This is a genomic window from Lysinibacillus sp. NPDC097162, assembly GCF_044762185.1.
Classification (GTDB): domain Bacteria; phylum Bacillota; class Bacilli; order Bacillales_A; family Planococcaceae; genus Lysinibacillus.
In genome coordinates, this window is sequence record NZ_JBIWDT010000002.1 from 346,030 (window position 1) to 403,700 (window position 57,671).

At 36.3% G+C, this 57,671-nt stretch carries 52 protein-coding genes, 1 other RNA gene and 1 riboswitch (2 of these 54 only partly in view); of the genes, 17 read left to right on the forward strand and 36 right to left on the reverse strand.

Annotated features, from left to right (window positions below; genetic code table 11):
* The 7 genes from ACIQXW_RS13760 to ACIQXW_RS13790 all read right to left on the reverse strand — a co-directional run.
* Positions 1 to 1,543, reverse strand: the 5' portion of a protein-coding gene (locus ACIQXW_RS13760) for an aminopeptidase P family protein (RefSeq protein ID WP_402763011.1). 236 nt of this gene lie to the left of the window's left edge; only the first 1,543 of its 1,779 coding nucleotides appear in the window; its start codon is at positions 1,541 to 1,543; its stop codon lies beyond the left edge, outside the window.
* On the reverse strand, positions 1,533 to 2,648 hold the full coding sequence (eutH, locus tag ACIQXW_RS13765; RefSeq protein WP_401019427.1) for an ethanolamine utilization protein EutH: 1,116 nt from the start codon (positions 2,646 to 2,648) through the stop codon (positions 1,533 to 1,535). The genes ACIQXW_RS13760 and eutH overlap by 11 nt, the downstream gene beginning before the upstream one ends.
* Before the next feature lie 40 nt (positions 2,649 to 2,688).
* On the reverse strand, positions 2,689 to 3,267 hold the full coding sequence (locus tag ACIQXW_RS13770) for a helix-turn-helix domain-containing protein (protein WP_340821144.1): 579 nt from the start codon (positions 3,265 to 3,267) through the stop codon (positions 2,689 to 2,691).
* A 310-nt stretch (positions 3,268 to 3,577) separates the two neighbouring features.
* Positions 3,578 to 4,540 (reverse strand): 2-hydroxyacid dehydrogenase, encoded by a 963-nt coding sequence (locus ACIQXW_RS13775; protein WP_340821145.1) that lies wholly within the window; start codon positions 4,538 to 4,540, stop codon positions 3,578 to 3,580.
* Positions 4,541 to 4,948: 408 nt separating this feature from the next.
* A complete protein-coding gene (locus ACIQXW_RS13780; RefSeq protein ID WP_401019432.1) occupies positions 4,949 to 6,241 on the reverse strand; it encodes a protoglobin domain-containing protein in 1,293 nt (430 codons plus the stop codon).
* Positions 6,242 to 6,538: 297 nt separating this feature from the next.
* The gene (locus ACIQXW_RS13785) at positions 6,539 to 7,372 is read right to left on the reverse strand and encodes an undecaprenyl-diphosphate phosphatase (RefSeq protein ID WP_402763016.1); all 834 of its coding nucleotides are present in this window, start codon (positions 7,370 to 7,372) and stop codon (positions 6,539 to 6,541) included.
* A 289-nt stretch (positions 7,373 to 7,661) separates the two neighbouring features.
* Entirely contained in the window at positions 7,662 to 8,741 is a 1,080-nt protein-coding gene (locus ACIQXW_RS13790; RefSeq protein WP_340821148.1) for a metallophosphoesterase, read from the reverse strand.
* Between the two features lie 159 nt (positions 8,742 to 8,900).
* On the opposite strand from ACIQXW_RS13790, the gene ACIQXW_RS13795 reads away from it, so the two are divergent.
* Positions 8,901 to 10,049 (forward strand): acyl-CoA dehydrogenase family protein, encoded by a 1,149-nt coding sequence (locus tag ACIQXW_RS13795; protein ID WP_401019436.1) that lies wholly within the window; start codon positions 8,901 to 8,903, stop codon positions 10,047 to 10,049.
* A gap of 319 nt (positions 10,050 to 10,368) precedes the next feature.
* Here the strand turns inward: ACIQXW_RS13795 and ACIQXW_RS13800 are convergent, their stop codons facing one another.
* From ACIQXW_RS13800 to ACIQXW_RS13815, 4 genes are all read right to left on the reverse strand, one after another.
* Positions 10,369 to 12,558 (reverse strand): histidine kinase dimerization/phospho-acceptor domain-containing protein, encoded by a 2,190-nt coding sequence (locus tag ACIQXW_RS13800; RefSeq protein ID WP_402763020.1) that lies wholly within the window; start codon positions 12,556 to 12,558, stop codon positions 10,369 to 10,371.
* A 15-nt stretch (positions 12,559 to 12,573) separates the two neighbouring features.
* Positions 12,574 to 12,729: a hypothetical protein gene (locus tag ACIQXW_RS13805; protein ID WP_340821151.1), complete on the reverse strand. Its 156-nt coding sequence runs from the start codon at positions 12,727 to 12,729 to the stop codon at positions 12,574 to 12,576.
* Positions 12,707 to 13,399 (reverse strand): response regulator transcription factor, encoded by a 693-nt coding sequence (locus ACIQXW_RS13810; protein WP_402763023.1) that lies wholly within the window; start codon positions 13,397 to 13,399, stop codon positions 12,707 to 12,709. Before ACIQXW_RS13810 ends, ACIQXW_RS13805 begins: the two co-directional genes overlap by 23 nt.
* A 109-nt stretch (positions 13,400 to 13,508) precedes the next feature.
* Entirely contained in the window at positions 13,509 to 14,366 is an 858-nt protein-coding gene (locus ACIQXW_RS13815; RefSeq protein WP_401019441.1) for a DMT family transporter, read from the reverse strand.
* A gap of 157 nt (positions 14,367 to 14,523) precedes the next feature.
* Between ACIQXW_RS13815 and ACIQXW_RS13820 the strand changes: the two genes are divergently transcribed.
* The gene (locus tag ACIQXW_RS13820) at positions 14,524 to 14,754 is read left to right on the forward strand and encodes a MerR family transcriptional regulator (RefSeq protein WP_337980032.1); all 231 of its coding nucleotides are present in this window, start codon (positions 14,524 to 14,526) and stop codon (positions 14,752 to 14,754) included.
* A gap of 62 nt (positions 14,755 to 14,816) precedes the next feature.
* Here ACIQXW_RS13820 and ACIQXW_RS13825 read toward each other — a convergent pair whose 3' ends face one another.
* From ACIQXW_RS13825 to ACIQXW_RS13835, 3 genes are all read right to left on the reverse strand, one after another.
* Entirely contained in the window at positions 14,817 to 15,803 is a 987-nt protein-coding gene (locus ACIQXW_RS13825; protein WP_340821154.1) for a homoserine dehydrogenase, read from the reverse strand.
* A 419-nt stretch (positions 15,804 to 16,222) separates the two neighbouring features.
* On the reverse strand, positions 16,223 to 16,609 hold the full coding sequence (locus ACIQXW_RS13830; protein WP_402763028.1) for a hypothetical protein: 387 nt from the start codon (positions 16,607 to 16,609) through the stop codon (positions 16,223 to 16,225).
* A gap of 408 nt (positions 16,610 to 17,017) precedes the next feature.
* Positions 17,018 to 18,319 carry an O-acetylhomoserine aminocarboxypropyltransferase/cysteine synthase family protein gene (locus ACIQXW_RS13835; RefSeq protein ID WP_401019447.1) on the reverse strand — a complete coding sequence of 434 codons (1,302 nt, stop codon included), beginning with the start codon at positions 18,317 to 18,319 and terminating at the stop codon, positions 17,018 to 17,020.
* 113 nt (positions 18,320 to 18,432) lie between these two features.
* Positions 18,433 to 18,546, reverse strand: a riboswitch (SAM riboswitch).
* A 157-nt stretch (positions 18,547 to 18,703) separates the two neighbouring features.
* Between ACIQXW_RS13835 and ACIQXW_RS13840 the strand changes: the two genes are divergently transcribed.
* Positions 18,704 to 19,345 carry a glycerol-3-phosphate acyltransferase gene (locus ACIQXW_RS13840; RefSeq protein WP_401019449.1) on the forward strand — a complete coding sequence of 214 codons (642 nt, stop codon included), beginning with the start codon at positions 18,704 to 18,706 and terminating at the stop codon, positions 19,343 to 19,345.
* Between the two features lie 215 nt (positions 19,346 to 19,560).
* On the opposite strand, the gene scpC is transcribed toward ACIQXW_RS13840, so the two are convergent.
* Positions 19,561 to 21,081, reverse strand: a complete 1,521-nt coding sequence (gene scpC / locus ACIQXW_RS13845) for a succinyl-CoA:acetate CoA-transferase ScpC (protein ID WP_340821158.1) — start codon at positions 21,079 to 21,081, stop codon at positions 19,561 to 19,563.
* Between the two features lie 310 nt (positions 21,082 to 21,391).
* Between scpC and chrR the strand changes: the two genes are divergently transcribed.
* Both chrR and ACIQXW_RS13855 read left to right on the forward strand, forming a co-directional pair.
* Positions 21,392 to 22,123 carry a class II chromate reductase ChrR gene (gene chrR / locus ACIQXW_RS13850; RefSeq protein WP_402763032.1) on the forward strand — a complete coding sequence of 244 codons (732 nt, stop codon included), beginning with the start codon at positions 21,392 to 21,394 and terminating at the stop codon, positions 22,121 to 22,123.
* A 202-nt stretch (positions 22,124 to 22,325) separates the two neighbouring features.
* Complete coding sequence (locus tag ACIQXW_RS13855) at positions 22,326 to 22,751, forward strand: hypothetical protein (RefSeq protein ID WP_401019455.1); 426 nt, start codon at positions 22,326 to 22,328, stop codon at positions 22,749 to 22,751.
* A gap of 47 nt (positions 22,752 to 22,798) precedes the next feature.
* Here ACIQXW_RS13855 and ACIQXW_RS13860 read toward each other — a convergent pair whose 3' ends face one another.
* Positions 22,799 to 24,478, reverse strand: coding sequence for a hypothetical protein (locus ACIQXW_RS13860; protein WP_340821161.1), 1,680 nt, complete (start codon positions 24,476 to 24,478; stop codon positions 22,799 to 22,801).
* A 191-nt stretch (positions 24,479 to 24,669) separates the two neighbouring features.
* Here ACIQXW_RS13860 and ACIQXW_RS13865 point away from each other — a divergent pair, with 191 nt between their 5' ends.
* From ACIQXW_RS13865 to ACIQXW_RS13875, 3 genes are all read left to right on the forward strand, one after another.
* Entirely contained in the window at positions 24,670 to 25,320 is a 651-nt protein-coding gene (locus ACIQXW_RS13865; RefSeq protein WP_402763036.1) for a lysoplasmalogenase, read from the forward strand.
* Between the two features lie 70 nt (positions 25,321 to 25,390).
* Positions 25,391 to 26,620 (forward strand): peptidase T, encoded by a 1,230-nt coding sequence (gene pepT / locus ACIQXW_RS13870; protein ID WP_401019462.1) that lies wholly within the window; start codon positions 25,391 to 25,393, stop codon positions 26,618 to 26,620.
* A gap of 430 nt (positions 26,621 to 27,050) precedes the next feature.
* Positions 27,051 to 28,025 (forward strand): DMT family transporter, encoded by a 975-nt coding sequence (locus tag ACIQXW_RS13875; RefSeq protein ID WP_401019464.1) that lies wholly within the window; start codon positions 27,051 to 27,053, stop codon positions 28,023 to 28,025.
* Between the two features lie 264 nt (positions 28,026 to 28,289).
* Here ACIQXW_RS13875 and ACIQXW_RS13880 read toward each other — a convergent pair whose 3' ends face one another.
* Positions 28,290 to 28,721 (reverse strand): DUF4395 domain-containing protein, encoded by a 432-nt coding sequence (locus tag ACIQXW_RS13880; protein ID WP_340821165.1) that lies wholly within the window; start codon positions 28,719 to 28,721, stop codon positions 28,290 to 28,292.
* 117 nt (positions 28,722 to 28,838) lie between these two features.
* Here ACIQXW_RS13880 and ACIQXW_RS13885 point away from each other — a divergent pair, with 117 nt between their 5' ends.
* Positions 28,839 to 29,549: a Fe-S oxidoreductase gene (locus ACIQXW_RS13885; protein WP_401019467.1), complete on the forward strand. Its 711-nt coding sequence runs from the start codon at positions 28,839 to 28,841 to the stop codon at positions 29,547 to 29,549.
* A gap of 84 nt (positions 29,550 to 29,633) precedes the next feature.
* Here ACIQXW_RS13885 and ACIQXW_RS13890 read toward each other — a convergent pair whose 3' ends face one another.
* Both ACIQXW_RS13890 and ACIQXW_RS13895 read right to left on the reverse strand, forming a co-directional pair.
* On the reverse strand, positions 29,634 to 30,314 hold the full coding sequence (locus ACIQXW_RS13890) for a GNAT family N-acetyltransferase (protein ID WP_402763041.1): 681 nt from the start codon (positions 30,312 to 30,314) through the stop codon (positions 29,634 to 29,636).
* Between the two features lie 12 nt (positions 30,315 to 30,326).
* Complete coding sequence (locus ACIQXW_RS13895; protein WP_401019472.1) at positions 30,327 to 31,439, reverse strand: mandelate racemase/muconate lactonizing enzyme family protein; 1,113 nt, start codon at positions 31,437 to 31,439, stop codon at positions 30,327 to 30,329.
* Positions 31,440 to 31,517: 78 nt separating this feature from the next.
* On the opposite strand from ACIQXW_RS13895, the gene ACIQXW_RS13900 reads away from it, so the two are divergent.
* Entirely contained in the window at positions 31,518 to 32,762 is a 1,245-nt protein-coding gene (locus tag ACIQXW_RS13900) for a hypothetical protein (protein ID WP_340821168.1), read from the forward strand.
* 153 nt (positions 32,763 to 32,915) lie between these two features.
* Here ACIQXW_RS13900 and nhaC read toward each other — a convergent pair whose 3' ends face one another.
* From nhaC to ACIQXW_RS13945, 9 genes are all read right to left on the reverse strand, one after another.
* On the reverse strand, positions 32,916 to 34,364 hold the full coding sequence (gene nhaC / locus ACIQXW_RS13905) for a Na+/H+ antiporter NhaC (protein WP_340821169.1): 1,449 nt from the start codon (positions 34,362 to 34,364) through the stop codon (positions 32,916 to 32,918).
* A 279-nt stretch (positions 34,365 to 34,643) separates the two neighbouring features.
* The gene (locus tag ACIQXW_RS13910) at positions 34,644 to 35,759 is read right to left on the reverse strand and encodes an amidohydrolase (RefSeq protein WP_401019476.1); all 1,116 of its coding nucleotides are present in this window, start codon (positions 35,757 to 35,759) and stop codon (positions 34,644 to 34,646) included.
* A gap of 246 nt (positions 35,760 to 36,005) precedes the next feature.
* Positions 36,006 to 36,149: a hypothetical protein gene (locus ACIQXW_RS13915; protein WP_340821171.1), complete on the reverse strand. Its 144-nt coding sequence runs from the start codon at positions 36,147 to 36,149 to the stop codon at positions 36,006 to 36,008.
* A gap of 894 nt (positions 36,150 to 37,043) precedes the next feature.
* Entirely contained in the window at positions 37,044 to 39,089 is a 2,046-nt protein-coding gene (locus ACIQXW_RS13920) for a TRAP transporter permease (protein WP_401019479.1), read from the reverse strand.
* The gene (locus ACIQXW_RS13925) at positions 39,086 to 39,601 is read right to left on the reverse strand and encodes a DUF1850 domain-containing protein (protein ID WP_402763219.1); all 516 of its coding nucleotides are present in this window, start codon (positions 39,599 to 39,601) and stop codon (positions 39,086 to 39,088) included. The genes ACIQXW_RS13920 and ACIQXW_RS13925 overlap by 4 nt, the downstream gene beginning before the upstream one ends.
* Before the next feature lie 197 nt (positions 39,602 to 39,798).
* Positions 39,799 to 40,758 carry a TAXI family TRAP transporter solute-binding subunit gene (locus ACIQXW_RS13930; RefSeq protein WP_402763048.1) on the reverse strand — a complete coding sequence of 320 codons (960 nt, stop codon included), beginning with the start codon at positions 40,756 to 40,758 and terminating at the stop codon, positions 39,799 to 39,801.
* A 328-nt stretch (positions 40,759 to 41,086) separates the two neighbouring features.
* Positions 41,087 to 41,641: a superoxide dismutase family protein gene (locus ACIQXW_RS13935; protein ID WP_402763051.1), complete on the reverse strand. Its 555-nt coding sequence runs from the start codon at positions 41,639 to 41,641 to the stop codon at positions 41,087 to 41,089.
* Between the two features lie 303 nt (positions 41,642 to 41,944).
* Entirely contained in the window at positions 41,945 to 42,487 is a 543-nt protein-coding gene (locus tag ACIQXW_RS13940) for a superoxide dismutase family protein (protein ID WP_340821175.1), read from the reverse strand.
* Between the two features lie 127 nt (positions 42,488 to 42,614).
* The gene (locus ACIQXW_RS13945) at positions 42,615 to 43,403 is read right to left on the reverse strand and encodes a 3D domain-containing protein (RefSeq protein ID WP_401019487.1); all 789 of its coding nucleotides are present in this window, start codon (positions 43,401 to 43,403) and stop codon (positions 42,615 to 42,617) included.
* A gap of 528 nt (positions 43,404 to 43,931) precedes the next feature.
* Here ACIQXW_RS13945 and ACIQXW_RS13950 point away from each other — a divergent pair.
* Positions 43,932 to 45,059 carry a response regulator gene (locus ACIQXW_RS13950; protein WP_401019489.1) on the forward strand — a complete coding sequence of 376 codons (1,128 nt, stop codon included), beginning with the start codon at positions 43,932 to 43,934 and terminating at the stop codon, positions 45,057 to 45,059.
* A gap of 54 nt (positions 45,060 to 45,113) precedes the next feature.
* Here ACIQXW_RS13950 and ACIQXW_RS13955 read toward each other — a convergent pair whose 3' ends face one another.
* The gene (locus tag ACIQXW_RS13955) at positions 45,114 to 46,145 is read right to left on the reverse strand and encodes a GGDEF domain-containing protein (protein WP_401019491.1); all 1,032 of its coding nucleotides are present in this window, start codon (positions 46,143 to 46,145) and stop codon (positions 45,114 to 45,116) included.
* Positions 46,146 to 46,431: 286 nt separating this feature from the next.
* Here ACIQXW_RS13955 and ACIQXW_RS13960 point away from each other — a divergent pair, with 286 nt between their 5' ends.
* Positions 46,432 to 49,452 (forward strand): ATP-binding protein, encoded by a 3,021-nt coding sequence (locus tag ACIQXW_RS13960; protein ID WP_401019494.1) that lies wholly within the window; start codon positions 46,432 to 46,434, stop codon positions 49,450 to 49,452.
* Between the two features lie 181 nt (positions 49,453 to 49,633).
* Here the strand turns inward: ACIQXW_RS13960 and ACIQXW_RS13965 are convergent, their stop codons facing one another.
* Entirely contained in the window at positions 49,634 to 50,074 is a 441-nt protein-coding gene (locus ACIQXW_RS13965) for a hypothetical protein (protein ID WP_340821177.1), read from the reverse strand.
* Between the two features lie 171 nt (positions 50,075 to 50,245).
* On the opposite strand from ACIQXW_RS13965, the gene ACIQXW_RS13970 reads away from it, so the two are divergent.
* Positions 50,246 to 50,887, forward strand: coding sequence for a YfbR-like 5'-deoxynucleotidase (locus ACIQXW_RS13970; protein ID WP_340821178.1), 642 nt, complete (start codon positions 50,246 to 50,248; stop codon positions 50,885 to 50,887).
* A gap of 95 nt (positions 50,888 to 50,982) precedes the next feature.
* Positions 50,983 to 51,489 (forward strand): zf-HC2 domain-containing protein, encoded by a 507-nt coding sequence (locus ACIQXW_RS13975; protein ID WP_402763057.1) that lies wholly within the window; start codon positions 50,983 to 50,985, stop codon positions 51,487 to 51,489.
* Between the two features lie 49 nt (positions 51,490 to 51,538).
* On the opposite strand, the gene ACIQXW_RS13980 is transcribed toward ACIQXW_RS13975, so the two are convergent.
* A complete protein-coding gene (locus ACIQXW_RS13980) occupies positions 51,539 to 51,877 on the reverse strand; it encodes a zinc ribbon domain-containing protein YjdM (protein ID WP_340821180.1) in 339 nt (112 codons plus the stop codon).
* 243 nt (positions 51,878 to 52,120) lie between these two features.
* Here ACIQXW_RS13980 and ssrS point away from each other — a divergent pair.
* Positions 52,121 to 52,313, forward strand: a non-coding RNA gene (gene ssrS / locus ACIQXW_RS13985) — 6S RNA.
* Positions 52,314 to 52,441: 128 nt separating this feature from the next.
* On the opposite strand, the gene ACIQXW_RS13990 is transcribed toward ssrS, so the two are convergent.
* Entirely contained in the window at positions 52,442 to 52,840 is a 399-nt protein-coding gene (locus ACIQXW_RS13990; RefSeq protein ID WP_340821241.1) for a hypothetical protein, read from the reverse strand.
* Between the two features lie 325 nt (positions 52,841 to 53,165).
* Entirely contained in the window at positions 53,166 to 53,558 is a 393-nt protein-coding gene (locus ACIQXW_RS13995) for a YhjD family protein (RefSeq protein ID WP_483869806.1), read from the reverse strand.
* A 144-nt stretch (positions 53,559 to 53,702) separates the two neighbouring features.
* Here ACIQXW_RS13995 and ACIQXW_RS14000 point away from each other — a divergent pair, with 144 nt between their 5' ends.
* Together ACIQXW_RS14000 and ACIQXW_RS14005 are read left to right on the forward strand one after the other, a co-directional pair.
* On the forward strand, positions 53,703 to 54,065 hold the full coding sequence (locus ACIQXW_RS14000; RefSeq protein WP_340821244.1) for a hypothetical protein: 363 nt from the start codon (positions 53,703 to 53,705) through the stop codon (positions 54,063 to 54,065).
* 114 nt (positions 54,066 to 54,179) lie between these two features.
* Complete coding sequence (locus ACIQXW_RS14005) at positions 54,180 to 54,764, forward strand: hypothetical protein (RefSeq protein WP_340821245.1); 585 nt, start codon at positions 54,180 to 54,182, stop codon at positions 54,762 to 54,764.
* Between the two features lie 87 nt (positions 54,765 to 54,851).
* On the opposite strand, the gene ACIQXW_RS14010 is transcribed toward ACIQXW_RS14005, so the two are convergent.
* The 3 genes from ACIQXW_RS14010 to ACIQXW_RS14020 all read right to left on the reverse strand — a co-directional run.
* Positions 54,852 to 55,106 carry a hypothetical protein gene (locus ACIQXW_RS14010; protein ID WP_402763065.1) on the reverse strand — a complete coding sequence of 85 codons (255 nt, stop codon included), beginning with the start codon at positions 55,104 to 55,106 and terminating at the stop codon, positions 54,852 to 54,854.
* A gap of 223 nt (positions 55,107 to 55,329) precedes the next feature.
* A complete protein-coding gene (locus ACIQXW_RS14015) occupies positions 55,330 to 56,391 on the reverse strand; it encodes an LLM class flavin-dependent oxidoreductase (protein ID WP_340821246.1) in 1,062 nt (353 codons plus the stop codon).
* Positions 56,392 to 56,462: 71 nt separating this feature from the next.
* Positions 56,463 to 57,671, reverse strand: the 3' portion of a protein-coding gene (locus tag ACIQXW_RS14020) for an MFS transporter (protein ID WP_402763068.1). The gene runs 42 nt beyond the window's last position; only the last 1,209 of its 1,251 coding nucleotides appear in the window; its start codon lies beyond the right edge, outside the window — the gene reads right to left on this strand; the stop codon is at positions 56,463 to 56,465.

Sequence of the window (57,671 nt, forward strand, 5' to 3'; positions counted from 1 at the left end):
TTCTAATTCCATGTTTACCTTCAAGATATATTCCCGGTTCATTCGTAACAATCATGCCTTTTTCTAATGTAACATGATTAGTACTGCGAATGCTTTGTGGCCCTTCATGAACATTTAGGAAAAATCCTACCCCATGCCCTGTCCCACACTTATAATCCAAACCATACTGCCAAATTGGTTGTCTTGCTAAAACATCTAAGTTAGAGCCTGTAGCTCCGTATAAATATTTTACTGAGCTTAATGCTATAAAGCCTTTTAACACTAAAGTAAAATCTCTTTTTTGTTCTTCGGTAAGTTTCCCTAAAACGATCGTTCGTGTAATATCTGTTGTTCCATCGTAATACTGCCCGCCTGAATCAATTAAAAATAGTCCTTCGTTTTTCAAAGTATGTTGGGATTCTTGATTAGCTTTATAATGCATCATCGCTGCATGTTCTTTATAACCTGCAATCGTATCAAAGCTAGGTCCAACAAAACCTTCTTGTTCACTTCTGAAATTTTCTAATTTTTCTTCTGCCGTAATTTCTGTAATTTCTTCTTTATCTACAAAGTGTTTTAGCCACTTTATAAATTTCACCATAGCTAAACCATCTTTTATTTCACACCATTTTAAATTTTTTATCTCGACGTCATTTTTAATCGCTTTTAAATTCGTCGTAATGTTAGGACTTTCAATTTTCTTTGTTTTTTTATTAATGGCATTAAATAATCTGATACTTGTTTTATTTGTATCTAAAATCACAACATCTTCGTGCGAAAGATTTTCCAAGAATGTTTGTATTTCATCATTCTCTCTTACTTCAATTCCTTCTACCTCTAGTTCCGATTTAACCAAAGCTGGAACCTTGCACGAATTAATAAATAAATAACATTTATGTTCCGCTACAATTACATTGGCTATGGCAACTGGATTGTTAGGCACATCGTTACCTCTTATATTTAAAAGCCACGCAATATCATCAAGGGAAGTTAAAATATAATAATTTGCCCCTTTATTTTTCATTTCTGCTCTTACTTCATTTAATTTCTCTACTCGAGATTTCCCTGCATAGTTTACGTCATGCATAAAAATTGAACCTTTAGGAATCTCCGGTCTATCTTCCCACAGATCACCAATAAAATCTTGATCCATTTTTAATTCGATACCTTTTGCTTTTAAATCTTCTTCCATCTTTTTAACCATATCTATTGAAAAAACATTTCCATCAAAGCCAACAACGCTTCCTTCATTCAGAACACCTGCTAGCCATTCTGAATAAAATGGTACCCCTGGATCTACCATTCTGAATAATCTAATTCCCGAGTTCTCAAGCTGCTTTTCAGCTTGAATATAGTATCTGCCATCCGTCCATAATCCAGCATCATTTAACGTAATCACTACTGTACCTGCAGACCCTGTAAATCCTGATATCCATTCTCTACATTTCCAATGTTCTGCTATATATTCACTCTGATGTGCATCAAAACTTGGAATTATATAAGCATCCATTTGATTTTCTTGCATTAGCTCTCTTAGCTTTTCGACTCTATTTTTAATATTCATTACTAATACCTCCATTATTCTTAAGACTAAATTTTTTATTTTCACGATCAAACAGCCATAAGGCTAGTACTATACTTAATAAGCCTGCAGTAAGTTTCGAAACTATAAACGCTCCTAACATTTCTGGGGCTACTTCTGACACATATCCAAATTGGCCACCAAATACAAACGCTCCACTTACTCCAAAGGCAGTACATACTACTTTTCCTTTAGGATTCATATCCTTGTATGTGCCAAATATTAATAAATTGCTAGCTAAATTTCCGATAATGCCTGCTACCGCCGCAGAATTAATACCAAATTTCTTCCCTATTTTTTTAAACCTATTTTTAAAAATTAGACTAATCAGTTCTAGCATAGGATATGCACCAGCTAAAATAAATGCGATTTTTCCTACTATTACCATAGATTCAGATAGAGGTGCTAATCCTGAAACGAGCTTAACACCAAATATTACATCTACACCTTGTAAAAGTAATCCTACAGCACTTAGACTCATTATAAGCTTGCCAAATACATTAAAAACTTTTATAAACACATGCGGAGCTTTTAATAATCCAACCCCTAAAATAATGGCAAAAACAAATATAGGTACCAGATTCCATGCTAATAGATTAAAATTCATTTTTTGCCATAAGCCTGCTGCAAGGCATCCTATTGGTATCGTAATAATTCCAACCAAAACACCTTTAGAAAAAAATTTTTCATCTTCTTTCGAAAGCATTCCTAAAGCGACAGGAATTGAAAAACTAATTGTGGCTCCTAAAGTAGAAGCAATGATAATTCCTGAGAATGCTCCCATTTCCTTTGTCATTGCTAGCTCCTCAGCCATTTGATAGCCCCCCATATCTACAGCTAAAAAAGCTGCAGGAATGATAGAAGGATCTAAATGAAATACTTGACATAGTGGAATAATCTTAGCGGATAAAAAATTTGCTAAGATAGGTGCTAAAGAAAGTATTCCTATCATACCAAGCCCTAAAGCCCCCATGGTTTTTATGCCTTCCTCAAATTTCCGACCCAGTTTTAAATGATTACCGGTAATATAATCAATACCTCCGATTACAAAAAATGAGCCAATTAGGAGCAATACAAATTTATCCATTTTTATTTTCACTTTCTATTAACTTTATTTAACGTTTTGACTAATCGGAAGCTATATTATTTAACCCACTATTATAGAAATTAGGCGTATTAACAGCGATGAGCTTAACCTTTTTGTTAGTATAATTTGCCCAATTGTGAGCAATATTTGAGTCCATATGAATACTATCACCAGGATACACTTCATAGCTCTTGCCATTTATGTAAACCGTTAATATACCCTCTAAAACATAAATGAACTCTTCTCCCTCATGCTTATAGGATAATATTTCTTCATCTTTCTTTTGAGGTAGTATTTCGATAAGCCTAGGAACAAGTTGTTTATTTTCCAAATTTGTACTTAAACTATACTTAATAAAGCCACCATCTACGGCGTCTATTATTTCTTGTTCATAACTCCTTAAAACGACATCTTTCTTTTTATGTGGATAATCAAAAAAATGTGTTAAATGTACTTCCAAAATATCAGCTAGTTTTTCAAGTGAATCAACTGCTATAGTAGTAAGACCTCTTTCTAATTGAGATAAAAACCCAACAGAAAGTTCGCTTTTTTCACTTAACTCTTTCAAAGTAATTCCTTTTTCAGTTCTTAATTTCTTGATTTCCATCCCTATATTCATTCCTTCACCTCCTCTAAATTTCATAATTGTGAATAATATAATACATTTAAGCTAAATATTCAATGTATTATGAAATAAATTCACGCAAATGAAATTTATTAATAAGCACAATTTCTTATGGCTCTCAATAATAGTGCGCAGCATTACTCCATCTAGTACAAAAAAAGACGCTCGATCCATTAGATCTTGCGCCTACGTTATGCAATATTAAAATTAAAAAGCTATCCTATTGTCACTATCTCAACTAAAGTTGAAGTTGATTTTGAATGGAGGTCGCTCTCATGAGTGGAAGCAGCCCTTTAATAGTTGTTTAGTCAATTCTATTCGATATTGGCTTGCCTTCTCCATATGCCATTAGTGCATTGACATTGAGCATTAGCATAGCTGTTCTTGTTTTTAACGACGCACTACCGATATGCGGAAGCGCAACGACGTTTGGTAAGGTTAACAGAGGATGATCCAATGCAACTGGCTCATGCTCAAAAACATCTAGCCCTGCAGCCCATAGCTTGCCATTTTTCAACGTGTCATAAAGGGCATTTTCATCAATAATTCCTCCACGAGAGGCATTAATCAATACTGCATCTTCTTGCATTAAGGCAAGCTCCTTCGCGCCGATTAAACCAACTGTATCGCTATTATAAGGGGTCATTATAACAACAAAATCAGATTTCGTTAAAAGCTCCTCTAGGGATGCATAACGGAAGCCATACATTTCTTCCGCTTCATGGCGACGTCTACGGTTATGATATAAAACTTTCATATCAAAGCCCTTCGCACGTCTCGCAACAGCCTGCCCGATACGTCCCATGCCGATAATGCCAATCGTTGAGCCCGATACATCTTTACCAACTAATTGCATAGGGTACCAGCTTTTCCAATGACCATCACGTAAATAACGCTCACTTTCTGGTATTCTACGTGCTGTTGCTAGCAATAAGCCAAATACTAAATCAGCTGTCGTATTTGTTAATACGCCTGGCGTATTTGTAGCCATTATGCCTCTTTTACGCAACGCTGGTACATCAATATTGTTAAAACCAACTGCTAGATTTGTCACTAGTTTTAAATTGGGGGCGTGTTTTAATAATTCTTCGTCGACTTGGTCTGCAATCGTTACCCACAATACTTCACAATCCGCTACTGCTGCTAGAAGTTTGTCTCGCGGAATAACGATTTCTTCTTCCTCCCATTGTTCTATATCATAATGCTCTTCTAAAGGCTCAACAAACTGAGCCGGAAATTTTCGTGTAATAAACAATTTCTTTTTCATATTCCAACACCCCTTTGAGTCAATTCCCCATTTTGCCTTTAGCGTAACACTAATATGCTAACGTCACAAGCAAGCTTTTATATTCAATATTTCCATTTTGCACGATAAAAAAATACGGTTTTCTGCTTTTTTTAAATCTATCCTTCATATCAGTAATTTTATCCTTCAGTTATGGGATTTTATCCTTTTTTAAACTTCTCTACCCTCTATTTCAACAATTTTATCCATAAAAAAACTATGCACTTTTATATGCATAGTTCAGAGTTATCATAACAGTTATCAAGAAGTTCAGTAATTTTAAAATGGGATATATAACTATAAAAAAACAAGGGCGTCCGCATACGTTATGCTTGAGCACAAAAAGTGTCTCACGTACTCTTTTTAAGTACTATCTACCGGTAATTTTAATTAGAAATCTTTAATCGTCGTATCAAGACGACTTGCAACTCGTTCTAGTTCCTCCGAAGATTCGCCAATGGATTCAATTACATTTGCCAACTCAGTAATTTGACTTCCAACATTTTGGAAGTTTACGATAGAGCCCTCTACTGAGCCAGATATCGCATCGAATGCTTTTAATGAGTTCAAATTTTGCTCGATACTATTATTTACGAGCTCTTGTATTTCTTGAATTGCCTGAACTACATGTTTCGTAATGCCATTAGACATGCCGATCAAATCTGCAATTTGTTCCACTGATTCTTTCGTTTGATCTGCTAACTTACGTACCTCATCGGCTACTACTGCAAAACCTTTTCCATGTTCCCCAGCTCGTGCAGCTTCAATTGCTGAATTCAATGCTAGTAAATTAGTTTGTCCAGAAATGCTTTTCACCATCTCGATTACTTTATTAATTTTGGAAGAAGAATGGTTCAACTCTTCTACCATTATCGCCATTTCAGCAGTCTTATCATTAATTTTTCCAGTTTGCTCATTTAATAATACTATTTTCGAATAGCCTTCAGATGAAACTTTTTGCATCGTCTTGGCTTCATCAATACTTTCCTTTAAGTAAGCATCTACTTGCTTCGTACTAGAAATAAGCTCCATTACCGATTCATTTGTTTCATGAGACTGGGCTTCTAACTGCGTCGAAATTCCACCAACTATATCTTTTACATGTGCACGGATACTACTTCGTTGCTCTTCTACTATAGAATTAGAATAGTTGTTATACTCTTCCAAAACAATTTGCTGTTCAAAATTACACATTTTACTAATAGCATCACATAACTTTTCTTCTTCTTCTTTTGATAGATGCAAATTATAGACGATCTTCCGCAAAGATTTTTCTAGGTTTTGAAACGCAGCTAAATACCATTTCGGATATAAATTAATCTTTACATGCATTTTTCCTACACTCCGACGCTTTTCTAAAAAGTTGTCATCGATTTTCCCTTCAAACATTTCAATTATATGATGGCGAAGTGTTTGGCGAAGGCGTTCACTCGAACTGTGCTTTTGTATAACATCTCGTAAAGTTGGTACACTCTCTACTGCTTTATAAAATGTTTCGACCACTTCCACAACACTTTGCTCAACATATGGCTTTAAACTTTTTATTAACTGTAAATCTTGTTTTGTTAGATTGACGAGTTGTAGCTGTAGCAGACGTTCTGGATCTTGAATAGTTACACCTGTATTTGACACATCATTCATAACAATTGTATTTTGCTTAGGTCTATTCCTAAATTGAAACATCTTTCCACCCCATAAAGTAATATATTGTGCCATTCTATTTTTTCGTACGCAACTTATCTATAATTGATTATAAAGTGTATTGATTAATAGATACAATAGTTCAGTAAAAATTATCTATTAGACCACCTATTGACACTCATTATCACTGATTTTATAATACTTTTTATCTATTTTACTATCGCAACATTACCAATAATTAGTTAATCATAACGTTTTTATATTCACTAACTTAATGAATAGCTCTAGGTTCAAAAAAAAAATCACTCATTATTGTGACAAATGAGTGACTTTTTTCATTTACATAAAAATAATAATACTTAGTATAGCAGCTAATACCAAACGATAAATCGCAAATGGCATTAGTTTTACTTTTGAGATAAGAGCTAAGAAAAACTTAATGGATAGTAATGCAAATACAAATGAACTAATAAAACCAACTACATAAAATCCTAAATAATCCATTGAAAGGGTATCCCAGTTTTTCAACACAGATACAAGGCTTGCACCTGCCATTATTGGAACAGCCATAATAAACGTGAAATCAGCAGCTACTCGGTGACTAATTCCGAAAAGGACACCACCTGAAATAGTTGCACCCGAACGAGAAAATCCTGGCCATAAAGATAAACACTGTACTAAACCTACTTTAAACGCCATGCCATAAGAAATATCATCTAATGATTCGACTTTAGGTTTTCTTGGTGCAAATTTATCGGCAGCAATCATTAAAATTGCACCAGCTACTAATGCATAAATAACATGCTCTACTTTAAATAAATGATCGTCAATAAAATCTTTAAACGCAAATCCTAATACAACTGCTGGTAACATACCGACAATTACATGCATTAAGTTAAAGCGACCTTTCATTGATCGTGATTGCCCACTAATATTATATAGACCCACGAGGCTTAGCATACGCTTCCACATGACCACTACAACCGCTAATATCGACCCTAACTGAACAACGATTTTAAAAGTATTAGCCGGATACTTTCCTAAAAACTCATCTGTCTTTAACCACATATCATCCACAATAATCATATGACCTGTAGAAGATACTGGTGCAAACTCTGTCATTCCTTCGACAAAGCCTAAAATTAGTGCCTTCAATAATTCTATTATATCCACATTGTCACCTTACCTTTTAACTTTATTCTTCTTTTGTTCTATGTGCGGAAAATGAAGCTTCTACAATAGATACCAATTGTAAGGTAGCTTTCATAAACTTCCTAGTACCTCATACGAAAGCTAGCCTCAGTTGGAAACAGTCAGCCTTTATGTTGAATAAGCTGCTGTGTACTTCTTTCACAATCCGAATTCACTTTAATTATGACGATAACATTAAATACTTAGCCATAATCGTTTTTTGCACGCACCAACTTATTATAAGCTACTCTTTTTTCATATACTACCTCTTTTACTGAAAAGTAATATCAACAACCCATAGCTCAGAACGACTACCTATACGCATTGGTGGTCCCCAAAATCCAAAGCCCGATGAAACAAGTGTATGCATTTGTCCCTTCATCTTATAACCATGATCCAGCTCAAAAACACGAGCTGTAATATACTGGTTAGGCCATAATTGCCCTTTATGCGTATGACCAGACATATGGAGATCTACCCCTGCCTGCTCTGGTGTTGCCAAATCATCCGGTGTATGATTCATCACAAACCAAGGCAAATGATCTTTCAATTTTATAGCATCGAGTTGTTGTCTTTCTTTATTCGTAATATCTTCTTGGCCCGTTACTATAAACGCATTGCCAACCCGAATTGTTTCATCTCGTAAAATTTCCACACCAGCTTTTTTCATTTCCTCTACAAATTCAGGAATTTTCTTACCATAATATTCGTGATTACCAAGCACACCATATACACCATAAGTAGCCGTAAGCTGTTTCATCACATCAGCCATTCCGTCTTGAACAAACCATTTTGGGTCATCATCAACAATGTCTCCTGCTAAAAAAACAACATCTGGCTTCGCTTCATTCGATAAATTTACAAAACGTTGTAAATGCTTTTTATTTGATAACACGCCTAAATGAAAATCGGAAGCAATAACAACCCGCATCGACGATAACTCACTATCTTTTTTATCCATTGTAATGTCTAAATTACGGACAACTGGAGAATATGCCAGATAAGTACCGACAACCCACAGTACAAAGAACGTAAAGACAGCCAAACTTCCAATAATGCGAATATTATTGAATGGCGTTACCCACATAACAACTTGTACTGTTAAACATAACAATAAGCCGTATTCAAATATAAACATCCAATAATTACCGATTACAGAAAACACTCGTAAAGATTCATGTATCCTTCCTATAAGAACACTAAAGGAAACGATATAAAGTAACAGCCAATAGAAAACTGGATAGTAAAACCAATTCATTGCGACAAGCCACTGCTTTAAGCCCCACCCTAAATAGAACGTTAAAGCACTATATATACCTAAAAAAAGAACGCCCATGCTTATTTTTGCCATATACTAGTCCTCTACTTTCATATATTCATAGTGATTATAGCATTACAGATGGAAATCGTATTTTTAAAAGCTCTTTTATTTTAGGCAATATTTCAGTAACATTATAGATGTACTAGAAAATTTATGCATAAACGAGCAAATAAAGGGGTGTTGTCTCAGATGGGGAAGTATAAATTTGAATCCACAGAACATGAGTTATTCCGCAAAACGTTCCGTAAGTTTTTAGCAGAAGAAGCTGAGGTCCATTATAATCAGTGGGAAAAAGATCACCTTATTCCGCTTAGTTTTTGGCGTAAGCTTGGACAATTAGGTTATCTATGTCCACAAGTGGAAGAACAATATGGGGGTCTCGGGTTAGATTTTAGCTTTGGTGTCATTATCCAAGAAGAATTAGAACGTGTAGGTTCAAGCCTTATCGGTGTCGGTTTGCATAATGATATCGTTGTCCCTTACATCGAGGCATATGGGACAGCTAAACAAAAATCACGCTGGCTCCCGAAATGTGTCACAGGTGAAACTATTACAGCAATTGCAATGACAGAGCCCGGAACAGGCTCCGACTTAGCGAATATACAAACGACTGCTATTCGAGATGGCGATTATTATATTGTTAATGGTCAAAAAACTTTTATTACGAATGGGATTCATGCAAATTTAGTCGTTGTCGCGGTAAAAACGAACCCCCATGCAGAGAAAAAACATCGAGGAATTAGCCTTCTCGTTATCGAGGCAGGAACACCAGGCTTTACAAAGGGGCGTAAACTTGAAAAAGTAGGCATGCATGCGCAAGATACGGCTGAACTATTTTTTGAGGATTGTCGTGTTCCAGTAGAAAATTTATTAGGTGAGGAAGGAAAAGGCTTCACCTACATGATGGAAAAGCTACAGCAGGAACGTCTAGCTGTAGCAGTCGCAGCCCAATCCGCAGCCGAAGATATGCTCGCTTTAACAATTGATTATGTTAAATCACGTCAAGCTTTCGGAAAATCCATTAGTGACTTCCAAAATACGCAATTTAAAATTGCGGAAATGGCGACAAAAATAGAGCTTGGCAAAACGTTTTTAGAATCTTTAATCGAAGAACATATTGCTGGTAAAGACGTTGTAACAAAGGTTTCTATGGCGAAATACTGGATTACTGAAAATGCTCGAGAGATATCTACTCAGTGCATGCAGTTGCACGGTGGCTACGGTTATATGGAGGAATATAAAATTGCACGACGTTATCGTGATATTCCCGTAATGTCTATATACGCTGGCACAAATGAAGTGATGAAAATGATTATTGCCAAAAATGTAGGGCTATAAAAAGCATTGTCGTTGCGAGGAATTGTGACCACAATTAATAAGAGGCAGAGATAAACTTGAAAATTTTAAAAGAAGGATTAATTTATCTTTTAAGATCAATAAATAATTAGAAGTGAGAACTAGTTGTTGGTAGCGGAGGCGGCGACTCCTGCGGGAACGCACGCTGCGTAAGACGCAACAAACCGCGCGTTAGCGAGGGTTGCGGCTTACGGTGTGCCCGCGGAAAGCGTCCGCCGTAGCGGACAACAACGGCATAGCAAAAAGTGTTAGATTGATTGCAGTCAATCTAACACTTTTTCTCTTTTGTCCTAGCTGCTTCTTACACTGCTGGTATCCGAACGATTACTTTAAATAAATCTCCATCTACGTCTATGCTCATACGTGCTCCGTGCAAATCGACAATAGATTGTGCAATGGCTAAACCTAACCCTGAGCCCTCTGTATGACGTGAAGCATCTGCTCTCTTAAAGCGTTCAAATAATTCATCAGCATTTTCGCTTATTTCATATTTCGCAACATTTTTCACAGTGAATTCAGCATCACCGTTAGTCGTTCTTTTTAACGTAACATAAACACGTGTACCTTCTAAGGCATATTTCAATACATTGACAATTAAATTATCGATAAGTCTCCACCATTTTTGTCCATCAACATAAGCGTAAATAGGATCATTAGACATCGACATGCGCAAATCTAAGCGTGCTTTACTTAAATCTTCCTCATGCTCTCCTACCGCCTGCTGAACAAGCTGTGTTACATCAACACGACTTCGATGAAGCTCAATATTGCCACTCGCCATTTTGGATACTTCAAACAGATCCTCAATTAATACTTTTAATCGGTCTGATTTTTTATCGAGAATATGAATATACTGCTTACGCTCCTCTTCCGTAATATCTGGATTTTTCAGTAAATCTGTATACGTAATTATAGATGTAAGAGGGGTACGTAAGTCATGGCTAACATTTGTAATTAACTCTGTTTTCAAACGTTCACTCTTTGCCTGTTCATGCATTGATGTGCGAACACCTTCACGTAAATGATTAAGATTTTCTGCATGCGCTGCTAACGGGGATTTCCCCTTTACTTTCACATCTTGGTTTAGGCGCCCTTCCGCCATATCCTTTGTATCCTTCATAATGCGATTTAAATAGCCCATTTTAGAAAGGAAAACAATCATTGCTGGAATGCCGACAATCGTACATATTCCTAATACGAGAATTGGGAATCCACCCCCCCACATCATACTAGCAACAAGACTACCACCACCAAAAAAGGCAGCTGCGACTAAAACAATTGAATGTAAAGCGATTGATCGATTTAAAAATAAATCAGTCATCGATTCCCCTATTCCCCACAAATAACTATCTTGTACATTTTGACTTAGTTTGTTCACTGTATTTACACGATCATACAACCAAATAACTTGCACGAAAAATGCAACACCAATAATGATTAAAATTAATACTTTAAATACAAAGTCAATTAAAAATCGTACATAATTGTATTGATACGTATATTCAATTGCTTCGAATGCAATATGTGAAGAAAACCAGTATACATAACCTGTAATGAACAGGAATACTATTTGGATATCAATGCGTAGCTTGGCTAAAGATTCTTTTTCCTTTAAGCTGCCTATAGTAGGAAGCAATTCTTTACGTCCTTTCCAAGCAAAGAATGCTGCTATTAGACTTGTAAGCCAAATAACAAAAAACATGTATTGATTCCGTTTAAATTGGTCATATCCATCCATTATCGCTGCAGACTGTGCAGCTCTTTTCGAGATAGTAATCGTTCCTGTGTATTCACTCGTTTCATTTAATACATCCGATTCAATGTAGACATCCGAACCGTATAACAAATGACTTGAATTGTTACTGATGCTTCCCGTTCTTAGCGGAGGGTGTACATATGTTATTTTGTATACATTGCTGTCAGTAATATCTCCGGATTGAAAAGTTTCTCCAGTTTCAACATTCGTTAATTCATAAGACAAATAGCTATAGTTTTTCGCAAAATCTTTTGCTTCATCTTTTACAGCTTTTATATATTTATCGATGAGTGCACCCTTTTGCGCCGCAATTTTCTTACGAACATATTCATCATCTTCAAAGTTTTTCGTAATATCTTTTATTTTGGCATCTCGCTCATTTTCAAGCTTTGTTTTTAATTCGTTAGCATTATTATCAGCTGCTTCTTGAATCTTCTCTTCATATTGACTCTTTATATTATCAATTTGTGTGCCTAATGAACCGTAATAATTGCGGTGTTCCTCAATTTCATTTTCTGAAACTGTAATCTTGCTCTTCAATTCCTCAGCTGTTGGTAAATTAAGCACTAACGGCCCTAGCTCTGCTTGAAAGCTATCCAGTTCATTTTGAAAATTTCCGGATTGAAAATACGATTTCCCTACATACTGATAGCCAATTTTAGAAAACGTAAATACACCGAAAATAAACCATGTTAAACAAATAAGTGCAAGAAGAGGCTTCCAAATTTTCATCATGTTTTCAACTCCCCCCTAAAAAATTTTTTCGAAAAATTGTAGCATTTCGGAGGAGCGGGAATTTACCATTTTATATGCATAAATACCGAAATAAACGAGACCGATAACACCTGCCACAAATCCTGCTATTGTTACATACTTCTCTATTTTATTTTTCCATTTTATAGCCAACGCCCCACACCACCTTTAAATAACGTGGATTTTTCGGATCTGCTTCAATTTTTTCACGTATTTTACGAATGTGAACTGCTACAATATTTTCAGCATTGTAAGCTTCCTCATTCCATACACGTTCATAAATTTCTCGGATTGAAAAAACACGTCCTGCATTTTTCATTAGTAATTCTGTAATTTTATATTCAATTGGCGTTAAACGAACAGGTTCGCCTTCCAATACAACTTCCTTAGCATCTTCATCTAGCACTAAACCATCAATTTCTACCTTTGCTGCGCCGTCATTATACGTCCCAAGTTGTACATAACGACGCAATTGTGATTTAACACGCGCCAACAGCTCTAATGGATGGAATGGTTTCGTAACGTAATCATCTGCTCCAACGGATAAGCCATGAATCTTGTCACCATCTTCAGCTTTCGCACTAAGCATTATAATTGGAATGTTGCGCTCTGCTCTAATTTTAAACGTCGCCGTAATACCATCCATATTTGGCATCATAATATCTAAAATAATTAAATGTACTTCATTATTTTCTAGCTTCTCAAGTGCTTCTACACCGTCTGCTGCCTTAATGACATGATAACCTTCATTTTTTAAGTAAATTTCAATACCATCACGAATATCTTGATCATCGTCTGTTACAAGAACTGTTAACCTCGTCATGATATACACCTCGCTCTCAACTAATAGTCTACATATAAAATCTTAAAAACCAACTAGGATAAAAATGAAGAATTTCTTAAGCTTTTACCATTTTCCATTCTTACTATTTCTATTTTTTCCTTCCCGCAAAAGTAAGAACTACAATGCCACTAAGTAGCATTGCAACACCAAACCAAGATGTTACGCTTAAATGCTCGCCAACTAGCACTACACCTAACATTGCTGCAGTTAAGGGCTCCGCAAGTGATAATGTTACAGCAGATGATGAGCTAATTTTCTGAAGACCACTTAAAAACAATAAATACGCTATGCTTGTACACATAACGCCCATAAAAAGCATTGTCCATAAGTTTTGTGTCACTGCTAGCCAGCTAAACCCACTGCTAATTGAAAACGGTAGTAATAAAAGCGCACAAATCGAAAACGTCATAGCCACTGCAGGTAATGCTTCTTGCTGTGCCATTAGTTTTTTACTTATATTTGTATATACTGCGAAAGAAACACCCGCACAAATGGCTAGCCCTATGCCACCCATATGTATAGTTCCATCTCCATTATTAATAAACAATAAAATACATCCTGTAATTGTCATAACAGTTGCGATGCCCCATACTTTTGTTGGTCGTGTTTTCAAAAGTAGCCACTCCAGCACGCCTGAAAACATCGGGGCACTACCAATTGTTACAACAGTGCCAATTGCTACGCCTGTTAGACGGATAGATGTAAAAAAAAGACCTTGGAATAAAGCAATACTTGCCGCCGCCAATATTGTCCATTTCCAGGACCATGTTCGAAAAGTAATTTTACGTAACAACACTACTACAACTAATAATAATCCACCACCAATTGCTGAGCGAATAGTCGCCACTGCAAACGGTGATACGCCATTATCTAAAAAAGTTTGTGCTGTCCCTGTCATTCCCCATAAAATAGCTGCTAGAAGTACAAAAAAATATGGATAGACCATTGCTGATTCCCTCCTAACCTTTAACACTATTACTGTTAACTATACAGATTTATCCAAAATCAAACAATTCCCAACTTACTTTCCTTACATACAATCCATTATTATGTTTTCTATAACAGAGGAGGTATAATAATAACATTAAAAGGAGCGACCGTTTATGTATAAAACTATTGAAGAAACAGCCCTGGATCTTGGCATGCCTGAGGAGCAGATACTACGACTTGTTTATGAAGGACGCATCCGTTCAATTTATGATGGGGACCAAATATTGATTAATAGTGGACAATTTAGTACCTATTTTGAACAGTTAGAACGGATAAAAGAAGAAATAGAAATTTGGCGTAATACACCTATTCCTGAAGATATTGACGTGAAGGACGAAGACTAAACTTTAAAAGTGCCAGTCACTCAAACAATTCAGAATTGTTTGAGTGACTGGCACCGACTCAACTAAATACTTACTACAAATCCAGCACGTTTTCCGATAATCTCAGCGTAGTCCTCAACCATCACACTTGCCGTTGGATACATGCCTGCGCCTGGACCTACTAATGTTAATGTACCAATATAATTCGTTTCAAGCGCAACCGCATTATTAACGTCATCAACCGGATAAAGCGGATGTTCTTTATCTACTAATTGTGGACCGACCTTTGCTACCACTTTACCATTTGCAAGTTTCTCCACTTCAGCTACATGGCGATAACGTAAGCCTTTCTCACAAGCATCCTTTACCTGTTCAGCTGAGATACAGTCAATGCCAATCACTTCGACGTCAGCCCAATCTGGTTGTTCACCAAATGCTAATGCGCTTAAAATCATTAACTTTTTAAAGGCATCTTGACCAGATACATCATTATATGGATCCGCTTCTGCATAACCTAAATTTTGCGCCTCTTTTAAAGCTTTCTCAAAGGACCAGCCCTGTGCGCGCATTTTTGTTAAAATATAATTAGATGTTCCATTCAAGACACCTTGAATACGGCTTACATCATTTACAAGCAAAATATTTTTCATCGTTTTAATAACAGGCACGCCGCCTGCTGTTGTTGCTTCGAAGCCCACGAATACACCATTTGACTTTGCAAGTTCTTGTAACTCTAAGCCACGTTTTGCAAACATCACTTTGTTTGCTGTAATCACATGACACTTATGCTCAACTGCACGCTTTAAATAACCAAATGCCGGTTCTTCATTGACAATTGCTTCAAATACAACTTGCATGCCAGGTTCTGCTAAAACCTCATCCATACTCGTTGTTAATAAATGAGCAGTACCTGGAACACGTTCACGACTAGTATCCGTTACTAATATTTTTGCTACTTCCAATTCAATGCCTAATTTCCGTTTAAGTTCTTCACGCTTTTCATTCAATATATGATAGATACCTTGACCTACAGTTCCAAATCCTAAAATCGCTGCCTTTATAGTTGCCATACTTGTTATTCCCTCCAACGTACATTTCTCCAGTTTTATATATATATAAAGTCTGTGCCTACAAGCACATATTCAAATAATTCAAAATTTAACCTAAAGAAAATTGTAACGCAAATAAATACATTGCACAAGAAAAATCTTTCTAGGATGGACAATTGTTTTCTCTAGGAGTGCAAAAGAAATCGGTTTCATTGCCTTTATTATACGTTTTATTAATAAATCTATAATATTTGAACAACTTTTGACGAACTCTTATTAAAAAAAGAAATGCCTTTCTTCTATTATATATGTATGAAGATACCCGTTATAGAATAAGCTGTTTTTGAAAAGCAGTAACTATTTCCACAAGTAACGTAAAACGCAACAAAAAGCTCATTCCCTATAGCAGTAGAGAATGAGCTAAAAAATATAAGGGAAAGTTAACTTGCTTGTAAAAATAATCGATAACGATATTGCGCTAAAGCTGATTGCACTAGCTTTATTTCTTCTTGTGTAAAGTTCGGTACTGCATATGTGCGTTCAATTAATTGAAACGACCCGTATTTTAAATAATATTCTGTCGCTGGTAGTGCAATATGACTTGTACCGTTAGCTTCATACTCTTCAAAAACTTCTTTGACTATGTAGCCTTCTTCTTTAGCATATACGATTTCTTCAAAAGCACTATGTCCAAAAGTTTGTTGCCATTTTATTTCAACTGTCGAAAGTAAGTTTTGAATGGATAGGTTGTTCACAAAATGTTGACTTTCATTTAATTCATAAATTATATAAGCTGTTACATTTTGTGCACGATAAACATTTCCCATTTAAAACACTCCTTTTCGATCAGTTTTTTAATGCGAGCGTAGCTACTGGCTATGTAGCTACACTCTTTTCATATATTTATTCAAAAGTGGGGGAGCACTTATGAAAACAAATTGATTGTTACCGCCTAAACTGTAGCGGTATTTAGAATTACGTAACATCGACAATCTTTAAAATTGTTCTAGGTTGGTAGCCATTCGAACATTTAACTTAATCCCTAGTATATAGCATGGTTTTAATCAAGTCAACAATACTTATAAAAATACTAGGTATTATTTATAGGAAATTTCAGTTAACTTACCGAATGAGGTAATGATTGATGTAGCAACGTTATACGCATTACCAAATGAGGTACTTCGAATGAGAAAATACGTTAACGCTACGACATGAACCTAATTTATCAATTTATATTAAGCTTCTACTTTTTGCTCAGTAGGTGTTACTTGTGCAATTGCTTGTTCTAAGTCTGCAATAATATCCTCAACTGCCTCTAAACCGATTGATAAGCGAATGAGCGACTCGGATACGCCAGTTTGGATTAGTTCCTCAGCAGATAATTGTTGATGGGTTGTAGATGCTGGGTGAATAATTAACGATTTTGCATCTCCAACGTTTGCTACATGCGAGAATAGTTTCACGCTGTCTATTAGCTGACGACCTGCTTCTCGTCCACCTTTAATGCCAAATGTAAGCACTGAACCGAAGCCATTTTTCAAGTATTTCTTCGCTAAGTCATGGGAAGCAAACTCCTCTAATCCATTATAGTTTACATATTCCACGGATGGGTGGTTACGTAAATATTCAGCAACTGCTAACGCATTCTCATTATGTTTAGGAATGCGCAAATGAAGCGTTTCTAAACCTTGTAGTAAGTTAAAGGCGGCATCAGCACTTAATGTTGGACCAAAATCACGTAGTAATTGCACACGCAGTTTTGTGGCAAATGCAGCCGCTGCAGTATCAATACCGTATCGCAATCCATGATACGATGTGTCTGGCTCTGTAAATCTAGGGAATCTACCTTGTGTCCAATCAAATTTCCCAGCATCTACAACTACGCCACCTAAAGTTGTACCATGACCGCCGATCCATTTTGTTGCTGAGTGAACAACTATATCTGCACCAAAGTCGATTGGCGTTGCGCCATATGGTGAAGCAAATGTGCTATCAATAATTAATGGCAAGCCATTTTCATGTGCAATCGTTGCTACTGCTTCTACATCTAAAACCTTTAAACTTGGATTGCCGTAAATTTCAGCAAACACTGCTTTTGTGTTTTCATTAATCGCAGATCGGAAGTTCTCAGGGTTTGTTTCATCTACAAAAATTGTTTTAATACCGTAGTTTGGTAGTGTATTTGCTAATAAGTTATATGTTCCTCCGTATAAAGAGCTTGCTGCTACGATTTCATCCCCTGCACTTGCTAGATTTAAAATTGAAAATGCGATAGCTGCTGCACCTGATGAAAGTGCTACTGCTGCTGTACCGCCTTCCAGTAAAGCGACGCGTTTTTCAAAAACATCTACAGTTGGATTTGTAATACGTGTGTAAATATTGCCCGCTTCTTCTAATGCAAAAAGACGTTGCGCATGAGCAGTGTCTTTAAATACGAAAGCTGTTGAACGGTACACTGGTACAGTTCGAGAACCTGTCACTGGGTCAGGCTCTTGACCACCGTGTAATAGTAATGTTTCTGGTTTGAAATTCGACATATTTTCTTCCTCCTTAATGGTTTTACGATGGTACCGGAGATGAGGAGGATTTATGTGTAGAAAACAAAAACCCTCTTCAGTTAAGAAGAGGGTTGCGGTTGCAAGTTTTCCTCCCCTTATCTGCCAGATCCAAGTAAGAATCTGTAGGAATTAGCACCTTAGCAAGTTTGTCACTCACTGGTTGCCGGGCATCATAGGGCCTATCCCTCCGCCGCTCTTGATAAGAGTATGTGATTCAATTTCCATCGTTGTTACACAGTATAAACATAGACTTTTTTTCTGTCAACAGTAAAATTTATTTTTTTCTGAAACTTCTGTCTGCTAACTTACGTAATAAGAGCACATACACTATATTAAAAAATAAAAATGAAAGGAGCATTTTTTATGGAAAAAGCCATTATTTTTTTTATTATTATTATCATCGGTTATTTAATCGGCTGTATCCACGGATCTAAAGTAGCACAATTTCTATCGGGTGTAGATTTAAAAAAGACTGGGCATGGCAATGCTGGTGCCTCGAACGCAACGCTTTCTCTTGGCTGGAAATACGGCCTATTAGTGGCGCTAATTGATATTGGTAAAGGCGTCGGTGCTATTCTCTGTGCCATCTACTACTTTTCTTCTAATGCATCACAATTCACTGAAATACAAACGTGGCTCTTAATCTATACAATGGCTGCTAGTGTTATTTTAGGGCATAATTTCCCATTCCATATGGGCTTTAAAGGTGGCAAAGGTACTGCCTCCATTATTGGGATTTTACTTGCTGTCGATTGGAAAATTGCTTTATGTGCACTTATATTATTTGTGATTTTATCTTTTGCTACAAACTATTTAATCGTCGGTGTGTTAGAATTTTATATTGTATTTTGTACGGCAACTTATTTATGGATACCTGGAATTGGCCCAACTATTATTTCCATTCTACTTTTATGCATAGCGTTCATTTTGCATATTGAAAATATTAAAAGGCTATTCCAAGGAACAGAACCGAAAGTAACATCTGCCTTTAAAAAGTCAGTATAAACCAAGAGGATGAGACATATCTTTGAGGACTCTAGTTGGTGGTAACGAGAGGTGTGACTACTCGGCTACAGTACAAACTTAAGACGCAACTGACAGCGTGGCAGCGACGATTACGGCTGATTGTGTACCCGTGGAATGCATCCGCAGAAGCAGACATCAACGCATAGCAAAAAGTGTTAGATTGATAGCAGTCAATCTAACACTTTTTAAATATATTATTTAGCAAATGATGGATCTAGCATTGTACCGTTCTTTGCTAAATTCACATGCCAAGAAAGTGCTTTTTCTAAATCATGCGGTGTATGGTGACCACCTGTTGCTTCATTTGCGTCATTAAAGTACGCCCATAATTGCTCTTTATAATCTGGATGCGCACAGTTTTCAATGATTAGACCGACACGCTCTTTAGGTGCTAAACCTCGTAAGTCTGCAACGCCCTGCTCTGTTACGATAACATCCACATCATGTTCGGTATGGTCTACATGCGAAACCATTGGAACGATACTAGAAATTTTTCCACCTTTTGCATACGATTTTGTCACGAAAATACCTAATCGTGCGTTACGAGCAAAATCTCCAGAACCTCCAATACCATTCATCATCTTTGTGCCAGAAACATGAGTTGAATTTACATTCCCATAAATATCTAATTCAAGCGCTGTATTGACAGAGATCAAGCCGAGTCGACGGATAATTTCTGGGTGATTAGAAATTTCCTGTGGTCGTAATACTAATTTATCTGCATATTTTTCAAAATTTCCATAAACTTGGTTTCCTACTTTTTCAGATAGGGTAATAGAAGTAGCAGATGCAAAGCTTACTTTTCCAGCATCCATTAATTCAAATACAGCATCCTGTAGTACTTCCGAATAAACTTCTAAATTTTCAAACTCAGAATCTTTGAAACCTAATAATACAGCATTCGCCACTGAACCTACACCTGATTGTAGTGGGCGTAAACTCGTAGTTAAACGACCTACTTTAATTTCTTCTCTTAAGAAATTCAGTAGATGATTTGCCATAATATCTGTTTCTTCATCAGCGGGAACAATCATTGATGGTGCATCCAAAATATCTGAAATAACAATGCCTTTTACTTTGTCTAAATTTAGTGGAATGCCAATTGTACCAAGACGATCTGACACATCTAGCATTGGAATTGGATCACGTTTACCTTGTGGTCCTGGAACAAAAATATCATGCACACCTTCTAATGCATCAAGCTGTGCTATGTTTAGCTCGATGATAACTTGGTCTGCTTCTTGTACGAAAATCGGAGAGTTACCAACTGAAGTTGTAGGAATCAATAAGCCATCTTCTGTAATAGCAGCAGCTTCAATAATAGCGAAGTCAATCGGACCAATAATGCCTTGGCGTACTAATTCAGCATTGTGTGATAAATGGGCATCAACATAAGTAACTTCCCCACTATTAATCATGTTTCGAATACCTGCGTCTCCTTGGAAAGGACCTCGCTTGCGAATAACACCAGCTTCTGCTAAGTATTGGTCAACTTCAGGCCCAAGTGATGCACCTGTATATACATCTACCTTGAAGCTTTCTGTTTTTGCTTTCTCAACAAGTGCAAGCGGTACCACTTTTACGTCACCTGCACGTGTAAACCCGCTCATACCAAGTACCATGCCGTCCTTAATCCAAGATGCTGCTTCTTCTGCTGATACGACTTTGTTTCGTAATTGTTCATTACGAAGCTTTTTTGCTAACTTTTCATCCATTCCTTATTCCTCCATCCCACATTTATTTACTTCAACTAGATTATTTGTCCTTCACATCGGTACACCCAACCAATGTAAAAAAACAGGAGATAAATAACCTGTCGTCATACATAATTTTACACTATTCAGAACATTTAAGCTATATCTAACAAAATATTTTACTTTACGAGTGAATTAAGTATTAGTGTTAATTATTTGAAAATAGTTTCATCTTAAACGTTCACCTTCTTTTATATTGGATTTGATTCGATTTTAGCTAAAAATCGTGATATGCTCTTGGTATATTAATTGGGAAAAGGGGACTTTATAGATGGTTAAAGAATTATTACGTAACCACTCTTCGGTTCGTATTTATGATGGGAATCCTATATCTAAAGAAATCGTTGAGGATTTAATTGCTACTGCACAGATGGCAGCAACTTCTCACTTTGTACAAGCATATAGCGTAATTTGGGTAACGGACGAGGAGAAAAAAGAAAAGCTAGGTTTGCTGTCAGGAAATCCACGTCAATACGAAACATCTGGTGGTGCTTTTGTATTTTGTGTAGACTTTAAACGACTACAAATGGCAGGGAAATTAGAAGGCGTTGATATTGTTGCAGATTCGGCTGAGAACGTTCTTGTTGGCGTAGCGGATGTATCATTATTTGCACAAAACTTTGTTATTGCTGCTGAATCTATGGGATACGGAATTTGTTATATAGGCGGTGTACGTAATAAGCCTGAAGAAATTAGTGAATTATTTAATTTACCGGATTATGTATTCCCATTGTTCGGTTTAACAATAGGCGTTCCAGCTCGACGCAATGAGGTTAAACCTCGTTTACCAGTGGCTGCTATCCTCCATGAAAATGCATACAATACGGAAAAATATGAGGAACTGTTACCTGCTTATAATGAAACAATGGAAGCATATTACAATAGTCGTTCCTCAAATCGTAAAATTGATAATTGGACAAAGCAAATGGCTGATTTTTTAGTTGAACAGCGTCGTCCACACATTAATAGCTTCCTAGCACAAAAAGGATTTAATTGGAAATAACATTACTTAAGTGGAGTTACTATCGTCTGATAATAACTCCACTTTTTTCATATTTTTAACGTTTTTTTAATGCCAACCTAGTATTTTTGACTTGATTGATATGTTAAATTCAGGTACAAATTAAACGAAAAGACTCTTTCCTTTTCCAACATTTCCATTAATATTAATAGAAGGACCCTATCTCGAAAGGAGTTTTGTAAAAATGTCCTTTGTTAATAAGCATCTTGCCCGTACCTTAGAACAACAACATAAGAGAAGCGTAAGAGGTTTATTTTTAAAAATCCAAGACTTAAATAACGAGTGTTTACTTTTAAGAAAGCGACTTGAACAACATATCGACCTCAATCAATACAAAGAAGCTATTGCATATGTCGATCAATTCGTTTCCTATACAACCATTTTAAACTTAAAATTTGTGACAAATACTCAAAACCTAGAAGTCGTTGTGCTGCACGCTCTTTTATTGGAGCATATTATAGCAAACGAAACAGCCCATTCTTTGGAGTACGAAAATAATTTGTTACAAGGCTATATTCATGAGATATTCGCATTAAACGATCACGCCGCAACACTCTTTTCTAATCATAAAGAAAAGCTGCTACGTTACATCGAGAATCAGACTACATAAAAAAGACGATCAAGACAACAAAATTCATTGTGCTGATCGTCTTTTGTTTATTGTAAGCCTTTAATTATTAGCGAGCGTACTGGTAAAAATTGCTCTCCTGTATTTCCATAAGTTAGTATTACTTCGTCACCCTCTTGTAAATAAATTGCAAGAGGCTCCGTTTCTGCACTTACTAAATAATTTTCACCATTATTCAGTAAAAACGATACGATGGTAAAGTCACCGAGGCGCTCCTTATAAACGCGCAGTACTGTTCCACTTGCATTTTTCTCTTCTGCATTTGAACTACCATCTACCGTACTTCCACCACGGCTAAGTGCTGTTTTATATAATTTCAATGCTTCTTTCGGTGTTGTTGCATAAGCTGAAATTTCAGGATTTGCTGCGGACACGATGAAATAATTTTGTAAGAAGCCATTAGCATCTAGCACTGCTGTTAACCAACTTGCCTCACCATAAAAGTTATACAATACAGGCATTTCTCCTGCCCACTTTTTCTCAATAAATTTCTTTTCAATGATTTGCAAATTCCCTTGTGAATCCATATACGATTCATCTTGATTTCCTGTGTAATATGTCGCTTCCCCAGTTCGGGCATTCGTTAATGAGTAGCCAAGCATTGAATCCACGCCCTCTTTCGGACTTGTGAAGTCAGTGAAATAATACATATCGCCTGCCTCATCAAATATTGGGCTGACATTTGATTCCGTGCCTTCGTCTGAAGGTAATTTGACATCTTTCTTACCAAACATACTATTCCAGTAACCATGAACATATTTTCCATAATAGCTATTTTGTAAGCTTACTGTCTCTGGTGAAACGGCACCATCAATAAATGCCGGAACATCATCTAATTTTACAAGCTCAGATTTACCTGTTAATGCATCTACAAGTACAATGCCCTGTACATCAAAGCCATTTCGTGCAGAAATAAATTCCCCATAAGAACGGATATAGTATGGTTTACCGTCATCATCAATTTCTAGCTGAACATCTCCATAGAAAATAAGGAATGGATGTTGCAAGCGTATATGACGCTCTAAATTAGCATTTAAAAACGCAGAAGGAACGTATTTCATTTCCTGCGGGATAAATTTAGGATTGTCAGCTGAGTCCGTCGCACTCATCGTAAAATAACCTGGTGTCGTTTTACCATTCATCCATTTAAAGAACCCAGAAAATTCAACTGGTGCGATATAAACATACTCACCATTTACTTTTTGAATTTGTAAACGTCCTAGCTCGTAATAACTCGTATTCGGTACTTGCCCAAATGCTTTTTTCATTTTATTTCGGACGAATTTAGGTGGAACACTTGCTGGTGTTTGCGTTTCATCAAACGGCTTAATCTCAACTTCTTCTTTCATTTCCGCTGATTTGAATTTATCGTTAGCATTCCACAGTGGCGCGGACAATACATAGACCCCAACAACTAAGCTTGCTAAAAATAAAACACCTTTAATCTTTCTTTCAATACCACTTGCAAGAAATGCACCACATAAAGTGAGTAGTATAATTACTGGCCAAAAGACAAGCCAGTTAACATCAATTTTTGTCACATACAGCGCAATACCCGACGCTATAAAACCTATTACAAAAACACCAATAAAAAAGTAACCAACTACTTTTTTCGATTCACCATCTTCACGCTTCTTCGTTATTAGCGGTGTTAATAGTACACTCGCAATTAATGCAATGACTACAGAAGCTATTAATAGCTTAGTCATACCGTTCACCCTCTCCTCACTTACTGTCTACTTATTTACGGTTACATATTGAAAAAGTTTCAAACATAAGTTGAATTGGATACCTCTCCCCTTCACTTAATAGAAGAACATTGCGAGGTAAAAAGAGCTTATACTTGAAAAAGGAAATTTAAACACCGATAGAGAATTTCAATGTAAAGGAGCTGAAAAACTTGGCTAGAAAAATTTTGTTAACGTTTATCATACTATTTGGTCTTTATTATATTTTTTTCTTTTCACATATTGACCAAAGTTTGAAACTAATATTCAAAGTCATTCCTATGATTTTGATTATAATTATGGCTGCAACCCAAAAAGCACAATCAATTAAAAAATATCAACTGTTAATAGTTATTGGGCTAATATTTTGTATGGTAGGTGACTACACATTACAATGGTTTCTTATTGGTCTTTCAAGCTTCTTAATTGGCCATATTTTTTATATTTTTGCCTTTTCAAGTACAAATGAACAGCCAGTACCAACATGGGCGAAAATAGCATTACTGCTATATGGTGTATTAATGGCGGGCTGGATTGCCACTACTGTCTTTAAATCTGGTGAAACTATACTTACTTTTGCAGTTTTAGCGTATATTTCAATCATTTTAACAATGGGCTGGACTGCCATTCGCACTCGTTCTGCTTTCGCTATCATTGGCGCAATATTATTTATCGCATCCGATTCCTATTTAGCGATTAATAAATTTGTCATGCCATTACCTTTTTCACATGAAGTTATTATGATGACATATTATAGTGCTCAAATACTTATTGCCTTGAGCATCCTTCAATATTCCGAAATCCGAAGTAAAGTGGTACAATGAAAGTGCCTGGCACTCAAACAATTCAGAATTGTTTGAGTGCCAGACACCTACAAAGGAGGCCGTATATTCTATGAAAGAACAAGTAATCGAGCGATTAATTCGCTACGCAAAAATTGATACACAATCAGACTTCACAAGTGAAACAACTCCTTCCACTCAAAAGCAATTTGACTTATTGCATGTATTGAAGGATGAACTTGCCGCAATCGGCTTAACAGACATTACATTAGATGACAATGGCTACTTATTTGCAACACTTGAAGCAAATACAGATAAAGAAGTACCGACTATTGGCTTTTTAGCGCATGTGGATACAGCAACAGACTACACTGGTACAAATGTTAATCCGCAACGAATTGACAATTATGATGGCGGTGACATTCAATTAAACGAAAATTTAGCCATGTCTCCAACTGAATTCCCTGAACTAAAAAATTACATTGGGCAAACTCTAATTACAACAGATGGTACGACACTTTTAGGTGCGGACGATAAAGCGGGTATTGTTGAAATTATAACTGCTATGGAATATTTAATAAATAATCCTTCAATTAAGCACGGTAAATTACGTGTAGCGTTCACTCCTGATGAGGAAATTGGCCGTGGACCGCATAAATTTGATGTCGCTGCATTTGGCGCTGATTACGCATATACAATGGATGGCGGACCACTAGGTGAACTTCAGTACGAGAGCTTTAATGCTGCAGGTGTTAAAGTTATTACAAAAGGAACAAGCGTACACCCAGGTTCAGCGAAAAATAAAATGGTCAACTCTATCACAATGGCTATTGCTTTCCAAAACGAAATGCCTACAGATGCAGTACCTGAAAAAACAGAAGGCTATGAAGGTTTTATCCATTTAATGGGCTTTAAAGGCGCTATTGAACATACAGAGCTTTCTTATATTGTACGTGACCATGATCGTCAAAAATTTGAGGCGAAAAAACAATTAATGCGCGATGCTGCTGCCAAAATACAAGCTCAGTTTGGTAAGGATGCACTAACAATTTCTATCGAGGATCAATACTATAATATGGGTGAAAAAATTGAACCTGTAAAAGAAATTGTTGACATTGCACGTCAAGCAATGGAAAAATTAGATATTACACCGAATACATTACCGATTCGCGGTGGTACTGATGGCTCACAACTTTCTTATATGGGCTTACCAACGCCAAATATTTTTGCAGGTGGCGAGAACATGCATGGTAAATACGAATATGTATCTGCCGAAACAATGGAAAAAGCTACACAAGTTATTATTGAGATCGTGCAATTATTTGAACAGCAAGGCAAATAAGTCATTTTTTAATTCGAGCGATAAGAAACAATTTAAAACGAGGACTTTCTAAAAAGTCTTTAAGATATTAAAATCCGCTTCGCTCCTGATGGGTAAGGTACGACTAGTAAAGCTACTAGGCTCGTGCATTTGCTTTTTGTTAGGAGTCAACGCGGATTTTTTCTTTAATAATCAATTATGCCTCGTATAATTAATAACACATTTTTTATAGCCCGCTCGAAAGGCTACTCAATAAATCTACTACATATGCTGGGTCCTTTGATTGCAGGTGAATCTTCATTGTGAACTGCTCGTATATAGCATTTATTCATCTTTTATGGAATTAGCGGCCTCTGCTGAAGCAAGTTAAAGATTGCTCATTATGTAGATGGTGATTTCTCTATAACAATAACTGAATTTTCAAATTACATAAAAGTTAGGATGATGGATTTTGAAAGAAATTGCATTAGGCATTTTAGCTTCACTTTTTTTTGCTGTGACATTTATATTAAATCATGCAATGGAAATGCAAGGAGGCAGTTGGCTATGGAGTGCATCCCTTCGTTATTTCTTCATGCTGCCATTTTTACTAGCTATCGTCTTCTATCGTAAGGGCTTTTCACAACTAACTAATGAAATGAAAAGTAGACCTGTAGCATGGCTACTATGGAGCTTCGTTGGCTTCGTGTTATTTTATGCACCAATTACATTTGCTGCTGCATTCGGTCCGGGCTGGCTCGTTTCTGGAACATGGCAATTTACGATTGTCGCTGGAGTTCTACTCGCTCCCCTCTTTGTAACAGTAATTGCTGGAAAAACAGTGCGTCAAAAAATCCCGTTAATTTCTTTGCTTATTTCATGTGTTATTTTAGCAGGAATTCTACTTATTCAAGTACCACAGGCACAGTCTGTTCCAACAAAAAATCTATTATTAGGAATTTTACCTGTTGTAGTCGCTGCATTTGCCTACCCACTCGGTAATCGCAAAATGATGGAGGTATGCGGGGGACGTGTTGATACATTCCAGCGGGTGCTTGGAATGACAGTTGCTTCAATGCCTGCTTGGATTGTGATGGCCATTTATGCCATTTTAACAGTTGGACTGCCTTCATTAAGTCAAGTTCTACAATCACTACTAGTTGGGATTAGCTCAGGTGTAATTGCAACTATTTTATTTTTCATCGCAACTGATCGCGTTCGTGAACATCAAGGCAAGCTAGCCGCTGTTGAGGCAACTCAATCAACTGAAATACTATTTGTCATTATTGGTGAGGCGTTACTACTTGGAATTGCGTTTCCAGAGCCAATTGCTCTTGCTGGACTTGGTATTATTATTATTGGTATGTTGTTACATAGCTACTATACGATGGTGCTTGGAAAGAAAAGCGTTTCCCAACAATCTCCCCCTTCTGAGCAGTCAACTTAACAAAGGCTGTTAAACTATCTACCAATAAAAAAGGACGACTCATTCCGTATGAATGAGCCGTCTAGAGATTTTACGTTCCCAAAAAATGAGGGGGGTTTTAGGAGCGCTTTATGAACTAGCAAACTTCTGGAGAAAAGTAGCTAAAGTTCATCCTCTCTACACTTGTTTTGCAGAGAAGGAATAATCTTTACAATGATAATGATAATCATTATCAATTAAATTGTCAACTATTATCTTTAAATTATCTTAAAACTTTTTTAACGATTATAATGCTTTCTTAAGTGTCCGTCTATATTGCCATTGCTTTAGCTGAAAATGTAAAAAGCAACCGATACAAAACCCTGCAATTGCAACTGATGAAGCGATTGCTACCATCGTTGTAAAAACATACCCTACTACTTGCCAATTAAACAAAAATGCGACAAGACCACCAGCCAAACATATACTTGCAATACTTGAATTAAACTTTTGCTGCTGTGCATCCTCTGGTATGTACGCAGTAGGAGCTTTTTTCAAAAACAGCTTTCCAAATCGGATGATTGGATTAAAATTACATAATACACCGAGTAAATTGGCTACTAAAGGAATCGCTAATATCCATTCAAACCCTGTTAGCCATGTCAGTATGACACTTAACAGTATAGTCCACTGATTGAGTCGTACGAGCGGCCTTGGAATTGCATGTGGCAATGACATTTTAAAACCTACCTTTCAGATATGTTTAATGTATTTTACTACATTGCATTCCATTTGTGAAGTAAAAATGAATAACTTATAATTGAAGTTAATGATTGAAAAGAAAAGGTGATGACAATGCCCGCTTTAACGATGGATCAAGTCAGACAACTGAATTCCTACAGTATTTATACAACGGAGCCAAAACGAACGTTATTTACATTGGCTGATATACATAAAGACTTTTACCATCCTGATTTTTTAAATTTAATGATGGGCATTACAGATGCTGCAACAGAAACAGCAGCCATTTCCCATTTTGCACGTCGCTATGGTATGTTTTTCGCTATGCAGCTTTATATGCTTGCTGCCTACGATGAAGTATGGGATGGAAAACCCATTGAAATTCGCTTTGATGCAGCTAAGGAATTCAATAGCTTTACTGTCGCAATGTTCGTTAACCCTAACGATTGGCGTTATGTGGATGAAGATGAGCGACAATCAGTCATTGAAAAAATTTTATATGACGGGCATGTTATCGTTCAGCAACTGCGCAAAGTAACATCGATTTCACCCTTAACAATTTGGGAAAACTTCTTTGGCTACCTCCTTTGGCATTATCATATACTGTTGTCTAACCCCGGCTTGGCAGATCAAGCAATGGATGATATTGAAATTTTAGAGAACCCAAAAACATGGGCTCGCTTTTCACAAAAATCTTGGTGGGCGGAATATACTGGCGGTCAGAGCCCTACAAATTTAGTTAATGTTCCTGTCCGAAAATCTTGCTGCTTTTCAAAGGATATTCCCGGCCTACTTGCATGTGGATTTTGCCCACTTAAGAAATAACAAAAAGCCTTACTCTCACATTTGTGTGAAAAAGTAAGGCCTTCTTTTATTTAAATATATCTATTTTGTTAATTAACATTACGGTTATTTTTCATAGACAACGAACCAATCATTTTGGTCTTCATACATTGCAGTTCCCGTATAGCCCTCTTTCAAAAATTGCTGCTGTAAAGCCGTATCCCTCATTAAAACAGCTTTTTTCTCAGTATATACAGGTTGCTCCTGCTGTAGATTCTTATAAAAGATATAGCGTAATTTATCAACATACTTAATCTTCAAGCCCTTTATGACGAGCCCTTGAGAAAACTTATCTTTTAAGCTTGGAATATTATAAGGTTTAACTGTAGAGCAAACATAGTCATAGCAATCCAAATCAATTTCATTCATGACAATAGTCGCTAACGTTTTTTGTAATCCGTAGCCACGATAATGTGGTGAAACATTGGATATCTCCTGATATAAAACGCGATGGAATTGATCCTCAGCAATGCCGCAATCATATCCAAGATGCTCGTCATCAATAGGCGGATTTAATAATGCTCGAAAACCGATTAACGCATTATTAACGTATGCCCCTATCATCAAACCATTTCCCTGCAAAATGTATTCGAATTCTTCTGTAGTTAATGGCTGTAAAATGCTTTGATCGGGTAATGCTTCATATACCTCTTGCTGTAATTTCTGTATTGCTGGTAAATGCTGCAGCTGTAATTGAGTAACATAAAAAGGCGTTTCTCCAAGTATTCCTTCATAAATTCTTTCCATGTTGAAGCCCCCTTAAGCTGTTACTGTTGTTGAAAAATTGCATAGTTCCTTAAGTATTTCTTCATCTACATCTACACCTAAGCCAGGTTTTTCTGTTAAACAAATGAACGGAACATCATAGTGTAAATTGCCGATGTCCTTTGAAAATTTTAATGGACCTGTTAATTCTACACTTGTCATAATTTTTTTAGAAAATGCTACATGGAAACCAGCTGCAGAACCTACAGAAGACTCAACCATTGAACCAATTTGACATTCAATACCTGCCATTTCTGCCATTACCGCTAATTTCATAGCAGGGTAAATCCCACCGCACTTCATTAATTTAATATTCACTTTGTCTGCAGCGCGTTTCAAAATGATTTCACGCATTTCACGTACTCCACGAAGTCCCTCATCAATCATTAACGGTACATCGGATTTCGATTTAATTTCTACCATTCCATCAATATCTTCACTATCAACAGGCTGTTCTAACCAGTCGATATTTAAATCCTTTAGTGCTCGTAAACCTTGTAATGTTGTAGAAGCATTTCCCCACCCTTGGTTTACATCTACACGTATTGCAATATCCTCACCTACACGCTCACGTACTGCTTTTATGCGGGCAACATCTCGTTTAACTTCAGTTCCCACCTTCATTTTAAATGATTGATAGCCCATTTCCACGCGTTTAGCTGCCTCATTTGCCATTTCTTCAGGCGTTCCGATACTCAACACATGTGTAATTGGGAATTTCTCATGATAACGACCGCCAAGTAGCTGATAAACTGGAACCTGTAATGCTTTACCAGCAATATCAAAACAGGCAATATCTATTGCCGCTTTAGCAGCAGGTACATCTTTTACAATGTGATTCATTTTATCGTGAAGCTTCTCAAAAGCCATAGGGTCTTCTCCAATGATTGCAGGTACAAGTTGGTGTTTTAAAATAGCATACGTACTTTCCCATGACTCACCTGTAACATGTTCATCAGGTACTGCTTCTCCATATCCAACAATGCCTGTATCAGTTGTTATTTTCAAAATGATAGAAGGCATTGTATCATATGTAGCATAGCTAATAATAAAAGGATCAATAAGTGGTAATTGAATTGCAAAAATTTCTACTTGTTGGATTTTCATTTTATATCATACTCCTATATAATTTATAGTTGTCGTTAATATGTCGCTAATTATTTAAAAAATAATAGAAAAGGACAGATGCCTTTGTCTACTAAAATAGCAATTATATGTTCGAAACCTTTTAAGAATCGTATACTTAGTATCGCACAAAACATAGAGAATATTCAATTAGAATTTTATCTTTACAATCAGCCTTCTGATGCACCGTCTTTGTTAAAACAAATTAAGCCCTGTGATGCACTATTATTTGGAGGAACATTGCCGTATTTACATGCGCAAACATCTTTAGCAACATTACCGATTCCATGGAATTATTTAAAACAAGATGAGATGACAATTTCTACGACTTTATTATCTCTTATAGCGAACCAGGCAATTCCTTTACAAAGGCTTTCTATCGATGTCATGCACCCTATATTTGTTGATAACGTTCTTACGGAGATAGAATACACCGGTACAAAACCATATGTTCATTCTATTTCAATTACAGAAACGGCTGACGATGTTTTGCAAAAGCATATCGCTCTATGGGAGTCCAAACAAATTGACTATATCGTTACAAGCATTCATACCGTATTTGATGAATTGCAGCTACGAAACATTCCTGCTATGCGAATGCTAGATGCAACGAGTTCCATTATAAAATGTCTAGAAGAAACGAGATCACAATCTCTTCTTACTAAATCAGAATCCGCAAAGGCTGCCGTTGGATTTTTAGATATTCCTGAAACTAGTCATTGTTCGAATATTTTACAGCAAATAACCGCTACAACACATTCAACCTTCAAGCAAATTAGCTCTAACTATTTTGAGCTTTATACAACAGCAGGACATTTACAACATGCACTCGAAAAAGAAAATTTGCAGCATCTTATACAACAAATTGACGTTCCCTTTAGGCTTGCTTTTGGCTATGGACATTCAATTTTTGAAGCAGCCGAAAATGCTACACATGCATTAAAATTTGCCAAACCTTTTGAAATTTATATTTTGGATGAACATAAAAATTTATCTGGACCATTCCCTAAATCAGAAAGTAAACTCTCTTTAAAAACAAAAGATCCGTTTGTTTTACAAATGGCTAAACAGACAAGCTTAAGCCCATTAAACATTTCTAAAATTATTCAATTTAGCAAAGAACGACAGGCATCACAATTTACAGCGCAAAATCTTTCAGAGTACTTACAAGTTACACGACGTACGACTGAACGTATTATTAAAAAATTAGTTGATCATGGCTATGCTAAAGTTGTTGGCGAAGAAATGCCCCACCAACAAGGACGACCACGCACTATTTATGAATTGGACTTTGCAACCTATTAATATACAAGACAAGCCCCTACACAGCGCTTTTCATTGGCGAACGAAGAATCTCATCATACGGCATCAACCATGCTTAGAGCGTCTCTTCACTTTCCAATAGCAATCTATGTACTGGGGCTTGTCTTGTTTTGAATTTAAGCAAGACTCATTTTATTAGTCTGCTACAACCATATTATTCATCTCTTGTTCTTGCGCTTCTTTTTTTCGTTGCTTTGCCTCTTCAATCTGTTCTGGTGTCATCTTTACAATCGCAAATCCAACATAACCATAAATTATTGAAATAATTGGCACAGCAAAGTTAAGAATTGCATAAGGTGCATATTCCATCGCACTTACACCTAATGTCGCTAAAATAAATACGCCACAAGTGTTCCAAGGGAAGAATACAGATGTTAATGTTCCCCCATCTTCTAGAGCACGCGATAAATTTTTTGAGTGCAAGCCACGTTTTTGGTAAACGTCAGCAAACATTCGTGAAGGGACAACAATTGATATGTACTGCTCAGAACATGTCGCATTTGTTGTAATACATGCAGCAATTGTTGAAGCAATAAGGCTACCTGTAGATTTAGCAAACTTAACGACAACATCCATAAGTGCCTTTAACATGCCTGAATATTCTAGGACCCCACCAAAAGTCATGGCAACAATTGTCATTGAAACCGTATACATCATTGAATCTAAGCCACCACGATTAAAGAGGTCGTCCACCATTTCATTTCCTGTAGAAATCGCAAACCCTTCTTGTAAGGCATGGACAGCCATAGTTGGTGATCCACCTTGTACAAAAATTTGTAATAAGAAGCCTGAAATAACCCCAATAACTAATGCTGGGATTGCCGGAACTTTTTTTGCCACCATTACAATAACGCCAACTGGGACAAGTAATAACCATGGAGAAATCACAAAGCTTTTTTCCATCACATCAAGCGTTGTCATAATTTTTTCTGAATCCATCGATACATCAGCGAAACGTCTTCCCATAAAGCCAAATGCGACAAGTGTAATGATTAATGCGGGAATAGTTGTGTAAAGCATATGTTTTATATGATCAAACAAGTCTGTGTTTGTTAGACCTGCTGCTAGATTTGTAGTATCAGATAAAGGTGACATTTTATCACCAAAATAAGAACCTGAAATAACTGCTCCTGCAATCATTGGTGCGGGAATACCCATACTTAAACCGATCCCCATACCAGCGACACCGATTGTTGCCATTGTTGACCATGAGCTCCCAATCGCTAGCGAAACGATTGAACATAATAATAAAATCGTTACTAAAAACCAAGCTGGAGAAATTAATTTTAATCCGTAGAAAATCATTGTGGCAACGACTCCTCCACCAATCCACGCACCTATTGTCAATCCAACTAAAATGATAATGACAATGGCCGGAAGAGCTAGGCGGATACCTTTATACATCATTTCCTCAATTTCCATCCACTTAAAACCATGCATTTTGGCAACAATCGCTGCTACAATTGTTCCAACAATCAATGGCACGTGAGGACTCTGCTCTAACATAACTACTGTAACAAGCATCGTAGTAATCATTATTGCGAAAGTTAGGAGTGCCCAACTCGCACTAATTTCCTTTTTCATTGTCCCATCCCCTTTTTTTGCACCCAATGACAATTTACTATTTCACAAGTGCAAATATATTTTTACGATTTTTAGCTTAATATCCCAAAAATAGAAAGTCAACGCAAAAATTTTATGCTTCTATAGCAATTTCGACTGTTAAAGGGAAAAAAAACGCTTCCAAATAGCTTTTATAAACCATTCAAAACAGCGTATCTTTATGCATTTCTGCTGTTTATAGGCAATCTAAAAAAGGTTCTACCCAACGTAAATTGTTGGATAGAACCTTTTCAAAATATTCTACTTATTTTCAGGCTTTTTTTCTAATACACAAGCAAGTACTTTCGATGCATCTATTAACGCACTTCGTTCAAAAGTCATTTTTGGGTGATGTAACCCAGGGCCTAAATTAGCACCAATTCCAATCATCGTTGCCTTTAGCTCTGGTTTTTTCACTGTATAAAAATGAAAATCATCGCTACCAGGTGTTGTAATTTCCTCAGCTAAAAATTGCTCGCCAAGTGATTCTAATATAGCGTTTTTAGCCATACGAGCAGCTATAGGCGAAACTTCTGCACCAGGCGTGAAATCGACCCATTTCCATTTCAGTTCAATTTCAAACTGCTGCTGAATTGATTTCAAACCTGCTTCAATACGGCTTCGAAGCAACTCAAGCTGATCATTATGCTGTGCCCGAATATCCATTGCAAAGCTTGCAGTACCTGGAATAATATTCGTGCTACCACCATCCGCAATAATCTTTGTTAATTTTGCAGAGTGCGGCTCGAACGGCGACAAATGGATACTATTTAACATTAACTGGATAGCCATAATAACATCAATCGCATTTTTCCCTTGGTGTGGTCTTGCACCATGTGCATCTGTGCCATGAATAGTCCCATCTAAAAAATACGCTGCTCCATGATGGATAGCAGGTGAAACCTTTCCTAAAGGAAGCTCTTCAATAGGTCTCAAATGGACACCAAATAAATGTGAAACTCCATCTACAGCACCACGATCAAATGCGGCACAAGCACCATTTCCTACTTCTTCAGCAGGTTGGAAAATAAATCGTACACGATGTTGTAACGGTCGATCTTTTAGTAACAATAATGCTCCTAGAACCATTGTAATATTGGCATCATGACCACACGAATGGTTTGCCTGCCATTTGCCATCTACCTCTTGCCATAGTGCATCAATATCTGCACGAACTGCAACGATCTCATCGCCTGTACCAATTTCTGCAAGCAACCCTGGTACATCGCCTAACAAACGGTATGAAACGTTTAAATCATCTAATATAGATGCAATTTTTTTTGTTGTTTCATACTCCTTCCAGCTTACTTCTGGATAATTATGAAAATGTTCAAACCATTGATACATTGTTTCTTCTAACATTGCTGCACTTGTCATAACTACACCTCGATATACCTTTTTTTCTCCCCCATTATACATGAAAGCTTTTTAGAAAAGTATATATGAAATTAGTACTATATTCATTTAAATATCATATAACTTAATATTAAGAGTATGTTTAAAACCTTCTTACTATTTTATGTAAACTTCATACAAATTGTGTCTGTACAATTTGTATACATATCAAAGGGCTGTGCTAAAAGATATAGTTCTACTTTTAGCACAGCCCTTTTGAAAAATGTTTTATAAACTTGTAAAAAACCCCTCTGGATATTCTTCATAATGTATTTGAATTGGTTGCTCCTCATTGTTTTGGTCAGTAATTTGTAATTCCGACTCCTGGTCCATCAAATATGTTTCAAATTTCGATTTTAAAATGTGCTCCATTTCGTTACCTCCTTTATTAATAGAATTTTCCGATAAAAGAATTATATACTAGCTTTTTATTAAAAATCAACAAATAATACTCATTATGCATAATAAATATTAATTTCATCTCATTTCGAGATAATAAAACTTTAAATTTATTGCAGTTCCACGTAAAAATCATGCCTTATTCTTTTTTGAAATCTAAAAATAGATAGAGGAAATGGAAAAAGTGTTAGATTGACTGTAATCAATCTAACACTTTTTCGCCATGTCTTTGATGTCCGCTACGGCGCGCGCTTTCCGCGGGCACATCGTAAGCCACAACCGTCGCTGTCGCGCCGCCTGTTGCGTCTTACGTTTTGTGCTGTTCCCGCAGGAGTCACTCGCCTTCGCTACCATCGTTCACTTCTATTTTTTTATTTACTGCAATAGATTGAACCTCTAAGGCTTCATTTTTATTACATTAGCGAAAAAATGCCATTAATCTATCACTTTTTACCGCATCGTTAATGTCCGCTACGGCGCGTGCTTTCCCTGGGCACATCGTAAGCCACAACCGTCGCTGTCGCGCCGCCTGTTGTGGCTTACGTTTTGTGCTGTTCCCGCAGGAGTCACTCGCCTTCGCTACCATCGTTCATTTCTAATTTTTTATTTACTGCAAAAGATTGAACCACTAAGTTTCATTTTTATTACATAGCGGAAAAATGCCCTCAATCTATCACTTTTTCGCCATGTCTTTGATGTCCGCTACGGCGCGTGTTTCCGCGGGCACATCGTAAGCCACAACCGTCGCTGTCGCGCCGCCTGTTGCGTCTTACGTTTTGTGCTGTTCCCGCAGGAGTCACTCGCCTTCGCTACCATGGACTTTTGCTTTTATTTTATAATACAGTTTGAAATTTTATTATTTTTTAATTAAGCAGTCACACTTTTAGTATGGCTGTTGTCATTATCAGTACCGTTTCCACCATATTTGTGCTGTGTTAAAATTTGAATTACTACAAGTACAATAAAAATTCCAAGTCCTGCCCAGTCTGAAAACTTTTCAGGATAGATAAGCAATAGACCAGCTACGATAGCAAACAAACGCTCAATCCATAGAACTTTACGGTACCAGAACCCTATTACGCCAGCACCGATTGCGACCATCCCAGTAACAGCGGTAAATACTACCCATAAAATTTGAGGTATCGTCGTATCTATCATTAATAAAGCTGGCGAGAAAACAATCATATATGGAATAATAAATGCTGCAATAGCAAGCTTTGCAGAGTTAACGCCAGTCTTAATTGGATCTCCACCTGAAATACCAGAAGCAGCAAATGCGGCGAGTGCTACAGGTGGTGTAATATCGGCAATGATACCAAAGTAGAATACAAAGAAGTGTGCCGATAATAAAATAACAACTGGCACTAATTCTTGTGGTGTATTTGGCGATAATAATGCCACAATTGCAGGTGCTGCTATCGTTGACGTAATAACGTAGTTTGCCGTTGTTGGGGCACCCATTCCTAAAATTAGTGATGCAATCATAACGAAAACAAGCGTTAAAATAATGCTTCCCCCTGCTAATGCTACTAAACTATTAGCTAAACTTAATCCTAGGCCAGTTTTAACAACTACTCCGACAATGATACCTGCACAAGCTGTTGCTGCTACAACACCCAATGCCGTACGAGCGCCCTCCACTAACGCATCGACAATATCTTTTGGTTTTAAACGAGTATCTTTGTTGAACATTGTTACAGCAATTGAAATAACAATTCCGTAAAGTGCAGCATGCATAACAGGTGTTCCGGTTAACATTAAAACAATAATAGCAATAATAGGTAGTAATAAATATATCTTCTTGAATACTTCTTTACGATTAGGCATTTGATCATCACGTAAGCCTCTTAAGCCGACCCGTTTTGCTTCAAAATGGGTCATAATCCAAATACCTGTAAAATAAAGCAACGCAGGAATTGCGGCTGCTTTTGCAATATCCCAATATGTAATTCCGCGTCCTATAAATTCTACCATTAGAAACGCCGCGGCACCCATAATCGGAGGCATTAACTGACCACCAGTAGAAGCTGCTGCTTCAACTGCACCAGCAAATTCTTTACGATATCCAAGTTTTTTCATCATCGGGATTGTATACGAACCTGATGTTACAACGTTGGCCACAGAACTTCCTGAAATCATCCCTTGTAGGGCACTTGAGAAGACAGCTACCTTAGCTGGACCACCAATTAATTTTCCAGCGAAAGCTACAGCTAAATCATTAAAATACTGACCAACCCCTGTTTTTACAAGGAACGCACCAAATAATAAGAACACAAAAATAAATGTAGCAGATACACTAATCGGTGTTCCTAAAATACCATCTGTCGTAAAATACATAAGGTTAACGATACTTTCAAAATCTTGCCCTCTGTGCGCCATAAAGGCAGGGAAATAAGGACCAAAATAAGCATAAATCAAGAAACAAGTCGCGATAATCATAATCGGTAAGCCTACCGCTCGGCGAGCAGCCTCAAGCACGAGAACGACAGCAATTAAACCTACTAAAAAGTCCAACTGTGTGATGGTACCATTACGATTAACAAGCTCCGTATAATTTAATGCCCAATACGAACCTACAACTACAGATAATAACGATAAAATATAATCAAACCATGCAATTTTATGCTTTGGCGCTTTTCTTCGAGCTGGGAATAATAAGAAAATAAGTGCTAACCCAAACCCTAAGTGGATAGTCCGTTGAATCGGTGCTGTAAATTGCCCGAAAATCGCAGTATATAATTGAAACAATGAAAATGCTAATAATCCAAAGAAGATTACATGCTTCATGATTCCTGAAATCGTACGCACATTTGATTCAATATCGTACTTTTCAAGTATTGCTTGTTGCTCTTCTGCCGATATTTGTTCAAATTGTTCTTTTACTTCGTTGTTGCGTTCCTTCAGTTTTGTCATTTCAACCTAACTCCTTTCCATCTTTCATAAAGTGATAATCGCTTCACCTCAAATAAATAGGATTTACCCCTTTGTAAATCTTTTTTTAAATCATATTCATAACTTTTATAAACAAACACAAGATCTAAGTCTAAATCCCCAATAAAAATTGTGAAATTATCAATGACTTCCTTGTCAAATTGCAGAAAATACTTACCATCTCGTTGTGTTAATGTTTGATTTTCTTCCGCGTAACCCGGCATACCAACCGCTAAGTCTTCATACTCCATTCCTAACATTTGAATACGCTTCTTTTCTACGCATCGATAATATTCAAACACATCAGATTTATGGATTGAATGTGTGTACCTTATACTGAAAGCATTATCAGCAGCAAATGGTATATAATGCACTTTCGGATTGTCTATACGTGTTTCTGTAAATGCGAATACCTTTTGAAGAGGAAGAAAAATAATTATGCCAAAGCATATACAACATAAGGCTATAACAAAAACCACTTTCCTCTTTCGCATCACATCTATTCCCCCACTTTAAAAACTATCCGCTTTTTTGTTTTGCCTTAACGAATCAAAAAGGACCCGAAGCTTTACGCAATCCGAGCCCCTTTGTCTGTTTAGGAAAATGCTTATTCAATGTCGAGAATATTCACATCACATAGTCAAACTAAGAGCAAATAAAAGCTTTCTCATTAGCATGGAACTTATGTTTTTTATTTCTTTTCATCAAAGTATTTTTGTGCGCCTGGATGAATATCAATGCTGATACCATCTAAAGCCGTTTCCGCTTTAATAAATGCACCTTTTGCATGCGAAATCTTATCCGTGTTGTCATAAATAGCTTTCGTCATAGCGTAAACAACATCGTCTGGTAAATCTTTTTTCACTGCCAACATCGCAAGTACAGAAACTGTCTCCGTATCTTTTGCAATACCGTAAGTACCAGCTTTTACTGTGTCTTTTGCATAGTAAGGGTATTTGGCAATTAGCTCATCTGCTTTCCCAGCATCTACACCGATAATATTGACTTTTGTTGTTGCATTTAATGCTTCTACAGCTCCTGTTGGTGTACCAGCCGTAATAAATGCAGCATCAATTTGTCCTGATTGAAGTCCATCAGTAGACTCACCAAAATCAAGATTTTGCGCTTTTACGTCATCCATTGTTAAGCCATGGATTTCAAGTAATTGTTCAGCATTCGCATAAGTCCCTGAACCTGGAGCACCTACAGAGACTTTTTTCCCTTTTAAATCAGCATATGTTTTAATACCTGAAGCTTCTGTCGTCACTAATTGCACAGTCTCTGGGTAAAGGGCACCTAAAGCAGCAATCGAATCGATTTTTTTACCATCAAACATTAATTTTCCTTCAGTTGCGTAATAAGCAATATCCGTTTGTACAAACGCAATCTCACCTTTACCATCTTGCAAAGCAGTCATATTAGCTGCAGATGCTTGAGAAACTTCTGCTGTTGTTTTAATGTCTGTTTCTGTTGTAATTAAATCAGCAAATGTACCACCTAATGCATAGTAAGTACCTTGCGTTCCACCCGTTAATAAACTTAAATATTCTAGCTTATCAGAGCCAGTACTACTATCAGTTCCACATGCAGCTAAAATAAATAATGCAATGGCACTTAATAGCATTAACAATCTAAATTGCTTTTTCTTCATATTAATCTTCCCCCTTTTGGAAATATTATAAGAATCTATTTAAAATTATCAAATTAAGTATAATTATGTCAATCTATTTATAGTAAATTCAGATAATTATATTTATACTCTTTGTCCCATTCATCAATTATCACTACTTACAAATAAACTCTCATTTACCCTTTATTTATCTCTAATAAACTATTAAATTATATTTTATCAGAAAATATAATTAATTTAAAATGTATACATTTTGTATAAAAATTACATTACACCCTTTACCAATGGTCCTTATTACAAAGAAAAGACTGTATCTAAATTTTCCATAGATACAGTCTTTCTATCGCCCTTATTGAATAACCCCACATGCAATTCTTGCACCAGAATTACCAGAAGGATCCGTTTTATAGTCGTCTGCTGATTCATGAATAACTAACGCTGTACCTTCTCCATCAAGTAAGGAGTTTTCTACATTTTTTTGTAAAGAGACACCTTCAGCCACGAAATTTAAATCTACAGTACCATCTTCACCAATTTCTAAATTTGGTAAGTCACCTAAGTGATAGCCCTTTGGATTTAATGTACCATGCTCTTTATGTGTCGGATTAAAGTGAGGACCCGCCGATTCAAACGTTGGTGGTTCACATTTTCCTACCGAATGAATATGAATACCATGTGTTCCTGCTGGTATGCCACTTAATGCTAATGTTACTTTGACTCCATTGTCCTCTTCTTCAAAATAGGCATTTCCATAGCTTTCATTGTTTGAACCAATTACTTTTGCAGTTGCCGTTAAAGTTGATTTTGGAGCGTTTACAGCTACTTTATCCTCTTTTTTATCAAAGAAGCTGCATCCTCCGACAAATACGGTCAATGAAATAATGAACATTGATATTTTTTTCATGTTATTACCTCCTCTATTTCTGATGGTACCCATCTCACCGATTACTTATGCAATATGTACTGGTGATTTCCCATCACTTTTCAAAAGGTAATACAATAACTTCTGCATCTTACCAGCTTTGTATGAAGTAATGCTACTGTGAAGAATACTGTCCAAGTCGCTCCCTTTATAGCATGTATGGTTCTAACAAACAAACCATGTGCTAGCGATGGTTGCTACTGACAGGGTGATTTTTAGAAATCAATGGAGCCGTTATTTAAAATGAGAAAGGACTATATCTATATAAGATATAGTCCTTCTCTATTATGATTGAATTACGCCACATGCAATTCTTCCACCAGATTCACCAGTGGGATCAGTCATGTAGTCGTCCGTTGATTCATGAATAACGATCGCAGTACCCTCTCCATCAAGTAAAGAATACTCTGCATCTTTTTTCAAAGTGACACCTTCTGCCATAACAGTCATTTTGGCCGTGCCATCCTCAGCTATTTCTAAATTCGGCAAGTCTCCAAGGTGGTGACCATTTGGATTATCCTTCCCATGCTCTTTAAAAGTTGGGTTAAAGTGGCCACCAGCTGTTCCGAAATCTGGACCTTCACATTTTCCAGCTTCATGTATATGCATGCCATGTAATCCTTTTGCCTCTGCAGGAAAACCACTTAAATTTAATGTCACCTTGACACCATTATCCTGCTCTTCAAAATAGGCATCTCCATAGCTTTCATTATTAGAGCCTATAACTTTTGCAGTTGCTGTTAAAGAAGAGTTAGCTTCCTCCTTATTACTAGCACACCCAACCAAAAATACACCTAAAGAAATAATCAATAAAGTTGTCAGTTTCATTAAATTACCTCCTTTTTTTATAGTTTATCACCTGTCTAAATAATTGTGCAACTGATAACTAGGCATTTATCCTCATAGTAAAAAATAAGGATTTCTCAGAAAAAACACTGAGAAATCCCTATTTTAATTAATTTAAAATTTTTACTGTAACTGTTCTTACACCCCAATTACGGGCTTGTCCATCTGATGGAATAAAAACATCAATTTTATTTCCTTTTATCGCACCGCCAGTATCAGCAGCAATCGCTTCACCATACCCTTCAACCCATACCTTTGTTCCAAGAGGAATAACTCTTGGGTCAACAGCAATTACTTTTAAATTTGGATTTGAGCGTATATCGGTCCCGTTCGCTGTAATACCTGAGCAACCTGTACAATATGCCGTATAAGCCGTAGCACGCATCGTATATGTTTGGCCATCTTGGTTAGATGGCGCACTCGTAACTGTTGTTACAGGCTTTGGTGTAGTTTTTTTCACAGTACTCGAAGAACTAGAAGTACTCGCTACACTCTTTTCAGTTTTAGGTTTTGCTGCAGATGCCTTAACAGCTAAAGCGTCACCAACTAAAATTAAATCAGATGAAAGGTTGTTCCATTCTTGTAAATCTTCAACTTCCACATTATAAACTTTTGCAAGGCTGAATAATGTGTCGCCAGCCTCAATAAGATGAGTCTCGTCGGTCGTATCCTCTTTTAAAATTCTTTCGATACTTAAGGCTTGTTCCGGATCAACCCATATGGTATCAATTTCATCTAACTCCTTCAAATCCGCTAAACTCAAATTAAAAATATTGGGTAATCCCCACAGTGTCTCGCCAATCTGACCAGTATATGCTGCCTTAGCGGGAGTGGCACTCCCGAACATCCCCATGCCAAGAGTCAATGCTACAGCTAATGCTATCGCTTTTTTCTTCATAATAAGTAATACCTCCAGTTGTTTAATTTTCTGCATTCCGTTGCTAGCACACTAGAGAATTAGGCTCTTAAATTATGCACGCAATATTGTAGAATGCTTCTAAATTTCACAGGACATCGGACCTGATATTACAAATTATTACTATTTAAACAAGATTTTATACAATTCCAATCATTTTTTTAGCAAATTAAACATTTAAATGGAAAATATAGCTCGTATTACTACTAACCATTTGCATATTTTATATAATGGAAATACAGCTTATGTAACCGATAATATAGTAAAGGGGGTATCTAATAGATTCAATCTTTTAAAGTAGAAATTTCTTATGGTGCTAGTACAGTTAGTACTAAGCGTAGAATATGAAGGGGCTCAATTATGTCGCTATACATACTTATAGTTTTTAATATCCCTTTTAATGTAAAATAAATCTTAATTAACATAATAATAACAATTTAAATATTATTAGTATTATCTATAGTGCAACATAGTGAGGTTGTATACTAATCTGAAAGTTGGTGTCCTACTGTGATTCGGGTAATTATAGCAGACGATGAGCCGTTAGCTCTTTTAAACATGGAAAAAAAGTTAGAAGAATTTGATTCAGTAGAAGTTGTTAAAGCATATTCAACAATTCACGACTTGCTGGATGAGGCACCGACATTGGATTTTCATGTAGCCTTTTTAGATGTAGAAATGCCAGGTATGAACGGTTTGGAGATTGCTCAATTATTAAAAAAATGGAAAAAGGATGTCCGTATTGTATTTGTAACCGCGTATCGAGACTATGCTGTTCAGGCTTTTGAAATTAATTCTCTCGACTATTTATTAAAGCCCATTTCTAAATCTCGTCTTGAGACAACTATTAATAGAATACAGGAACTCTTCCAAGTAGATACAACAGTCTCTAAACAAGTACAGCAGATTGAGCCTTCCCTTAGCATCCATTGCTTAGGTGGATTCACCGTCTTCCATAACAAGAACATCGTCCATTGGCGAACAGTAAAAACAAAAGAGTTGTTTGCCTTTCTCTTTTCTAATCTCAACAGTCATATACTACGCGATACAATCATTGATGCCTTATGGGCTGAAACAGAATACAAAAAAGCAAGAGTTCAACTGCATACAACGGTTTCTTATTTACGTACAACTCTTTCATCTTTAGGCTATTTCAACGTATTGCAATATGCAAACGGGTGTTATATTTTACAATTAGAAAATTTCCATTGTGATGTTCTGGAATTGGAGCAAATGTTAAAAAACAAAGAAGAGTTTGGGGAATTTGATGTAGAAAAAGCAGAATTATTTATTCAAAATTATCACGGAGAGTATATGGCGACACTAGATTACTCTTGGATTCATAGTAAAGCAAATTTTATTCTTAACCAACTTATACTTTTACTTAGTTATTTAGTCGAGCATTATACAACAAAACAGAATGCAAAAAAAAGAGAGCAAACGTTACTATTGATGATTGAGTATAATCCTTATGCTGATAATACTATCCAAAAACTTATTCAACATTATATCGAAGAAGATAATCGCGCAAATGCAGTAAGAGTATACAAAACCTTTAAGAAAAACCTGTATGTAGACCTTGGTATTCTACCCAATCCAGAGACCATTGCGTTATATGATACTATTGCGCAAGAATAAAAATAATGTAGCTGCCTCCAAACAATCGTTTTCCAGAGACAGCTACCTTTCTTTTTAGTTCATCGAATTAACAACACTTGATAAACCCTCAACTATACGTATACAATTTCTTCCTGATTGTTTTGCTTCATATAATGCTTGGTCAGCAATAGCAATTAACTCATTTGGGCTGCTAAAAGTGGAAGCAAAAACTGTTACACCTGCAGATAAAGTAACAGGGCGTCCACTAGGATTTTCTGCTAACGCTTGTTTAATCCGTAAATCTTCTGCTAAGTTGACAGCGTCTTCGATTGCAGTATTCGGTAAAATAACCATAAACTCCTCGCCTCCATATCTAAAACAGCTCCCCTGCTGATGCACACTTTCCTTCATTTTGCTTGCAAATGCTTTTAAAACTTCATCACCTACTGTATGACCATATGTATCGTTCACATTTTTAAAATCATCTAAATCAATTAATATTATGGCATGTGGCACTTTTTCTGTAATTAATTTGTTTAATACATGATCCATACTTCGGCGATTTGGAATTCCAGTTAATGAATCTAATTTCAACTGGTCAGTCAATTCATCAATTGTATTTTGTGAGTCTGCAATCGATTGTAACATGACATTTTTCAAGTTACTCGCCTCTACATACCAGTCATCAACTGATTGTAAAGAGCCTATTTTATTGCCATTCCGTCCACATTTAGAAATTTCTTGTAGAGGTCGGGCAATTTTCAAAGTTAGCCATAACACAAATACGAAAACGATTACAAACATTAATAATAAAGGCAATAATACTTTTTTTAAGAACATACTTATAGAGATAACATCTTCATTTTGCACCTGATTTACGGCTTGTTTAAACTTTTCCTTTGTTAAACCTTCTGTTTCAGCATTTTGTAATCCCTCTTGTACATATTTTTCAGCTATGTCCGAAACTTCTGCTATATACTCTTCCTGCATGACAAGTTTAGATTGTACGAGCATTTCGTTAAAACTTTGATAACTAATCCAAATACTGATACTAGATGTAACGAATACAACAATAATCATCATACTAATAATGACAAACGATAAATTTAACTTGAGTTTCTCCACAATAGATCATTTCTCCCATTGAGATGATATTTTGCAAAAGCTATATTGATTTCAATATTAAAAGTTTTTATTTTAACATCATACGTCATACCTCTTAAAAAATACTTAACAACTAATAGTTTTAACCTGTTTCCGAAGAAGTTAATTACTCAAAAAGAACTAAAAAACTTCTTTTTAGTTACATAAAGTTTTCTTTTATAAAAAAGTCCGTTTTCTTTTTCTTCATTCCATGGCATGGTAAAACGAGACAATAAATTATTTTGCTTACAGGAGGCTCTATGTAGCGTTGAAAAAGACCATCGTACGACATTTACTAATTATCGCTTTGATTTTTATCGTCCTTACTATCTTCCGCATACTTTGGCTAGCATATTTTATGCCTTCTAATGACCAACCAACTGCACAAGCTGGTATTTTAGATATGCGCAACCATTCTTTATCAGAGAATGAAGTTTTTCAAATGAATGGTGAATGGATTTATTATCCTGAAGTATTGTTAGATACGACTAGCTCCCCTCATCCAGATCAAACTATTAGAACTATTCCTATGCAAAAGGTAGCAGCAAAAACCCAACACTATGGCACTTATCATTTAAAAATTTTGTTAAATGCTAATGATGGTTCAGATTACCGATATGCAATTCAAGTTCCTGCCATCTCAACTGCCTCAGCATTGTATATTAACGGCAAACTTGTAGGACAGTCAGGTGAAGTATCAACAAATGCTAGTAATCATAAAGGGCAGGCCGCTCCTTACACTGTATATTTTACAGAAGAGCAGCCCGAAATTGATGTCATTTTACAAGTATCCAATTTTGATACGCCGTCGAATGTACTTATAACTAAGCGACTTTCATTTAGTTCAGCATCCGCTATGACGCACTATCAACTCATTACGGAATTATCACTAGTAGCTATTTCAATGTTACTCATTTTATTTGCATTGTTTAGCATTCTTGTCTTTATCTTTATTTATCGCAAAAAAATAGTATTGCTGTTTACAGTAGGCTTTCTTTTACCTTTGGCAGATGAACTCATTACACACGACCGTTCAATTTTGGATTGGTTTCACTTAGACTACGTATGGTCAATGAAACTATCAAATATTATTTATCTTGGAGCTTCATTTTTCTTTGTGCAATTTATTCGCATCTTGTTAGTTAAATATCAACAAGCAAAATATTTTCGATTGTTCTCAATGTTATATACATTAGGAGCACTTCTCATTGTGCTATTACCTATCCAATGGCTATACACAGCAAACCTAGTGTTTTTCATGCTCTATATTGTTTCCTTTTTATATGTTTTAACGCTTGCCTTGAAGGAGTACATAGGTAATCAGGAAAGTTCGGCTTTTATTGCGTTTACAGCCATTGGAACAACAAACGGTATTATATGGGGCCTGATAAAAATGTATTTTGTGTTAACTATTCCGTTCTATCCATTCGACTATTTAATGATTGCACTTGGCTTTTCAGGTTATTGGTTTAAACGTTTTTATGAAAACCAACAACAAATTAATCTGTTAGTTGCTCAATTACAAAGAGACGGGGAATTAAAGGATGAATTTTTATTAAGTAATGCACAGAAATTATGGGATCCTATGAATAAAATGATTACCTTGGGTCAAACAATCTATGATAATCCAAACAATAGTTTCGTCACAGAGGATAAGCAGAATTTAAAATATTTAATTGATATTGGACGAAGCATGTCGTTTACGCTAAATGATATATTGGATTATACACGCTTAAAAGATGGGAATTTACATCTCCATAAGAAAAATGTGCGTATTCAAGGAATTGTTTCAGGTATTTTTGATATGCTACGTTTTATTTCAGCTGGAAAACAAATTCAAATGACTTCTACCATTGCACGGAACTTCCCTCGTGTACTAGCAGATGAAAAACGACTTATTCAAATACTTTTCAATCTCTTACACAGCGCTATTAAATATACGAACGCTGACTTAATAGAAATAAGCGCAACAATTGAAAAAAATATGGCCGTTATTCATATTAAAGATACAGGCTCTGGAATAGAAAAAAAGGATATGATACTCCAGGATCATCTATTTTCTTCTGATCAAGGGAGTGAAGATAATGATAGAATGCATCTAAGTTTACTGGTTTCTAAGCAACTAATTGATTTACATGGAGGGTCATTACTAATCTATTCTAGTCCGAATAAAGGCTTTGATTTATTTTTCACCATACCGATTGCCGATGAGATGGAAAATGAGGAACAGATGAATGAGGAACAACAAGAGAAGGTACTTTTATCAGCAAGTACTACAAACTTAGAGGCCATACCTTCTGAAAAACAGTTTAAAATTTTAATGGTTGATGATGATCCTGTTAATTTAACAATGATGCGAAGTTTATTTTCCGCCACAGAATATGACATTACAACAATTACAAGTAGCGAAAAGGTACTGGAGTTGTTGCCTACGCAAAGGTGGGATTTAGTTATTATTGATGCTATGCTCCCTTATATTTCTGGGTATGCTTTAATTGAAAATATTCGCGAGCATTATTCCTTACTAGAGCTACCAATATTATTGTTAACTGCTCGAAGTAATCCCGAAGATGTTTATACAGGATTTGCTCACGGTGCAAATGATTATGTAACAAAACCTATTAATGCGCTGGAACTAAAAGTACGGTGTCGGGCTTTAATCGACTTAAAATATAGCATTAATCAGCAACTACATTTAGAAACTGCTTGGCTTCAGGCACAAATACAGCCTCATTTTTTATATAATACGCTTAATACAATTGCCTCACTTAGTACAATTGATCCAAATCGAATGATTGATTTAATGCACCATTTTGGTAATTATCTACATGCGAGTTTTGATGTAAGGAATTTACAACGAGTTGTACCACTTCGTGATGAACTAGAACTTGTCCGTTCGTATCTTTATATCGAACAGGAACGTTTTGGGGAGCTATTACAAATTGATTGGGATATCGATGACCATATTCAAATTGAGATACCCCCTATTTCATTGCAAACTTTGGTAGAAAATGCATTACGCCATGGTGTATTGAAACAAAAAGACGGCGGGACTGTTTGTATTCGCATCAAAGAGTATTCAGATTATGTAACCGTAAGTGTTATAGATGACGGTATTGGTATAGAAGCCAGTACATTAACACAATTGCTTTCCGATACTAATACAACTAGTAGAGGCATAGGCCTACGCAATACTGACCTACGCCTTAAAAGAATATATGGGCAAAGGTTGCAAATTAAAAGTACACCGAATGAAGGCACAACAATCACCTTCAACATCCCAAAATAGTGCCAGGCACTCACACAATTCTCACACAATTTATGGATAGCCAAATAAAAATCCACTGCGTCTCCCGCGGCTTACATTGTGCCCGCGGAAAGTGCAGTGGATTTTTTTGGTTTAAGAATCAAAGTGCCAGGCACTCACACAATTTTCACAATTTAAGACGCTGTTTTTTTGCATGCATCGATTACCAAATTACGGGCTTAGCTACCATTAGCCATAGCATAATGAGCAGTAATACAATATACATCCATGCCTTTCGATGTAAAAGCGAGGCAAATTTTTGCTGATTGTAGGCCGGCGTATTAAATGTTCGAATGGTCGGTTTAAACGCTCGCGCCAAAAAGACGATGGAACCTGCCATAACAAGAAATGTTAACACTACCCAAGATGTTGTCCATGGATATCCTCCACGCCACATTAATAAAATGCCCGAGGCAACTAGAACATGTCCAGCGTGTTTAACAATCGTAATCGCACCCTGAAATACTTGGATATATGGCGGCATTTCCTCATGCGCAGCTGTATGCATTTTCTTTACTATTGCTAAAACTACGAACAATGGCCCAATCGAAAGGATAGCACTTAAAATATGTATATATAGAAGAAGTGTATAAATCGATATCATAATGCATACTCTCCCTTTAATAAGTCTTACTAATTATAGCATTCCTCATTATGTTCTCTCATTCTAAATGTGAATCCTTTGTAAACGTAGCGTGAATCATTGTAAAATTGTTTGAAATCTGCACAATGAGGGTATTGATTATAGTAACATGCACTTATAGAACAAAAAGGAGTGATTCTTATAGGAATTCATCAATTTTTTACAAGTCTTAATGATTTAGAACGTATTATTCGTTGCCCTGGCCGCTTCAAATTCGAAGAGCATAATGTAGCTGCCCATTCATGGAAAGTTTCACAATATGCCATGTTTTTTGCAACTCTTGAAGAAATGAATGGCGCTACAGTAAACTGGAAGTCATTATATGAAAAAACCATTAATCATGATTTCGCTGAAGTATTTATCGGTGATATAAAAACTCCCGTTAAGCATGCTAGTCCTGAGCTGAAACAAATGCTCGCACATGTGGAAGAAAAAATGATGGAAAAATTCATTATTAATGAAATCCCAAAAGATTTCCAGGACATCTTTTTCGAGCGTATGAAAGAAGGCAAAGATGCAACACTTGAAGGACGTTTGCTTGAATTTGCAGATAAACTAGATCAATTTTATGAAGCATTTGCAGAATTAAAGCGCGGTAATACCGATATGGAATTCGTCTATATGTATCAAACAGCGCTGGCGAAGCTTTTAGCTATTCCTCTTCCGGCAACAGTCCAATATTTCCGTACTGAAATATTGAAAGATGCTGTTAAGGAGAAAACACATATTGATATTCAAACGCTAACGAATGAAGTATTAAACACAAACAAATAATGTGCATGTACAAGTTTTCCGATGAATTGATCGACGGAAGGCTTTTTTTATTTCCTAAAAAAAGGCGTATAATAGGAGTGATGGGAGGGAAAATTTTGTCACATGAATGTTCAATAGTAGAAGATTTACTACCATTATATAAAACTAAAGGTCTACAAGCCGATACAACTGAATTTGTCGAACAGCATTTAGCTACATGTAAACACTGTCAGCAGTTGGCCGCAACGAAGCTTTCATCTAATCAAAACTTATCCATGAAAAGCACATTAACATTTTTCCATCTCGTTTTTATCGTGCTATCTTTTATGTTTGCCCTCAACTCATCCCTACTCGGCGAACATAAAAGCTTTGTCGCGTTATATGCCCTTTTCGGCTGTTTAACCTATTTATTTTATAAAAACATTTGGATAGTCTTTGCCATAAGTTCTATACCTGTTTTTGTATGGGCCATCATTAATAATTTTAGCAATCCACTCTATATTCATGGTGTCTCTTTTATGGATATTAGTGCACTTATCATTGGCGCTAGCTATATAGCTCTATTACATACGATTTTTGCCTTGCTTGGCTCTGCCTTTGCCATCATTTTACGGAGGTTTTAAATGATAAAAGCATCTCTCGTATGAAAGATGCTCCTTATCATTCCAGCTATTAGGCTTTTTTCACGAACTCTGATTTTAGTTTCATTGCGCCGAAACCGTCAATTTTACAATCAATATTGTGGTCACCTTCAACAAGGCGAATACTTTTAACCTTTGTGCCCATTTTTAGAGTTGAAGAGCTTCCCTTTACTTTTAAATCTTTAATAACTGTTACTGCATCACCATCTGCTAACAAGTTACCATTTGCATCTTTTACAATAAGTGCATCTGACTCTTGCTCTGTTGCACTAGTGCTCCATTCATGTGCACATTCTGGACATATAAAGTTTGCGCCATCCTCATATGTGTATTCAGAATTACATTTCGGACAATTTGGATATGCTGCCAATTCCGCTTCCTCCCTTGAATTTTCGTTAAGTAAATGATTACGCTCCTATCTTTACACACTTACTATAATTTCGCAAAGGTTGTTCGCATTTTCCGTTCGTATTTGTGAAAAATATATGAAGCCATTCCATATAATCCAAGCGCTTTATATGTATAAATTTCATGTTTTATAGCACGTGCCCATTGACTTTTTTTCAAAAACCATCTTACTTGCAAGTTTGTTTATCATGCCGTATTATATCCTTAAAGGCTGCATTGTTCGTATAATATTAAGTTTTAACCTTTAAGCTGTAAAAGGGAGTTTTATTATTGGAGTTGGAATGACGGGCCTCACACTTAGGTGCATGAGGATAAGCAGGAAAACTTCTGCGAACACCCACTTTGAGGAGTGGTGGTTTAAAACTTTCTATAAGAAATACGGCATACGCGGCTTTTAAATTTTACATTAGAGCCTCAAGGCTTCAAAGCGACTCACCCTTCATTTATTGGAGGGTGAGTTTTTTTGTTAAAAACAAGCGTTGATGCAAAAATAAACTAATACTAATTACCGTTATAACTTAACGCATTAACGATTTGGATTTCGGTCAATAAATTCCTCAATATCATCAGCTAGTCTATATACAAGATCGAAATAATGCTTCTCTTCCAAAACGCCCTTTTTTCTCCATTTTTGCATTTCTTCATAATGGAAATTATAAAAATATCCTTCCACCTCACCTCTTTCAATACCTTTTTTCTTCGCCATCTCAGATATAGAAAGACCTTTATTCCAATTCTGATTATATTCCTCTCTACTCATCCCTAATAATTTACATATTGCATCATAATCGTATTTAACATGATATATTACCGTACCTTCATTATTTTCTTCTTTTTCTTGTTTATTTTCTTCTGCATGAACTAATGTTGAAAAGGATAAAACTAAGGTTAATAAAAGAAAAAAACCTTTAATAACGATTTTCATTATAGAACCTTCAATCTTTATTAAATTTAATGTGTGAGGTTTTAGTAATAACTATGTGAGCACCTACTTTCCACTTTCTCTCTACCATGCCAGCCAATTTTTTAAATTACCTGGTTTATTAATAACTTGTGTACGAACATCACGTTCATTTATTCAGTTATAGAAAGGTACTGGTCGTTCTCTGTTAGCTGTTTCTTCTATAGAAGATGATTTACTCGGCTTACAATTCACACGTGGTTTCTCTTTAGATTCTAATTAGAGACTATAAAACTAAGTGAAATTTTTCAATTAATTTCTTATTTATTCCAAAATAAAGACCAGGTACTCATGTGAGCGCCTGGACTTTATTTTGGTGACTAATGAGCAATGTTTCAACCTGTGTTTTCAAAGCCATATTTGCATAGGTTAAGACTAAATCCTCACCAGCTGTGGCAACAATTAAATCACTAAAATATTCATTATTCTTTTCCCACCGCACTACTCTAATTTCATCTTTGGCCAACAGACTTTTGGAGTTGTAACATTCTTGTGAATTGTCATCTAAAAACTTATCGAGTATTGGTAAATAAACATTGCTCATTTTAAGATTCTCAAACACCCTGTAGTCACGCTGTAATGTCTGTACTGCCATATCATAAACTACATATTTATGGAGTAGTCGCCTTTGTTCAAAATATACAACTGAACGCTCACTTTGAATGACTGGAACAACTGTCATTAACTTTAATTGTACTTCACTTGTAGTACTTCACTAGTATAGATAAAAAATCACAAATTTAATATTTTAAACTAAAAATCCAAAAAACAACTATTTTTACTGTATAATATAAGTTAATTTTTAGATATTAAGGAGGTATTTGTGTTGAAGAAAAAATTAATACTTTTCTTTACGTTGTTAATCTTATTTTCTATAGCATTTTTCCCAAAAGGTTACTATGATTTTTTAAGGATATCAAATAAAGCTGTAGAAGTAATTATTTCTAAAACTTTAGATTCTAATGAAAACATTGATAGACTAAGCGAGTCTGAAGATATTTTTCTAGATGCATCCCTTAAGTATGGTCTTCAAAATATTTCTTCTGATAAATCTAGTAAAACTTTATATTTAGGAGTGTCTAGTCTAGATTTAAAGAAAAAAAAGGAAATAGAAAAACATTTTGAAAAAGAATTAAAAAAAATACATGTTTATGACTATAGTATCAATGTTTTTGAATCGATTCCATAAAATGTAATTAAATAGTATATTTTAATTATATTTGTAAAATATTGTAGACTTTTTACAAATATATGTATTATATTGTAATAGGTTTTATCAAATATACTATTTGGAGGTTGAATTATGAAATTGAAACATTTATTTCTAAGTCTTGTTACTTTAATTGGATTGGCATATTTCACATCACAAGATGCTTCGGCACAAACTATTGATCCAAACTCAGATGAATTTATGTCTCAAGTTAAAGTTTACGATGAGAAAGGTGACCAAATTCCTTATACTCTAGAAGAGATTAAAAATATGATTGAGTTCGTACCAAATGACTCTTCTAATACTGAATCGAATAAAATTTCAACTCTGTCACTAAAAACTATCTATAATACTGGTGCTTTTTCATTTAGTAGTGATATTTGGGTAGGTGGAGGATTTAGAGGTAAAGCATTTTTTAATCCTGCAGAAACTTTAATAACTTCTAATGGTACAGCATCACAAGTAACTGTTAAAGCATATTACGATAATGGTTCAGGAGGAGTTACTAGTGATACACCTGCCAATAGTATAGATCTTCCAGGTGGTTGGAATGGCACTGTTCACATTTCATCTTGGAGTAAGTTAGCAAGAGGCAATAGCTATCGTTTTAAACTTACTACTACAAGCAGCCTTGCAAGATTTAATGATCTTGAAGTTTGGTATAACTGGCAAGGATAATTATAACATTTACAAGACCTCGAATATTTTTCACTATTTAAATTACAGTGGAAATTATTCGGGGTTTTCCCATCTAATTAGGAACAGCTAAACTTGTACAAGATTTGTAACCTGTTCAAGTTTAGCTGTCTTTATTTTATTCGCTCCTGCTAGTGCAGCATCCATTCCTATAAATGTTCCTGTCTTAACTCGCCATGATGTGCTGTCTTGTTTAATGTAAGCAACCTGTTCTAGTACATCTAATACATTTTCAGCAGCCTGCAAAGTGCTGTATGTGCCTGTCATCACACATTTATTTGTGTCTGTTACAAGTTCAGGTTGCTGTGTAGTACCTTGACACACTGAAATTTTTTCAAGAAACTGGCTCCAATTATTCTCTCTTTCACGCACATTCCGAGGTAATATTTACCGCAAAAATAATTGTGCTGAACCACATTTGTAATTTGAATCCTTTCATCTTTCATAATCTTAGCAACTAACTCTGCAGTATTTTGCATAGCCTTTGCATAATTACCATCCGAATTGACGCACATTTCAATATGAATACCTTCTAGTTACTAAATCATCATATATCCTGTTCACCGTTAGCTTCCCATTTAGCAATTTCCTCTCTAACACGAGGGGCAACTTCTTTCCCAAGCAATTCAATGGCACGCATCACTTGATTATGTGGCATTGTACTTAACGGTACATACATCATAAAACGAGTAATCCCCACATGCTTACGCAAATGAATGATTTTCTCTGCGACAGTATCAGAATCACCAACATACAATGCCCCTTCAAAACTTCGCGCTGCATCAAAACTTGAACGATCATAATAAGCCCAGCCCCGCTCCTTGCCAAGTTTATTCATACCAGCTTGAGTGGATGGGAAAAATGTATCTGCTGCCAGTTCCCTATTCTCCCCAACAAAACCTATCGAATGAGATCCCACCTTCAGTTTGGAGACATCATGACCTGCATGAGCCGCCGCTTTTTTATATAACTGTACAATTGGTGCAAATTGCATCGGGCTACCACCAATGATCGCCAGCATCAGTGGCAATCCGAGCAGGCCTGCACGGATGGCAGAATCTTGATTTCCACCACTACCGACCCATATAGGTAAAGAATCTTGAACAGGTCTTGGATAGACACCTAAATTATTTATTGCAGGTCGATGTCTGCCTTCCCACGTTACTTTTTCCGATTGACGAAGTTTAAGCAGCAACTCCAAATGTTCTTCAAACAGCGCATCATAGTCGTTCAAATTATAGCCAAACAACGGAAATGACTCGATAAAAGAACCTCGCCCTGCCATTATTTCCGCGCGTCCATTTGAAATCCCGTCTAGTGTAGAAAAATCTTGAAAAACACGTACAGGATCAGCTGAAGAAAGCACAGTTACCGCGCTTGTAAGTCGTATGTTTTTCGTTTGGGGTGCAGCCGCTGAGAGAACCATCGCTGGAGATGATGCTGCATAATCCTTCCTATGATGTTCACCAACGCCAAACACATCCAGCCCTACTTGATCAGCAAGGATAATTTCTTCGACCACTTCACGTAGACGTTGGGCATGACTAATCACTTCGCCATTATAAACATCCGGTTTCGTTTCTACAAAAGATGTAATACCTATTTCCATTTAAATCTCTCCTAGTCCAATTAAATTATAAGAATAAATATAGGGTTACTCGTAGTAGTACTATCACCCAGTTATTTTCGAATACTTAAAGCCCAAAAAAGCAGAGCCAAAGCACTGACCGAAGCGCCAAGCAAAGAAACGCCTCCCCAGCCGAAATGTGCATATATTTGAGTTGAGGCAATTGAACCACTCGCACTGCCGATAGAATAGAACATCATATATCCAGCAGTAAGTCGACTCCTTGCTTCGGGATGCAACGGAAGAATCATCGTTTGATTCGTTACATGTATTGCCTGTACAGCCAAATCAAGTAGAACAATACCGACAACTAATGCGACAATTGTTTGTTGTAGATAACTGATAAACAACCATGAAATTAGCAATAATAATAAAGCACTACCAGTCGTTCGTTGTCCGTACCCTCGATCTGCAAGTTTTCCTGCACTTGCCGCAGCTAATGCTCCTGCTACACCAACAAGACCGAAAGCTCCAATTGCACTATAAGATAAAGCAAACGGCGGTGCGCTAAGTGGAAAAACGAGCGAAGTCCACAAAATACTGAAATCGGCAAAAATCAACAGCGCTAAAACTGAACGAACGCGTAAAGTTCGCTCTTGAATAAATAATGTAAACGTTGACCTAATCAACTGGACATAAGTGATTGATTTCACCTCGCGCTCAACAACTGGCAGTACTTTAAAAAACAAACTAGCTAGCAAAAGCATGAGTGCTGCAGAGACGATATATACGGAACGCCAACCTGCTAGATCTGTTAGTATACCGGCAAAAGTCCGCGCGAGCAGTATGCCGATAACTATTCCACTTGTTACAATACCAACGACACGCCCTCGTTCTGTAGGAGAAGCGATATTTGCTGCATAAGCCACAAGCGTTTGGGTCACAACTGCAAGAAGACCTACTAAAGCCATACCTACGAAAAGTACAACGCTAGAGAAAGCTGTCCCCACTATAATCAAAGCTATTGTGGATAAGAGCATCTGCCCCACAATAAGGCGCCGTTGATTTAATAAATCTCCAAGGGGAACGAGTAGTAGTAAACCCAATCCATAAAAAATTTGTGTGATAGTAATCACAACACCAATAACGGAATGGTCAATGCCAAAATCATTCGATAATCGATCGAGCAATGGCTGGGCAAAATAAATATTGGCCACTGACATTCCACAGGCAGTCGCAAACAATAATGTCAAAGAGCGAGACATGGATGAATGCTGATGCCCATGAGGTTTAGTTTCAGGAGATGGACTATTCACCTTAGA

Coding starts and splice junctions, on each gene's coding strand:
- eutH (WP_401019427.1), bottom strand. CDS start 2,648: ATGGATAAATTTGTATTGCTCCTAATTGGCTCATTTTTTGTAATCGGA.
- ACIQXW_RS13770 (WP_340821144.1), bottom strand. CDS start 3,267: ATGAATATAGGGATGGAAATCAAGAAATTAAGAACTGAAAAAGGAATT.
- ACIQXW_RS13775 (WP_340821145.1), bottom strand. CDS start 4,540: ATGAAAAAGAAATTGTTTATTACACGAAAATTTCCGGCTCAGTTTGTT.
- ACIQXW_RS13780 (WP_401019432.1), bottom strand. CDS start 6,241: ATGTTTCAATTTAGGAATAGACCTAAGCAAAATACAATTGTTATGAAT.
- ACIQXW_RS13790 (WP_340821148.1), bottom strand. CDS start 8,741: ATGGCAAAAATAAGCATGGGCGTTCTTTTTTTAGGTATATATAGTGCT.
- ACIQXW_RS13795 (WP_401019436.1), top strand. CDS start 8,901: ATGGGGAAGTATAAATTTGAATCCACAGAACATGAGTTATTCCGCAAA.
- ACIQXW_RS13800 (WP_402763020.1), bottom strand. CDS start 12,558: ATGATGAAAATTTGGAAGCCTCTTCTTGCACTTATTTGTTTAACATGG.
- ACIQXW_RS13810 (WP_402763023.1), bottom strand. CDS start 13,399: ATGACGAGGTTAACAGTTCTTGTAACAGACGATGATCAAGATATTCGT.
- ACIQXW_RS13815 (WP_401019441.1), bottom strand. CDS start 14,366: ATGGTCTATCCATATTTTTTTGTACTTCTAGCAGCTATTTTATGGGGA.
- ACIQXW_RS13820 (WP_337980032.1), top strand. CDS start 14,524: ATGTATAAAACTATTGAAGAAACAGCCCTGGATCTTGGCATGCCTGAG.
- ACIQXW_RS13825 (WP_340821154.1), bottom strand. CDS start 15,803: ATGGCAACTATAAAGGCAGCGATTTTAGGATTTGGAACTGTAGGTCAA.
- ACIQXW_RS13830 (WP_402763028.1), bottom strand. CDS start 16,609: ATGGGAAATGTTTATCGTGCACAAAATGTAACAGCTTATATAATTTAT.
- ACIQXW_RS13835 (WP_401019447.1), bottom strand. CDS start 18,319: ATGTCGAATTTCAAACCAGAAACATTACTATTACACGGTGGTCAAGAG.
- ACIQXW_RS13840 (WP_401019449.1), top strand. CDS start 18,704: ATGGAAAAAGCCATTATTTTTTTTATTATTATTATCATCGGTTATTTA.
- scpC (WP_340821158.1), bottom strand. CDS start 21,081: ATGGATGAAAAGTTAGCAAAAAAGCTTCGTAATGAACAATTACGAAAC.
- chrR (WP_402763032.1), top strand. CDS start 21,392: ATGGTTAAAGAATTATTACGTAACCACTCTTCGGTTCGTATTTATGAT.
- ACIQXW_RS13855 (WP_401019455.1), top strand. CDS start 22,326: ATGTCCTTTGTTAATAAGCATCTTGCCCGTACCTTAGAACAACAACAT.
- ACIQXW_RS13860 (WP_340821161.1), bottom strand. CDS start 24,478: ATGACTAAGCTATTAATAGCTTCTGTAGTCATTGCATTAATTGCGAGT.
- pepT (WP_401019462.1), top strand. CDS start 25,391: ATGAAAGAACAAGTAATCGAGCGATTAATTCGCTACGCAAAAATTGAT.
- ACIQXW_RS13880 (WP_340821165.1), bottom strand. CDS start 28,721: ATGTCATTGCCACATGCAATTCCAAGGCCGCTCGTACGACTCAATCAG.
- ACIQXW_RS13885 (WP_401019467.1), top strand. CDS start 28,839: ATGCCCGCTTTAACGATGGATCAAGTCAGACAACTGAATTCCTACAGT.
- ACIQXW_RS13890 (WP_402763041.1), bottom strand. CDS start 30,314: ATGGAAAGAATTTATGAAGGAATACTTGGAGAAACGCCTTTTTATGTT.
- ACIQXW_RS13895 (WP_401019472.1), bottom strand. CDS start 31,439: ATGAAAATCCAACAAGTAGAAATTTTTGCAATTCAATTACCACTTATT.
- ACIQXW_RS13900 (WP_340821168.1), top strand. CDS start 31,518: ATGCCTTTGTCTACTAAAATAGCAATTATATGTTCGAAACCTTTTAAG.
- nhaC (WP_340821169.1), bottom strand. CDS start 34,364: ATGAAAAAGGAAATTAGTGCGAGTTGGGCACTCCTAACTTTCGCAATA.
- ACIQXW_RS13910 (WP_401019476.1), bottom strand. CDS start 35,759: ATGACAAGTGCAGCAATGTTAGAAGAAACAATGTATCAATGGTTTGAA.
- ACIQXW_RS13915 (WP_340821171.1), bottom strand. CDS start 36,149: ATGGAGCACATTTTAAAATCGAAATTTGAAACATATTTGATGGACCAG.
- ACIQXW_RS13920 (WP_401019479.1), bottom strand. CDS start 39,089: ATGACAAAACTGAAGGAACGCAACAACGAAGTAAAAGAACAATTTGAA.
- ACIQXW_RS13925 (WP_402763219.1), bottom strand. CDS start 39,601: ATGCGAAAGAGGAAAGTGGTTTTTGTTATAGCCTTATGTTGTATATGC.
- ACIQXW_RS13930 (WP_402763048.1), bottom strand. CDS start 40,758: ATGAAGAAAAAGCAATTTAGATTGTTAATGCTATTAAGTGCCATTGCA.
- ACIQXW_RS13935 (WP_402763051.1), bottom strand. CDS start 41,641: ATGAAAAAAATATCAATGTTCATTATTTCATTGACCGTATTTGTCGGA.
- ACIQXW_RS13940 (WP_340821175.1), bottom strand. CDS start 42,487: ATGAAACTGACAACTTTATTGATTATTTCTTTAGGTGTATTTTTGGTT.
- ACIQXW_RS13945 (WP_401019487.1), bottom strand. CDS start 43,403: ATGAAGAAAAAAGCGATAGCATTAGCTGTAGCATTGACTCTTGGCATG.
- ACIQXW_RS13965 (WP_340821177.1), bottom strand. CDS start 50,074: ATGATATCGATTTATACACTTCTTCTATATATACATATTTTAAGTGCT.
- ACIQXW_RS13990 (WP_340821241.1), bottom strand. CDS start 52,840: ATGAAAATCGTTATTAAAGGTTTTTTTCTTTTATTAACCTTAGTTTTA.
- ACIQXW_RS13995 (WP_483869806.1), bottom strand. CDS start 53,558: ATGACAGTTGTTCCAGTCATTCAAAGTGAGCGTTCAGTTGTATATTTT.
- ACIQXW_RS14005 (WP_340821245.1), top strand. CDS start 54,180: ATGAAATTGAAACATTTATTTCTAAGTCTTGTTACTTTAATTGGATTG.
- ACIQXW_RS14015 (WP_340821246.1), bottom strand. CDS start 56,391: ATGGAAATAGGTATTACATCTTTTGTAGAAACGAAACCGGATGTTTAT.